This window comes from Saccharothrix australiensis (assembly GCF_003634935.1).
Classification (GTDB): Bacteria; Actinomycetota; Actinomycetes; order Mycobacteriales; family Pseudonocardiaceae; genus Actinosynnema; species Actinosynnema australiense.
Map to the genome: position 1 here is coordinate 4,137,838 of NZ_RBXO01000001.1, position 56,252 is coordinate 4,194,089.

Annotated in this window: 59 protein-coding genes and 1 pseudogene (2 of these 60 only partly in view); 28 read left to right on the forward strand and 32 right to left on the reverse strand. The window is 74.5% G+C overall.

The features are described from left to right. Positions 1–37, forward strand: partial view of an FAD-dependent oxidoreductase gene (locus tag C8E97_RS17770; RefSeq protein ID WP_246018964.1) — the final stretch only. It extends 899 nt beyond the left edge of the window; only the last 37 of its 936 coding nucleotides appear in the window; its start codon lies beyond the left edge, outside the window; it ends in the stop codon at positions 35–37. Between the two features lie 155 nt (positions 38–192). Here the strand turns inward: C8E97_RS17770 and C8E97_RS17775 are convergent, their stop codons facing one another. Then, positions 193–714, reverse strand: a complete 522-nt coding sequence (locus C8E97_RS17775; protein ID WP_147455154.1) for a hypothetical protein — start codon at positions 712–714, stop codon at positions 193–195. Positions 715–1,173: 459 nt separating this feature from the next. Between C8E97_RS17775 and ligD (C8E97_RS17780) the strand changes: the two genes are divergently transcribed. From ligD (C8E97_RS17780) to C8E97_RS17795, 4 genes are all read left to right on the forward strand, one after another. After that, positions 1,174–2,112 carry a non-homologous end-joining DNA ligase gene (ligD, locus tag C8E97_RS17780; protein ID WP_121006734.1) on the forward strand — a complete coding sequence of 313 codons (939 nt, stop codon included), beginning with the start codon at positions 1,174–1,176 and terminating at the stop codon, positions 2,110–2,112. Positions 2,113–2,270: 158 nt separating this feature from the next. Further along, complete coding sequence (locus C8E97_RS17785; RefSeq protein ID WP_121006735.1) at positions 2,271–3,731, forward strand: ATP-binding protein; 1,461 nt, start codon at positions 2,271–2,273, stop codon at positions 3,729–3,731. A 168-nt stretch (positions 3,732–3,899) separates the two neighbouring features. Then, positions 3,900–5,117, forward strand: coding sequence for a cytochrome P450 (locus C8E97_RS17790; protein ID WP_121006736.1), 1,218 nt, complete (start codon positions 3,900–3,902; stop codon positions 5,115–5,117). A 152-nt stretch (positions 5,118–5,269) separates the two neighbouring features. Continuing rightward, complete coding sequence (locus C8E97_RS17795) at positions 5,270–5,842, forward strand: helix-turn-helix domain-containing protein (RefSeq protein WP_121006737.1); 573 nt, start codon at positions 5,270–5,272, stop codon at positions 5,840–5,842. A gap of 118 nt (positions 5,843–5,960) precedes the next feature. Here the strand turns inward: C8E97_RS17795 and C8E97_RS17800 are convergent, their stop codons facing one another. Continuing rightward, a complete protein-coding gene (locus tag C8E97_RS17800) occupies positions 5,961–6,581 on the reverse strand; it encodes a class I SAM-dependent methyltransferase (RefSeq protein ID WP_121006738.1) in 621 nt (206 codons plus the stop codon). A gap of 90 nt (positions 6,582–6,671) precedes the next feature. Between C8E97_RS17800 and C8E97_RS17805 the strand changes: the two genes are divergently transcribed. Beyond that, a complete protein-coding gene (locus tag C8E97_RS17805; protein WP_121006739.1) occupies positions 6,672–6,881 on the forward strand; it encodes a hypothetical protein in 210 nt (69 codons plus the stop codon). 157 nt (positions 6,882–7,038) lie between these two features. Here the strand turns inward: C8E97_RS17805 and C8E97_RS17810 are convergent, their stop codons facing one another. Beyond that, positions 7,039–8,421 (reverse strand): KamA family radical SAM protein, encoded by a 1,383-nt coding sequence (locus C8E97_RS17810; RefSeq protein WP_121006740.1) that lies wholly within the window; start codon positions 8,419–8,421, stop codon positions 7,039–7,041. A 107-nt stretch (positions 8,422–8,528) separates the two neighbouring features. On the opposite strand from C8E97_RS17810, the gene C8E97_RS17815 reads away from it, so the two are divergent. From C8E97_RS17815 to kal, 8 genes are all read left to right on the forward strand, one after another. Then, a complete protein-coding gene (locus C8E97_RS17815; RefSeq protein WP_121006741.1) occupies positions 8,529–9,008 on the forward strand; it encodes an FxsA family protein in 480 nt (159 codons plus the stop codon). 181 nt (positions 9,009–9,189) lie between these two features. Continuing rightward, positions 9,190–10,149: a TIGR03885 family FMN-dependent LLM class oxidoreductase gene (locus C8E97_RS17820; protein WP_121006742.1), complete on the forward strand. Its 960-nt coding sequence runs from the start codon at positions 9,190–9,192 to the stop codon at positions 10,147–10,149. Then, positions 10,146–11,678: an alpha-amylase family protein gene (locus C8E97_RS17825; protein ID WP_121006743.1), complete on the forward strand. Its 1,533-nt coding sequence runs from the start codon at positions 10,146–10,148 to the stop codon at positions 11,676–11,678. Before C8E97_RS17820 ends, C8E97_RS17825 begins: the two co-directional genes overlap by 4 nt. 251 nt (positions 11,679–11,929) lie before the next feature. Beyond that, a complete protein-coding gene (gene kdd, locus C8E97_RS17830; protein WP_121006744.1) occupies positions 11,930–12,943 on the forward strand; it encodes an L-erythro-3,5-diaminohexanoate dehydrogenase in 1,014 nt (337 codons plus the stop codon). 56 nt (positions 12,944–12,999) lie between these two features. Beyond that, positions 13,000–14,487 carry an amidohydrolase gene (locus C8E97_RS17835; RefSeq protein WP_121011767.1) on the forward strand — a complete coding sequence of 496 codons (1,488 nt, stop codon included), beginning with the start codon at positions 13,000–13,002 and terminating at the stop codon, positions 14,485–14,487. Positions 14,488–14,489: 2 nt separating this feature from the next. Continuing rightward, positions 14,490–16,055 carry a lysine 5,6-aminomutase subunit alpha gene (gene kamD, locus C8E97_RS17840; protein WP_211347055.1) on the forward strand — a complete coding sequence of 522 codons (1,566 nt, stop codon included), beginning with the start codon at positions 14,490–14,492 and terminating at the stop codon, positions 16,053–16,055. Beyond that, positions 16,052–16,795 (forward strand): lysine 5,6-aminomutase subunit beta, encoded by a 744-nt coding sequence (gene kamE / locus C8E97_RS17845; RefSeq protein WP_121006746.1) that lies wholly within the window; start codon positions 16,052–16,054, stop codon positions 16,793–16,795. The genes kamD and kamE overlap by 4 nt, the downstream gene beginning before the upstream one ends. After that, a complete protein-coding gene (kal, locus tag C8E97_RS17850) occupies positions 16,792–17,181 on the forward strand; it encodes a 3-aminobutyryl-CoA ammonia lyase (RefSeq protein ID WP_211347056.1) in 390 nt (129 codons plus the stop codon). The genes kamE and kal overlap by 4 nt, the downstream gene beginning before the upstream one ends. Before the next feature lie 422 nt (positions 17,182–17,603). Here the strand turns inward: kal and C8E97_RS17855 are convergent, their stop codons facing one another. Then, positions 17,604–17,786 (reverse strand): hypothetical protein, encoded by a 183-nt coding sequence (locus C8E97_RS17855; protein WP_121006747.1) that lies wholly within the window; start codon positions 17,784–17,786, stop codon positions 17,604–17,606. A gap of 291 nt (positions 17,787–18,077) precedes the next feature. Between C8E97_RS17855 and C8E97_RS17860 the strand changes: the two genes are divergently transcribed. Both C8E97_RS17860 and C8E97_RS17865 read left to right on the forward strand, forming a co-directional pair. Then, positions 18,078–18,431, forward strand: coding sequence for a GntR family transcriptional regulator (locus C8E97_RS17860; protein ID WP_121006748.1), 354 nt, complete (start codon positions 18,078–18,080; stop codon positions 18,429–18,431). Positions 18,432–18,447: 16 nt separating this feature from the next. Continuing rightward, a complete protein-coding gene (locus C8E97_RS17865; protein WP_121006749.1) occupies positions 18,448–19,200 on the forward strand; it encodes a TetR/AcrR family transcriptional regulator in 753 nt (250 codons plus the stop codon). On the opposite strand, the gene C8E97_RS17870 is transcribed toward C8E97_RS17865, so the two are convergent. Beyond that, positions 19,194–19,379 carry a PspC domain-containing protein gene (locus C8E97_RS17870; protein ID WP_121006750.1) on the reverse strand — a complete coding sequence of 62 codons (186 nt, stop codon included), beginning with the start codon at positions 19,377–19,379 and terminating at the stop codon, positions 19,194–19,196. The genes C8E97_RS17865 and C8E97_RS17870 overlap by 7 nt on opposite strands. Before the next feature lie 344 nt (positions 19,380–19,723). Here C8E97_RS17870 and lnt point away from each other — a divergent pair, with 344 nt between their 5' ends. Continuing rightward, positions 19,724–21,334, forward strand: a complete 1,611-nt coding sequence (gene lnt, locus C8E97_RS17875) for an apolipoprotein N-acyltransferase (RefSeq protein ID WP_246018966.1) — start codon at positions 19,724–19,726, stop codon at positions 21,332–21,334. Next, a complete protein-coding gene (locus tag C8E97_RS17880) occupies positions 21,309–22,100 on the forward strand; it encodes a polyprenol monophosphomannose synthase (protein ID WP_121006751.1) in 792 nt (263 codons plus the stop codon). Before lnt ends, C8E97_RS17880 begins: the two co-directional genes overlap by 26 nt. A gap of 73 nt (positions 22,101–22,173) precedes the next feature. On the opposite strand, the gene C8E97_RS17885 is transcribed toward C8E97_RS17880, so the two are convergent. The 4 genes from C8E97_RS17885 to C8E97_RS17900 all read right to left on the reverse strand — a co-directional run bounded on the left by C8E97_RS17885 (position 22,174) and on the right by C8E97_RS17900 (position 24,821). Further along, positions 22,174–22,518, reverse strand: coding sequence for an RNA polymerase-binding protein RbpA (locus C8E97_RS17885; protein WP_121006752.1), 345 nt, complete (start codon positions 22,516–22,518; stop codon positions 22,174–22,176). Positions 22,519–23,000: 482 nt separating this feature from the next. Further along, a complete protein-coding gene (locus C8E97_RS17890; RefSeq protein ID WP_121006753.1) occupies positions 23,001–23,459 on the reverse strand; it encodes an NUDIX hydrolase in 459 nt (152 codons plus the stop codon). Positions 23,460–23,528: 69 nt separating this feature from the next. Continuing rightward, positions 23,529–24,245 carry a thymidine kinase gene (locus C8E97_RS17895; RefSeq protein WP_246018968.1) on the reverse strand — a complete coding sequence of 239 codons (717 nt, stop codon included), beginning with the start codon at positions 24,243–24,245 and terminating at the stop codon, positions 23,529–23,531. Positions 24,246–24,434: 189 nt separating this feature from the next. Beyond that, complete coding sequence (locus C8E97_RS17900; protein ID WP_425470542.1) at positions 24,435–24,821, reverse strand: MerR family transcriptional regulator; 387 nt, start codon at positions 24,819–24,821, stop codon at positions 24,435–24,437. 28 nt (positions 24,822–24,849) lie between these two features. Here C8E97_RS17900 and C8E97_RS17905 point away from each other — a divergent pair, with 28 nt between their 5' ends. From C8E97_RS17905 to C8E97_RS17915, 3 genes are all read left to right on the forward strand, one after another. Continuing rightward, positions 24,850–25,692 (forward strand): imine reductase family protein, encoded by an 843-nt coding sequence (locus tag C8E97_RS17905; RefSeq protein WP_121006755.1) that lies wholly within the window; start codon positions 24,850–24,852, stop codon positions 25,690–25,692. Positions 25,693–25,759: 67 nt separating this feature from the next. After that, positions 25,760–26,074 carry a PadR family transcriptional regulator gene (locus C8E97_RS17910; RefSeq protein ID WP_121006756.1) on the forward strand — a complete coding sequence of 105 codons (315 nt, stop codon included), beginning with the start codon at positions 25,760–25,762 and terminating at the stop codon, positions 26,072–26,074. A 56-nt stretch (positions 26,075–26,130) separates the two neighbouring features. Then, positions 26,131–26,859 carry a hypothetical protein gene (locus tag C8E97_RS17915; protein ID WP_147455155.1) on the forward strand — a complete coding sequence of 243 codons (729 nt, stop codon included), beginning with the start codon at positions 26,131–26,133 and terminating at the stop codon, positions 26,857–26,859. Positions 26,860–26,922: 63 nt separating this feature from the next. On the opposite strand, the gene C8E97_RS17920 is transcribed toward C8E97_RS17915, so the two are convergent. Together C8E97_RS17920 and C8E97_RS17925 are read right to left on the reverse strand one after the other, a co-directional pair. Next, positions 26,923–28,323, reverse strand: a complete 1,401-nt coding sequence (locus C8E97_RS17920) for an MFS transporter (RefSeq protein ID WP_121006758.1) — start codon at positions 28,321–28,323, stop codon at positions 26,923–26,925. Between the two features lie 61 nt (positions 28,324–28,384). Continuing rightward, entirely contained in the window at positions 28,385–29,158 is a 774-nt protein-coding gene (locus C8E97_RS17925) for a glycerophosphodiester phosphodiesterase family protein (RefSeq protein ID WP_121006759.1), read from the reverse strand. Positions 29,159–29,226: 68 nt separating this feature from the next. Here C8E97_RS17925 and C8E97_RS17930 point away from each other — a divergent pair, with 68 nt between their 5' ends. Then, complete coding sequence (locus tag C8E97_RS17930; protein ID WP_121006760.1) at positions 29,227–29,583, forward strand: hypothetical protein; 357 nt, start codon at positions 29,227–29,229, stop codon at positions 29,581–29,583. 358 nt (positions 29,584–29,941) lie between these two features. After that, on the forward strand, positions 29,942–32,002 hold the full coding sequence (locus C8E97_RS17940) for a putative bifunctional diguanylate cyclase/phosphodiesterase (RefSeq protein WP_281275436.1): 2,061 nt from the start codon (positions 29,942–29,944) through the stop codon (positions 32,000–32,002). A 227-nt stretch (positions 32,003–32,229) separates the two neighbouring features. On the opposite strand, the gene C8E97_RS17945 is transcribed toward C8E97_RS17940, so the two are convergent. The 10 genes from C8E97_RS17945 to C8E97_RS17990 all read right to left on the reverse strand — a co-directional run bounded on the left by C8E97_RS17945 (position 32,230) and on the right by C8E97_RS17990 (position 43,779). Then, positions 32,230–32,469, reverse strand: coding sequence for a hypothetical protein (locus tag C8E97_RS17945; RefSeq protein WP_147455156.1), 240 nt, complete (start codon positions 32,467–32,469; stop codon positions 32,230–32,232). Between the two features lie 169 nt (positions 32,470–32,638). Continuing rightward, on the reverse strand, positions 32,639–33,274 hold the full coding sequence (locus tag C8E97_RS17950; protein WP_147455157.1) for an MFS transporter: 636 nt from the start codon (positions 33,272–33,274) through the stop codon (positions 32,639–32,641). Positions 33,275–33,352: 78 nt separating this feature from the next. Beyond that, positions 33,353–36,355 (reverse strand): ATP-binding protein, encoded by a 3,003-nt coding sequence (locus tag C8E97_RS36530; protein WP_121006765.1) that lies wholly within the window; start codon positions 36,353–36,355, stop codon positions 33,353–33,355. 97 nt (positions 36,356–36,452) lie between these two features. Further along, positions 36,453–37,361, reverse strand: coding sequence for a non-homologous end-joining DNA ligase (gene ligD, locus C8E97_RS17960; protein ID WP_211347057.1), 909 nt, complete (start codon positions 37,359–37,361; stop codon positions 36,453–36,455). Between the two features lie 47 nt (positions 37,362–37,408). Beyond that, the gene (locus C8E97_RS17965) at positions 37,409–38,500 is read right to left on the reverse strand and encodes a DNA polymerase ligase N-terminal domain-containing protein (RefSeq protein WP_121006766.1); all 1,092 of its coding nucleotides are present in this window, start codon (positions 38,498–38,500) and stop codon (positions 37,409–37,411) included. Between the two features lie 18 nt (positions 38,501–38,518). Further along, positions 38,519–39,496, reverse strand: coding sequence for a non-homologous end joining protein Ku (ku, locus tag C8E97_RS17970; protein ID WP_121006767.1), 978 nt, complete (start codon positions 39,494–39,496; stop codon positions 38,519–38,521). A gap of 87 nt (positions 39,497–39,583) precedes the next feature. Continuing rightward, positions 39,584–40,408, reverse strand: a complete 825-nt coding sequence (gene ku, locus C8E97_RS17975; RefSeq protein WP_121006768.1) for a non-homologous end joining protein Ku — start codon at positions 40,406–40,408, stop codon at positions 39,584–39,586. Between the two features lie 101 nt (positions 40,409–40,509). Then, positions 40,510–41,481: a methyltransferase gene (locus tag C8E97_RS17980; protein WP_425470543.1), complete on the reverse strand. Its 972-nt coding sequence runs from the start codon at positions 41,479–41,481 to the stop codon at positions 40,510–40,512. A gap of 85 nt (positions 41,482–41,566) precedes the next feature. Beyond that, positions 41,567–42,559: a tyrosine-type recombinase/integrase gene (locus C8E97_RS17985; RefSeq protein WP_121006769.1), complete on the reverse strand. Its 993-nt coding sequence runs from the start codon at positions 42,557–42,559 to the stop codon at positions 41,567–41,569. A 620-nt stretch (positions 42,560–43,179) separates the two neighbouring features. Next, positions 43,180–43,779: a TetR/AcrR family transcriptional regulator gene (locus tag C8E97_RS17990; protein WP_121006770.1), complete on the reverse strand. Its 600-nt coding sequence runs from the start codon at positions 43,777–43,779 to the stop codon at positions 43,180–43,182. A 97-nt stretch (positions 43,780–43,876) separates the two neighbouring features. Here C8E97_RS17990 and C8E97_RS17995 point away from each other — a divergent pair, with 97 nt between their 5' ends. Together C8E97_RS17995 and pip are read left to right on the forward strand one after the other, a co-directional pair. Next, the gene (locus C8E97_RS17995; RefSeq protein ID WP_121006771.1) at positions 43,877–45,367 is read left to right on the forward strand and encodes a carboxylesterase/lipase family protein; all 1,491 of its coding nucleotides are present in this window, start codon (positions 43,877–43,879) and stop codon (positions 45,365–45,367) included. A gap of 56 nt (positions 45,368–45,423) precedes the next feature. Continuing rightward, positions 45,424–46,377, forward strand: coding sequence for a prolyl aminopeptidase (gene pip, locus C8E97_RS18000; RefSeq protein WP_121006772.1), 954 nt, complete (start codon positions 45,424–45,426; stop codon positions 46,375–46,377). Here pip and C8E97_RS35365 read toward each other — a convergent pair. The 6 genes and pseudogenes from C8E97_RS35365 to C8E97_RS18025 form a co-directional block, all read right to left on the reverse strand. Beyond that, complete coding sequence (locus C8E97_RS35365; protein ID WP_211347058.1) at positions 46,374–46,562, reverse strand: hypothetical protein; 189 nt, start codon at positions 46,560–46,562, stop codon at positions 46,374–46,376. The two genes, pip and C8E97_RS35365, sit on opposite strands and share 4 nt — an antisense overlap. Positions 46,563–46,657: 95 nt before the next feature. Then, a pseudogene (locus C8E97_RS36830) lies at positions 46,658–46,978 on the reverse strand (class I SAM-dependent methyltransferase); the annotation flags it as partial. A gap of 138 nt (positions 46,979–47,116) precedes the next feature. Continuing rightward, positions 47,117–47,755 (reverse strand): class I SAM-dependent methyltransferase, encoded by a 639-nt coding sequence (locus C8E97_RS18010; RefSeq protein ID WP_121006773.1) that lies wholly within the window; start codon positions 47,753–47,755, stop codon positions 47,117–47,119. A gap of 127 nt (positions 47,756–47,882) precedes the next feature. Next, entirely contained in the window at positions 47,883–48,599 is a 717-nt protein-coding gene (locus tag C8E97_RS18015; RefSeq protein ID WP_121006774.1) for an SDR family oxidoreductase, read from the reverse strand. 91 nt (positions 48,600–48,690) lie between these two features. Next, on the reverse strand, positions 48,691–49,398 hold the full coding sequence (locus tag C8E97_RS18020) for a TetR/AcrR family transcriptional regulator (RefSeq protein WP_121006775.1): 708 nt from the start codon (positions 49,396–49,398) through the stop codon (positions 48,691–48,693). Beyond that, complete coding sequence (locus C8E97_RS18025; protein ID WP_211347059.1) at positions 49,395–49,571, reverse strand: hypothetical protein; 177 nt, start codon at positions 49,569–49,571, stop codon at positions 49,395–49,397. Before C8E97_RS18025 ends, C8E97_RS18020 begins: the two co-directional genes overlap by 4 nt. Before the next feature lie 26 nt (positions 49,572–49,597). Between C8E97_RS18025 and C8E97_RS18030 the strand changes: the two genes are divergently transcribed. Next, positions 49,598–50,116: a CGNR zinc finger domain-containing protein gene (locus tag C8E97_RS18030; protein WP_121006777.1), complete on the forward strand. Its 519-nt coding sequence runs from the start codon at positions 49,598–49,600 to the stop codon at positions 50,114–50,116. 97 nt (positions 50,117–50,213) lie between these two features. On the opposite strand, the gene C8E97_RS18035 is transcribed toward C8E97_RS18030, so the two are convergent. Continuing rightward, a complete protein-coding gene (locus C8E97_RS18035; RefSeq protein WP_147455158.1) occupies positions 50,214–51,089 on the reverse strand; it encodes a pentapeptide repeat-containing protein in 876 nt (291 codons plus the stop codon). Positions 51,090–51,236: 147 nt separating this feature from the next. On the opposite strand from C8E97_RS18035, the gene C8E97_RS18040 reads away from it, so the two are divergent. Continuing rightward, positions 51,237–51,731, forward strand: coding sequence for a DUF1707 SHOCT-like domain-containing protein (locus C8E97_RS18040; RefSeq protein WP_121006779.1), 495 nt, complete (start codon positions 51,237–51,239; stop codon positions 51,729–51,731). 94 nt (positions 51,732–51,825) lie between these two features. Next, positions 51,826–53,202, forward strand: a complete 1,377-nt coding sequence (locus tag C8E97_RS18045) for an amidase family protein (protein ID WP_121006780.1) — start codon at positions 51,826–51,828, stop codon at positions 53,200–53,202. A 118-nt stretch (positions 53,203–53,320) separates the two neighbouring features. Here the strand turns inward: C8E97_RS18045 and C8E97_RS18050 are convergent, their stop codons facing one another. The 4 genes from C8E97_RS18050 to C8E97_RS18065 form a co-directional block, all read right to left on the reverse strand. Continuing rightward, positions 53,321–54,109: a hypothetical protein gene (locus C8E97_RS18050; RefSeq protein ID WP_211347060.1), complete on the reverse strand. Its 789-nt coding sequence runs from the start codon at positions 54,107–54,109 to the stop codon at positions 53,321–53,323. A 176-nt stretch (positions 54,110–54,285) separates the two neighbouring features. Then, on the reverse strand, positions 54,286–55,539 hold the full coding sequence (locus tag C8E97_RS18055; protein WP_246018970.1) for an SPFH domain-containing protein: 1,254 nt from the start codon (positions 55,537–55,539) through the stop codon (positions 54,286–54,288). 21 nt (positions 55,540–55,560) lie between these two features. Continuing rightward, positions 55,561–55,986 carry an NfeD family protein gene (locus tag C8E97_RS18060; RefSeq protein WP_121006781.1) on the reverse strand — a complete coding sequence of 142 codons (426 nt, stop codon included), beginning with the start codon at positions 55,984–55,986 and terminating at the stop codon, positions 55,561–55,563. A gap of 40 nt (positions 55,987–56,026) precedes the next feature. Continuing rightward, positions 56,027–56,252: the end of a DUF3097 domain-containing protein gene (locus tag C8E97_RS18065; protein WP_121006782.1), read on the reverse strand. The gene runs 584 nt beyond the window's last position; only the last 226 of its 810 coding nucleotides appear in the window; its start codon lies off the right edge, out of view — the gene reads right to left on this strand; it ends in the stop codon at positions 56,027–56,029.

Genomic DNA, 56,252 nt, shown 5'->3' on the forward strand with positions numbered 1-56,252 from the left:
CTGCGCCGAGGACGTGGTGGAGCTGGCCGGGCGGTGACGCGGACGGCGCGGTGCGGTGACCGGTGCGGTCCTCGGCGACGCCGCCGGCGCGGTGCGGGACCTCGGCGACGCGGTGCTGGGACCTCGCCGGTGCGGTGACTCCGCAAGTGCGGAGCGGTCCTCGGTGCCGCCGGGCGGTCGGTGCGCGACGGGTCACGGGCGCGGCGTGAGCACGGCGACCTCGGTGACCCGGTGCAGGAACTCCGGGGTCGCCGCGCCCTCCACCGCCTCGGCTTCCGCGACGACCACCGTCGTGCCCAGCAGCTCGGAGTCGTAGTGGTGCGCGGTGAAGGTGATCTCGTCCCGGAGCAGCAGCCGGGCGGACAGCGGCGTGATGTCGCCCGTGCCGTGGACGTCCTCGACCCGCTTGAACGCGCCGGCGGTGTCCCGCTCGGCGAACTCCACCCATGCCACCGACACCGCGACCACGGTGCCCTTGTCGTCGGCGAGGGTGACCAGCAGGCGGCTCAACGACGTGCACGGCGCGGTCGTCAGCAGCTCGCGCACCTGCCCGAACGAGTTCGCGACGCAGTCGCCGTCGGCGCGCGTGACGCGGTCGACCACGCGCAGGCCGAGCCCGCGCCACGCGCCGTCGTCGTGCGGCCCGAGCCCGCTCGCGCCGACCGCGACGGCACCCGCCAGCGCGGCGGCGGTGACCACACCTCCGACACCCACGACGCCCTCCCACCACCGCCGCGCCCGGAATCCCCGGACCCCCCTGGCGTTTCCCGCGGCGGCGGGCGCCCAAACCCCGGCAGCACCGCCGGCGGGCGCGTCCGGGTTCCGCCTCCGTCACCCGACCGATGTCTCGACGCCGCCGAAGGGCCATCGTGGGAGCACGCCCCACCGTCGTCCCCGACACCCGACGCGGCGGATCGCCGGTGGCCGCGGCGGGTCGCGGCGGTGGGGCGGCCGGCCACGGCGAGCGCGCCCCCGGCGACCTCGGGCCGCCGCTCGCCCCGCGGGTGGTCGCGGCGTGCGGCGCGCCGCCGGCCACTCCCGGCGACGACGGCCTTCGCGGCCTGTCGCGCCCGTCGGGCACACGGGCGCGGGCGACGGCCGTCGTCACCGGGACCGACCCCGCGGCGGGTCGGACGGCGCGCCGACCGGTCCGATCCGGGTTAGGTTCCCGGCATGGGCAACGCGGTGGAGCTGGAGGTCGGGGACCGCACCGTGCGGATCTCCCACCCCGATCGCGTTTACTTCCCGGCACGCGGCGAGACCAAGCTCGACCTCGCCCGCTACTACCTGTCGGTCGGCGACGGCATCGTGCGGGCGCTGCGCGAGCGGCCGTGCATGATGCACCGCTTCCCGTCGGGGGTCACCGGGGAGAAGGTGCACCAGAAGCGACTGCCCGCCGGCGCGCCGCCGTGGGTGCGGACGGTGCGCGTGAGCTTCCCCCGCTACGGGCGGCACGCCGACGAGCTGTGCGTCACCGGGTTGGCCGACGTGATCTGGGCGGTGCAGATGTCGACCGTCGAGTTCCACCCGTGGAACTCGCGGCGCGCCGACACCGAGAAGCCCGACGAGTGGCGCATCGACCTCGACCCGATGCCGGACTGCCCGTTCTCCCGCGTGCGGCGGGTCGCCGGGGTGGTGCGCGAGGTGCTCGACGAGCTGGGCGCGGTCGGGTTCCCGAAGACCTCCGGCGGGCGCGGCCTGCACGTCTACGTGCGCATCGAGCCCGAGTGGGGGTTCGCCGACGTGCGGCGGGCCGCGCTCGCGTTCGCGCGGGAGGTGGAGCGGCGCGCACCCGACGACGTCACCACCGCCTGGTGGCGGCGCGATCGGGACCCGGCCGCGCTCTTCGTGGACTATAACCAGAACAGTCGTGATCACACGATCGCGAGCGCCTACTCTGTGCGTGGGGTGCCGGAGGCGACGGTGTCCACGCCGGTGCGGTGGGACGAGGTCGAGGCGCTGGACCCGCGCGACTTCACCATCGCGACGGTGCCCGCGCGCTACGCCGAGCTGGGCGACCTCCACGCGGGCATCGACGAGGCGGTGTTCTCCCTGCGGCCACTGCTGGAGTGGGCCGACCGGGACGGCGACGAACCGCCCGAGGGCACCTGACCCGCCGACCTCCCACCGCCGCGACTTCCCCACCGCACGGCCGTTCCCGCCGCGCGAGCCCGCCGCCGCGACACATGGCTGGACGGCTGCGCCATGATGGGCCCCAGGGGGTGACACGCAGAGGGGGACACGCAGGGGGGACACATGGGGGGTGACACATGGGGGACACGACCGACGACGAGGTCCGCGCCCTGGCCGCGAGCCTGCGCCGGCTGTTCCAGCTGACCACCGCGGTGGTCGACGAGGACGGCCGCACCGCGCCGCTGATCACGAAGGTCTCGGACCACCTCGGCCTGGACCTGGGCGACGTGCTGTCCGTGGCGACGAAGTTCCCGGCGTGGGAGCACGTCAACGTGCAGCGCGGCGTCGACGCCTACCTCGCCGAGCACACGCCGGGCGCCGCGTGGTTCGGCGTCAGCGGCTCGCACCGCGGCCACGAGGACCTGCTGTCCATGCTGGTCGCGGCCCGCCGTCAGCAGCTGTACGACCTGGGCGCGGCGGACTACGCCACCGCCGCCGTCGGCCCGGACCGCACCGCGGAGGTCGTGCAGCTCGGCCTCGTCGCGACCCGCGCGCCCGACGGCGCACCGGTCGTCGTCGGTGTGCGGGGCGCGGCGGCGGAGTACGGGCAGCCCACGTGCCGGCTGGAGGTGCTGGCCGCCGACCGGGGCACGGCGCGGGCGGTCGGCGAGGAGATCGAGCGGCTGATGCGCCTGCACGACGTGTTCCGCCGCCAGGTGCTGTCGTTCGGCGTCAGCGAGCACCGGGGCAACGAGCTGGTCAGCTTCCTGCCCAGGCCGACGTTGGACGCGGACGCCGTGGTGCTGCCCGACGGCGTGCTGGACTCCGTCGAACGGCACGTGGTGGGCGTCGCCGAGCACTCCGAGCGGCTGCTCGCGGCGGGGCAGCACCTCAAGCGCGGCCTGCTGCTGCACGGCCCGCCAGGCACCGGCAAGACGCACACCGTGCGGTACCTGATGAGCCGGATGACCGGGTGCACGGTGATCCTGCTGACCGGTCCCGCGATGCGCCTGATCGGGCAGGCGGCGGCGCTCGCGCGGCGGCTCCAGCCGGCCATGCTCGTGGTCGAGGACGTCGACCTGGTCGCGATGGACCGGGGCCACTCGCCCGGCGGCACGAACCCGCTGCTGTTCGCGCTGCTGGAGGCGATGGACGGGGTCGGCGCGGACGCGGACGTGACGTTCGTGCTCACCACCAACCGCGCGGCCGAGCTGGAACGCGCGCTCGCCGACCGGCCAGGGCGGATCGACCTGGCGGTGGAGATCCCGCGCCCGGACGCCGAGGGTCGCCGCCGGCTGCTGCGGCTCTACGGCCGGGGCGTGGACCTGCGGGCCGACCTCGAACCCGTGGTGGCGGCGACGGAGGGCGCGACGGCGTCGTTCATCAAGGAGCTGCTGCGCCGGGCCGTGCTGGACGCGGTGCGGGCGGGCGGCGCTGGTACGCCGGTGATCGGGGACGAGCTGGCCGCGCTCGCGCGGGAGATGACCGACGAGCGCAGGTCGCTGACCAGCGTGCTGCTCGGCGGGAAACCCGGACCGCCCGGCCGGCCGCGACTCGGGCCGCACGCCGTTCCCGGTGTGGCGCCCGACATCGTCTAGGAGTGCAAGGAGCGGCGGTGCCGCCGGCCCGGCACCGGGCCGTTCCGGCCGAAGGCGTGCCCGGACGCGGGCCAGGGTGCGTTCGCGGGTGCGCCCGTTGGTCCGGATGCACCCGGATTCCCTCATCTGCCCGCTGAAACGCGAACCCTTCTCGGACAGACTTCCGTCATGAGCGATCCAGCCCTCGCACCGCCCGCCCACGCCCTGCTCGCACCCGGTGTCGCCGAGAACCCGCACCCGGTGCTGCACCGCCTCCGCGCCGAAGACCCGGTGAGCTGGGTGCCCGGCCTCGACGGCTACCTGGTGACCCGGCACGCGGACATCGTCGCGGCGCTCAAGGACCGCCGCCTGGCCCCCGCCAACCTCGCGCAGGGCCTGGACCGGCTGAGCCAGGCCGAGCGCGACGAACTCGCGCCCGTCCTCCAGTCCGTCGCGCTGTGGATGGGCCACACCGACGAGGCCGACCACGTGCGGTTCCAGCAGCTGCTCAAGCGCTACTTCACGCCCGCCACCGTGGCCGGGCTCCGGCCGCGCGTCGCGCAGCTGACCGGCGAGCTGATCGACGCCGTGGCCGACGCCGGCCGGATGGACGTGGTCGCGGACCTGGCGTACCCGCTGCCCGCCAACGTGATCGCCGAGATGCTGGGCATGCCGACCGAGGAGCGCGAGCGGCTCCAGGCGTGGTCGCGGGACATCCTCGCGCTGTTCGCGCCCGCCGACTTCGAGCAGCTCAAGCAGTGCCAGCGCAGCGTGCTGGAGATGCAGGACCACTTGCGCGGCCTGGTGGCGCGGCGGCGGGTCGAGCCCAGGGACGACCTGCTGAGCATGTTCGCGGCCGCCGAGCGGGAGGGCGTGGTCGACGAGGACGAGATCGTCGCCAACTGCGTGCTGCTGCTGTTCGCCGGGCACGAGACGACCGCGAACCTGATCGCCAACGGCCTGGTGCTGCTGTTCGACCACCCCGACCAGTTCGAGCTGCTCAAGTCGCGCCGCGAGCTGATGCCCACGGCCGTGGAGGAGATGCTGCGCTGCGACGGCCCGGCGAACGTGATCCTGCGGGTCGCCACCGAGCCGGTCGGGATCGGCGGCCGGGAGGTGGCCGCCGGGCAGGTGCTGTACCTCGCGATGCTGGCGGGCAACCGCGACCCGGAGGTGTTCGCCGACCCGGACCGGTTCGACATCACCCGAAAGCCCAACCGGCACACCGCGTTCGGGCTCGGCGCGTTCTACTGCCTGGGCGCGGCGCTGGCCCGGATGGAGGCCGACGTGTGCTTCAGCGTCCTGCTCGACCGCCTGCCCGGCCTGCGGCCCGCCTACGACCGGGTGGACCGCTTCCTCGCGCCGCCGCTGAACACGCGCCTGGAAACGCTGGAGGTCGCGTTCTAGTCGACCACCCGCCCCGTGGACCCGCTGATCGAGGACGGTGTCCACGGGGGACGGCCGTCGAGCGGGTCCGGTCGCCCGCGCCGCACGTCCGCCGGCGCGGGCCTCGCGGTCCGGGGTTGCAAAACGGGTTGCCGGTTCGGCAAGGTGGGCCCGTGGACTTCGACGCCGTGCTGCACGCCGTGGGCCCGAGGCTGCGCGCGATCCGCCGCCGACGCGGCGCGACCCTGGCCGACCTCGCCGCCGAGACCGGGATCTCCGAGAGCACGCTGTCCCGGCTGGAGAGCGGGCAGCGCCGGGCCAACCTCGAACTCCTGCTGCCGCTGGCCAGGGCGCACGGGGTGCCGCTGGACGAGCTGGTCGGCGCGCCCGACACCGGCGACCCCCGGGTCCACCTGCGCCCGGTCGTGCGGCGCGGGCGGACCGTCATCCCGCTCACCCGGCGGGCGGGCGGGCTCCAGGCGTACAAGATGATCATCCCGCCGGCGGAGGCGCCGGCGGACCCGGAGCTGCGCGTGCACGAGGGCTACGAGTGGATGTACGTCCTCGACGGCCGGTTGCGCCTGCTGCTGGGCGAGCAGGACCTGGTGCTCAAGCCCGGTGAGGCGGCCGAGTTCGACACCCACGTGCCGCACTGGTTCGGCGCGGCCGGACCCGAGCCCGTCGAGCTGCTCACCCTGTTCGGGCAGCAGGGGGAACGGGCCCACATCCGGGCCCGCACCCGATAGCCGTCGCGCCCGATAGTCTCCGCACCCGGCAACCGCCGCGCCCGAGAGCAGCAGAGGCCGGTCGCCGCCGCACCCGACGACGGCAGCGCCCGGTGGTCACCGGCACCGCGCCCGGCGCCTACCGCCGCCGCACGCGCAGCACGTTGTCGACCCGGCTCCCGGCCTGCCCCTCCGGCCCGGTCAGCTCCCGCTCGACCAGCTCCTCCAGCTCCACCTCCCACCGGTCGTCCAGCCGCAGCGCCGCCAGCACGTCGCCGGTGGTCGGGAACCGGATGTCCGCCGGCGGCTCGGTCACCCACGTCGGCCACCCGGCGTGGCCGACGACCAGCAGCACGCCGCCGTCCGCGACCGCCGCGGCGGCCCGGCGCAGCACCGCGTCCCGCTCGCCGTCCCGCTCGACCGGCGAGTGCAGGAACTGCGCCGACACCAGGTCGAACGTCCCGGCCGGGAACGTTTCGGCCAGGTCGTGCCGCTCCCACGTGATCCGGTCCGCCACGCCGGCCTCCTCCGCCCGCGCCGCAGCCCGCGCGAGCGCCGTGGCCGACACGTCGGCGCCCACCACCCGCCACCCGCGGCCGGCCAGCCACACCGCGTCCGCGCCCTCGGCGCACCCGAGGTCCAGCGCCGCGCCGGGCGGCAGCGCGGACACCTCGCGCACCAGCAGCGGATTGGCCTGCCCGCTCCACACCTGGTCCCGGTCCAGGTAGAAGCCCTCCCAGTACTGCTCAGCCGTCGTCATGACCGCACCTTGCACCGGGCCGTCGACACCACGCCAGATTTCTTGCCATCCCGGCAAGACGGGACTCACGCAGGGCGCGACGTCCGCAGCGTGCGCGGTGGGACGCCGAGCCGCGCCGACCGACGGCCGGGGCGACTTCGGCCGGGCGGCAGCAAGGGATTCGAGGGCCTGTCCCGGCCGCCCGACGGCCGCGTGCTCAACTCCGTCCGCACGCCCGGCAGGCCCGACGAGAACGAGTTCATCACCGTCCGGCCGGCCGACCGCCTGCACACCGACCCGAGGGTGCTCGCCCGGCGGTGACCGGGTGGGTGGCCGCGGGCACCCACCCCGGCCGCCGATCGTCCGCCAGCGCGGCGTGTCCGCGGTTGCGCGCCCGTGGTCGCGTGCGGTGTGCCGTCACCGTCGCGTCGTCCGGGCCGGGAGCCACCGTCCCGGACCCGGCGAGGCGTGGACCGGGTCACGCCCGGGTCGACCACCAGCGGCGGCCCGCCTCGCCGAGGGTCGGGATCGGGTCGTAGTACGGGTAGCGCCGGCTCAACGCGTCGGGGTCCTCCAGTTCGATCCCGGTCCGGTAGTTCTTCGTCCAGTACGAGATGCCCAGCTCGCGGTCGTACTCGGCGACCTGGTGCACCCACCGCTTGCCGACGTAGGGCACGTCGCACACGATGCGCGGCGTGGCGTAGCCGGGCAGGTAGCCCATGATCGCGTGCTGGAGCTCCTGCGCCTCCCACACGGCCACGCGCCAGTGCTCGGCGTTGGGGATCATGTCGCACATGTAGAAGTAGTACGGCAGGACGTTCGCCTCGCCCTGCAACGCGAAGCACAGGTCGAGCAGGTCGTCCGGGGTCGCGTTGACGCCCTTCATCAGCACGCCCTGGTTGCGCACGTCCCGCACGCCGACCTCCAGCGCGGTGCGGGCGGCCTCGGCGACCAGGGGCGTCACCGACTGCACGTGGTTGACGTGGGTGTGGATGGCGAGGTTCACGCCGCGTCGGCCGGCGGTGCGCGCCACGCGTTCCAGGCCCTCCACCACCGCCGGCTGGAGCCAGTGCTGCGGCAGCCCGGCGAGCGCCTTGGTGGCCAGCCGGACGTCGCGCACGGTGTCGATGTCGAGCAGCCGCATCAGGAACGACTCCAGGTGCGGCCACGGCACGTTGGCGACGTCGCCGCCGGAGACCACGACGTCCCGCACGCCGGGCGTCCGCCTGAGGTAGTCGATCATCCGGTCCTGCCGGTCGACCGGCTTGAGCAGCAGCTTCTGCTTGCGGACCTGCGGGGTGGAGTTGCCGACGAGGTCCATGCGGGTGCAGTGGCCGCAGTACTGGGGGCAGGTGGAGACCAGCTCGGCCAGCACCTTGGTGGGGTAGCGGTGGGTCAGGCCCTCCACGACCCACATCTCGGTCTCGTGCAGCGAGTCCCGCGCCGAGTGGGGGTGGCTCGGCCAGTCGGGGTCGCGGTCGGAGCGCACCGGCATCAGGTACCGCCGGACCGGGTCGGCGAGGAACGCCCCGGTGAAGTCGGCCGGGTCGGCGTCGGGCGCCACGGTGTTGAGCATCTGCGGCGGCACGAGCATCGACATCGTCGCCAGCTCGGCCTGGTCGGCGAGCAGGTCGTCGTAGCACCGCTCGTCGAGCAGGTCGCCCAGCACGGCGCGCAGCTGACGGACGTTCTTCACGCAGTGCGCCCGCTGCCACCGGGCGTCGCGCCACTGCGCCTCGGTGACGTCGCGCCAGCCGGGGAACCGCCGCCAGTCGGGTTCCACCAGTTCCCGGCGGACGTAGGTGTAGGGCTGGAGGTCGGGTCGCGGTACCGCGGGCACGGTCTCGTGTAGCGCAGTCATACGTGCTCCCTACCCGTAGGGTGGCTTGAAGATATTCTGTCAGAGGTGTGGATCGACGTAAATATTTCGGCGGGGAGTGTTTCGGGGCGTTCGTTCGTTGAGCGGGTATGCGCGTGTTCGCCGTAGTGCTCATCGGTCTGGCCGTCGAGATCACCGCCCTGGTGGCGGCCTTCGGGGCGTGGGGCCTCCTGCCCACCCTGGGGTTGCTGGTGCTGGGCGGGGTGGTCGGCTCGATGCTGATGAGGCGGGAGGGCGCGCGCACGATGGCGGCCTTCTCCGAGGCGCTGCGCTCCCGCCGCGCGCCGCACCAGGAGATCGCCGACGGCGTCCTGATCGCGGCGGCGGGGTTCCTGATCGTGGTGCCGGGCTTCCTCAGCGACGTCGCGGGCCTGCTGCTGCTGTTCCCGCCGACCCGCCGGCTGCTCAGCAGGCGGCTCGCGCGGCGCTCCGAGCAGCGGGAGCGCGAGATGGCGATGAACCTGCGCCACGGCAGGCCGCCGATGGCGGGCGGCGTGGTGATCGACGGCGACGTGGTGGACGTCCGGCCGTCCGAGCCGAAGCCCGCCCAGCGGCCCGAACTGACCTGACCGGGAGCCGCGCGACCTCGGATCTGTTCGCGACCCGCGCCGGATCGAACCGCGCCGGATCGACCCGAACCGCGCCGGTCCCGACCGCGTCGACGAGCACCGCACCGTCCTGATCGCGTCGACCCCGGGTGCGCCGCACCGCCCGGTGTCACCCGGTCGTGTCGCGGGTACGTGACACGGCATGACGGTCATCGGTGTGCACGCCTCGCACGAGCAGGTCCACCCGTCGCGACTGCTGGACGCCGTCCGCCGCGCCGAGGAGGTCGGGTTCGACGCGGCGATGTGCTCGGACCACTTCTCGCCCTGGAGCGAGCGGCAGGGGCAGTCGGGGTTCGCCTGGTCGTGGCTGGGCGCCGCGCTCCAGGCGACCGCCCTGCCGTTCGGGGTGGTCAACGCGCCCGGCCAGCGGTACCACCCGGCGGTGGTCGCGCAGGCGATCGGCACGCTCGGCGCGATGTACCCCGACCGGTTCTGGGCCGCGCTGGGCACGGGCGAGGCGAGCAACGAGCACATCACCGGCGACCGGTGGCCGCGCAAGGACGTCCGCGCGGCCCGGCTGCGCGAGTGCGTGGACGTCATCCGCGCCCTGCTCGCCGGTGAGGAGGTCAGCCACGACGGCCTGGTCACCGTGGACCGCGCGCGGCTGTGGACCAGACCGGACCGACCGCCCGCCCTGCTCGGCGCGGCCGTCAGCGCCGCCACGGCCCGCTGGTGCGCCGAGTGGGCCGACGGGCTGATCACGGTCAACGCGCCCCTCGCGCACCTGCGCGAGGTGGTGGACGCCTACCGCGGCGCGGGCGGCATCGGCAAGCTGGCGCTGCAAGTGCACCTGAGCTGGGCACCCGACCACGAGCAGGCGCTGCGGATCGCCCACGACCAGTGGCGCGGCAACGTGTTCGGCCCGCCGGTGTGCTGGGACCTGGAGACACCCCGGCACTTCGACGTGCTGGCCGAGCACGTCACGCCCGAGCGGGTGGCGGGCACCGTGGACGTGTCCGCCGACCTCGGCCGGCACGCCGAGGTGCTGCGCGGCTACGCCGAACTCGGGTTCGACGAGCTGTACCTGCACCACGTGGGCCAGGAGCAGGCCGCGTTCCTCGACGCGTTCGGCGAGCACGTCCTGCCGGGGGTGCGGCGGTGAAGCTCACCCGGACCGCCGACCTGTGGTGGAAGAACGCCGTCGTCTACTGCCTGGACGTGGAGACCTTCCACGACTCCGACGGCGACGGCCACGGCGACTTCCGCGGCCTGGTCGACCGGATCGACCACCTGCACCGCCTGGGCGTGACGTGCCTGTGGCTGATGCCGTTCTTCCCCTCGCCGGACCGGGACGACGGCTACGACATCACCGACTTCTACGGCGTCGACCCGCGCCTGGGCACGCTGGGCGACTTCGTGGAGTTCGTCCGCACCGCCCGCGACCGGGGCATGCGGGTGATCGCCGACCTGGTGGTCAACCACACCTCGGACCAACACCCCTGGTTCCGGGAGGCCCGCTCGTCGCGGGACTCGCCGCGCCGCGACTGGTACGTGTGGCGCGACCAGCCGCCGCCCGGCGCCGAGCGGGGCGTGGTGTTCCCCGACCGGGAGAAGTCGCTGTGGGAGCGGGACGAGGAGTCCGGCCAGTACTACCTGCACCGCTTCTACAAGCACCAGCCGGACCTGAACGTGGCCAACCCGCGGGTGCGTGACGAGATCGCCCGCGTGATGGGGTTCTGGATGGAGCTGGGGCTGTCCGGGTTCCGCGTGGACGCGGTGCCGTTCCTGCTGGAGGCGCCCGTGCAGGACCTGCCGGACCCGCACGACTACCTGGGCGACCTGCGCGCGTTCCTGTCCCGCCGCGACGGCGAGGCCGTGCTGCTGGGCGAGGTCAACCTGCCCTACGCCGACACCATGCGGTTCTTCGGCAGCGCCGACGGGGTGGGCGACGAGCTGCACATGTGCTTCGACTTCGTCGGGATGCAGCAGCTGTACCTGTCGCTGGCGCGCAAGGACGCCGGCCCCCTGACACACGCCCTGAAGGAACGGCCGTTGCCGCCGCGCGACTGCCACTGGGCGACGTTCGTGCGCAACCACGACGAGCTGATCCTGGACAAGCTGACCGAGCCGGAGCGCCGCGAGGTGTTCGCCGCGTTCGGCCCGGAGGAGGACATGCAGCTCTACGGCCGGGGCCTGCGCCGCCGCCTGCCGTCGATGATGGGCGACGAGCGGCGCACCCGGATGGTCTACAGCCTGCTGTTCTCGCTGCCCGGCACGCCGGTCCTGTTCTACGGCGAGGAGGTCGGCATGACCGAGGACCTGTCGCAACCGGACCGGCTGGCGGTGCGCACGCCGATGTGGTGGGACGCGGTCGAGGAGCAGCGGCACGACCCGGACTCGCTGCTGGCGTGGGTGCGGCTGCTCGTCGAGCGCTACCGGGAGTGCCCGGAGCTGGCGTGGGGCGCGTTCAGCATGATCGACACCACCGACCCGGCCGTGTTCGCGCACCGCTGCGACATCGACGGCGGGACGGTCGTGGCCGTGCACAACCTGGGCGACGACGCGGCGGAGGTGGAGCTGTCCGGGGTGCAGGGCGCGCTGACCGACGTGTTCAGCGGCGCGCCCGCCGCGCCGCGGGTGGTGCTGGAGCCCTACGGCTGCCGCTGGCTGCGGGCCGGGGCGGGCCGGTAGCCGGCCGTCACCGGGCGCCGGTCGCGTCCCGCGTCGAGCGGACCGGCCGGCGCCCGGTGTGCGTCGCCGTTCCCTGGGGACGGGCTCGGTCGGGTGTCGCGGCCGGTGGCGCGCGGCGCAGTCGGGGTGGCCGGAGCGGGGTGGCGTGGCGGCGGGCTCGCCACATCCCCCTTTCGAGCCGGATGCTTGCGCAATCTTGACGCGTCACGTGAAGATATCCCGGTCCAGTCGCTGTCGACCGGAGGATTTCCATGACTTCGCCGTACGGTCTGCACCGCGTCGTCGAGCCCGCCGGTGTCCTGCCGCAGCAGGCGTGGCGGCTGGACGCGACACCGGAGTGCGGCGCGGACGAGGTCGTGGTGGACGTCGAGCGGCTCAACCTCGACGCCGCGTCGTTCCGGCAGCTGCGCGAGGAGCACGGGCCGGACGTGCGGCGGGCGGTGCTCGACATCGTCGCCGAGCGCGGCAAGCTGCACAACCCCGTGACCGGGTCCGGCGGGATGCTGCTCGGCACCGTCCGCGCCGTCGGCCCCGACTCGCCGCTGGGCCTGCGGGTGGGCGACCGGATCGCCACCCTGGTGTCGCTGACCCTCACGCCGCTGCGCATCACCGACGGCCTCGCGTCCTGGGACGGCACGACCGAGCAGGCGCCGTGCGCGGGCACCGCGGTGCTGTTCGGGCGGTCGATCGCCGCCGTGCTGCCCGCCGACCTGCCCGACGCGCTGGCGCTGTCGGTGCTCGACGTGTGCGGCGCGCCCGCCCTCACCGACCGGGTCGTGCGCCGCCGCGCCGCGACGTCCGTGCTGGTGCTGGGCGGCGGCGGGAAGTCGGGCTCGCTGTCGCTGGCCGCCGCCCGCCGCGCCGGCGCGGCCCGCCTGGTGGCGCTGGTGCCGACCCCGGCCGAGGCGGACCTGGTGACCCGGTCCGGGCTGGCCGACGAGGTGGTGGTCGCCGACGCCCGCGACCCCGTCGCGGTGCGGGCCGCGGTGGGCCGCCCGGTCGACGTCACCGTGGTGTGCGTGGACGTGCCCGGCTGCGAGCACGGCGCGATCCTCGCGACGGCCGACGGCGGCGCGGTGGTGTTCTTCTCGATGGCCACCTCGTTCCCCGCCGCCGCGCTGGGCGCGGAAGGGCTCGCCGCCGACGTGGAGATGCTCGTCGGCAACGGCTACGTGCCCGGTCACGCCGCGTTCGCGCTCGACCTGGTGCGGGCGGAACCTGCCGTGCGGTCGCTGTTCGAGCACCGGCAGACTGCACAGGCGTGACTACCTTGCTCGTGGGCGGCCGCGTCCACTCACCGACCGCACCCGACGCCACGGCGATGGCGATCACCGACGGCACCGTGGTGTGGCTGGGCCGCGACGAGGTGGGCCGCGCCCTGCACCCGGACGCCGAGGTGGTGGACCTGGCCGGCGCGTGGGTCGCGCCCGCGTTCGTCGACGCGCACGTCCACGCCACCTCCGCGGGCCTGCTGCTCACCGGCCTGGACCTGACCGGCTGCCGCTCGCTGCCCGAACTGCTGGCCGCGGTGCGCGCCGCCGAGGGCCCGGTGGTGTGGGGCCACGGCTGGGACGAGACGCGCTGGCCGGAGAACCGCCCGCCGACCCGCGCCGAGCTGGACGAGGCCGCCGGGGGCGCGGCCGTGTACCTCTCGCGCGTCGACGTGCACTCGGCGCTGGCGTCCACGGCGCTGGTCGACCGCGCGCCCGCCGCCCGCGCCGCCGACGGCTGGTCGCCCGACGGCCCGCTGTCCCGCGCCGCGCACCACCACGTGCGGGCCGCGGCCAAGGACGCCATCCCCGCGGCGCGCCGCCGCGCCGCCCAGGACGCCTTCCTGCGGCACGCCGCGTCGCGCGGCATCGCGTCGGTGCACGAGTGCGCCGGACCGGACATCTCCAGCCGCGACGACCTGGCCGACCTGCTGTCGGCCGCGCACGGCCCCGAGGTCGTCGGCTACTGGGGCGGCACGGAACCGGTCGACCTGCCCGTGCGCGGCCTGGCCGGCGACCTGTTCGTGGACGGCGCGCTGGGCTCGCGCACGGCCGCGCTGCGCTCGCCCTACGCCGACGCCGACACCTCCGGCGCGCTGTACCTGACCGCGGGCGAGATCGCCGAGCACCTGGTGGCGTGCACCCGCGCCGGCCTCCAGGGCGGCTTCCACGTCATCGGCGACGCCGCGATGGCCGCCGTCGTCGAGGGCTTCGAGCGGGCCGCCGCCGTGGTCGGCGCGCCCGCGCTGGCCGCCCGCCGCCACCGCCTGGAGCACGTCGAGATGGTCGACGCCGAGCAGGCCGCGAAGCTGGGCGCGTGGGGCGTGGTCGCGTCCGTGCAGCCCCTGTTCGACCGCGAGTGGGGCGGGCCGTCGGGCATGTACGCCCAGCGCCTCGGCGTCGAGCGCGGCACGGCGCTCAACCCCTTCGCGCGGCTCGCGAGCGCCGGCCTGGTGCTCGCCTTCGGCTCGGACGCGCCGGTGACGGACGTCGACCCCTGGGCGGCGATCCGCGCCGCCGTCCGCCACCGCACCGACGGGCACGGCATCTCACCGCGCGCCGCGTTCAACGCCCACACCCGCGGCGGTTGGCGCGCCGCCGGCGTCGACGACGGCGTCACCGGCACGTTGCAGCCGGGCGCGCCCGCCACCTACGCGGTGTGGGAGGTGGGCGAGCTGGAGGTCACCGCGCCCGACTCGCGGGTGCAGCGCTGGTCCACCGACCCGCGCTCGGGCGTGCCGGGCCTGCCGTCGTTGGACGACACCCCGACGTGCCTGCGCACCGTGCTCCGCGGCCGGACGATCTACGAGAGGCAGTGACGATGGCGTTGCTCGACCTGGACCCCGTGCTGGTCGCCACCGCGCGCCGGCTGGCCGCCGAGGCCGCCGAGCCCGTGGTGGCGCTCGCCAGGGCGCACACCACGGTGGCGGTCGAGCGCGCGACGCTGCGCCTGGCCGGCATCGCCGGCGCGGACACCACCCACCGCGCCGGCGACGTGCCGTGGGTCAACCGGGTCGTCGACACCGTCCGCGAGCACTGCGGCCTGGCGCACGGCGCGGCGCTGCCGGTGTTCCACGCCCTGCTCGAACACGACCTGGCCTCGCTCACCGAGCTGGCCGAGGCCACCGCGGCCGGCCAGGTCCGCTACACCCTGCCCACCGGCCGCGACCGGACCCGCGCCGAGGCCGCCGCCCGCGCCGCCGTCGCCGACGGCATCCGCACCGTCGACCGGAACCGGGCCGAGCGCGACCGGCTGGTCGCCCGGCTCGGCGACCCGCCCCGCCGGCCCTGGATCTACCTCATCGTCGCCACCGGCGACATCGACGAGGACGTCGTGCAGGCCCGCAACGCCGCCCGCGCCGGCGCCGACGTCATCGCCGTCATCCGCTCCACCGGCCAGTCCCTGCTGGACTACGTGCCCGAGGGCGCCACGCACCACGGGTTCGCCGGCACCTACGCCACCCAGGAGAACTTCCGCATCATGCGGGCCGCGCTGGACGAGGTGTCCGAGGAGGTCGGCCGCTACGTGCGGCTGACCAACTACGCGTCGGGCCTGTGCATGCCGGAGATCGCGGTGCTGGCCGGGCTCCAGCGGCTGGACATGATGCTCAACGACTCCATGTACGGCATCCTGTTCCGCGACATCAACCCCGTGCGCACCTTCGTCGACCAGCGGTTCTCCCGGCAGGTGCACGCGCGCGCCGGCATCGTGATCAACACCGGCGAGGACAACTACCTCACCACCGACGACGCCGTCGACGCCGCGCACACCGTCACCGTGTCGCAGCTGCTCAACGAGCGCTTCGCGCACGAGGCCGGGCTGCCCGACCACCTGCTGGGCCTCGGGCACGCGTTCGAGATCGACCCGGCGGTGCCCGAGTCGTTCCGGCTGGAGCTGGCGCACGCGCTGCTGGCCCGTGAGCTGTTCCCGGACGCGCCGCTGAAGTGGATGCCGCCGACCAAGCACATGACCGGCGACGTGTTCAAGGGCTACCTGCTCGACGGGTTCTTCAACCTGGCCGGCGTGCTGACCGGCCAGAGCATCCTGCTGGTCGGCATGATGACCGAGGCCGTGGCGACGCCGTTCCTGTCCGACCGGGACCTCGCGCTGGCCAACGTCCGGTACGTGCTCGACGCGGCGGGCGGGCTGCGCGAGGACTTCCGGCCCGCGCCCGACGGCCTGATCGCCACCCGCGCCCGGCGGGTGCTGGGCGAGGCGGTCGACCTGCTCGCGCGGATCGTCGACCACGGCCTGCTGAGGGCCATCGCGGACGGCACGTTCGGGCTGATGCGCCGCCCCGCCGACGGCGGCAAGGGCGCCGACGGCGTGGTGGCCAAGGCCGACGGCTACCACAACCCGGCCTCGGACCTGCTGGAGGCGCGGTGAAGCGGCACGTCCGGCCCTACGGCGACACCACCGGCGACGGCATGGTGCAGACTTCGTTCACGCTGCCGGTGCCGGCCGGTCCCCGTGCCGACGGGGCGGCGCGGCAGCTGGCGAACAGGATGGGCATCGACCCGGCGATGGTCGTGCACTCCCACCCGATCGGCGAGGACTTCACGTTCTTCGTCGTCTACGGGTCGGTGCGGCACGTCGTGGACCTGGCCGAGGTGCGGGTCGTGGAGCGCGAGTACCCGCTGCTGTCGCCCGCGGAGGTGAACGCGGCGCTGAAGGAGTCGCTGCGCCGCAAGCTGGTCGTGGTCGGCGGGTGCATCGGGACCGACGCGCACACCGTCGGCATCGACGCGATCCTCAACGTCAAGGGTTTCGCGGGGGAGAAGGGCCTGGAGCACTACCGCGAGCTGAAGGTGGTCAACCTCGGCGCGCAGGTGTCGGTGCCGGACCTGGTGCGCCGGGCCCGCGCCGAGCAGGCCGACGCGGTGCTGGTCTCGCAGGTCGTCACCCAGCGCGACGCGCACCTGCTCAACACGCGCGAGATGGCGGCGGCGTTCCGCGAGGCGATGGGGGAGCGGCGCCCGCTGCTGGTCGCGGGCGGCCCCCGGTTCGACCCGCTGATGGCGGGCGAGCTGGGCGTGGACCGCGTGTTCGGCCGGGGCACGACACCCGGCGAGGTGGCCAGCTACCTGGTGCACGCCGTACGGGCGAAGGGGGAAGGGGGAGCGTGACCGCGACCGAGGGACTGACCGTCACCCACCGCCGCTACGTGCCGCACGGGCACGCCCACTACGGCGGCGGCCTGGTGGACGGCGCGTACGGGCTGGGCCTGTTCGGCGACGTGGCGACGGAACTGCTCATCCGCACCGACGCCGACGAGGGCCTGTTCGCGGGCTACTCGTCGGTCGAGTTCGTGGCGCCGATCCGGGCCGGCGACGTGGTCGAGGCGACCGCGACCCTGGTGCGGGTCGGCAACCGGTCCCGCGAGATCGAGTTCGAGGCGCGGGTGGTGTGCCGCTCGGCGCCGGACCGCGGCCCGTCCGCGGCCGACGTGCTGGACCCACCGCTGGTCGTCACCCGCGCGCGGGGCACCGTCGTCGCACCCACCCGCCCCTGACCGGGTACGGGATCGACTGTTCAAGCCGACACCGGAGCCCACCGAGTCCTTCTGCGTGCTTCTGCGCCACGTCACCACAGCAGGGTGAGCACGGACTCGACGCGCCCGGAAGCCCAGCCGGCCTTGGACGGCCGTCGGGAACGCCACGCACCACGACCACCCCATCGATTGAGTACGAATCCGCCGTAACCGATCCCCCATCAGTTCGACTCGGAGCGGTACGCCACCGACTCGCATCCCCACCGCGCGAGGCCCGACAGACGGGGGATCTCGACCGCGTATCGGGTCTCAACGACGGGGTGGTCCTGCTGCTTGGCGTCCCCGACGACCATCCAAGACCTGCGTACTCCTCTCGCCCCGCCGTCGTGCTCTCCCTGCTGTGGTCCCGTTGCTCCACAAGCGCGAAGAAGGAGAACGACGTGTCAGCCGGTGCGGACAGCATCGGCCCAGGTCCCGAACCCGCCCGGCACCGCGCCGCCCTGGCCCGGCACCGCGCCGGCCCGCGCCACGCCCGACGACAGCGACGCGGTCAGGAGCACCGCCGCCAGGACCGCACCGAGCCGTCGGCACCCGCCCGGCGCGACCGGTCGTCCGATCTTCCCCATCCTCCACCCCTCTTCCGGTACGGCTGTTCCTCCGGCTCGCGCGGAGTCCCGTGTGCCGTGGCCGGTGGTGCGCGGGTCCTCCTGTCGGGTCATCCGGGGACCGGCACGTCACCGAGGATGGTGGTTCCGCGCCGGCAGGGGAGCCGCCGTCTCGTTGAACGGGACAGGACGACGGGGGAGCGGCGGCCCCGTCCGGGAGGCGTCCGCGTGGCGGAGGCCCGGTCCGTTCGGCCGTCGCCCGCCCGGCGGTCGTGGTTCTGCCCGCCCGGGGTCTCTGCCAGTATCGACGGCGTGATCAGCCTCGATCCGGTTTCCTCGGTGCCGCCCTACGAGCAGGTGCGGTCCCAGCTCGCCCGCAAGATCACCGACCGGGAGCTGGCCGTGGGCACGCGACTGCCCACCGTCCGCGCGCTGGCCGCGGAGCTGGGCATCGCGGTCAACACGGTCGCCCGCGCCTACCGCGAGCTGGAGGAGGCGGGTCTCATCGAGACCCGCGGCAGAGCGGGGACCGTGGTCAGCGCGGCGGGGGAGCGCAGCCGGGAGCGGGTGCTGCGGGCTGCCCGCGCCTACGCGTCGACGGCGCGGGAGCAGGGGCTGACGGCCGACGAGGCCCTGGAGATCGTGCGGGCCGCCCTCGCGGATTGATCAGTAGTGTGGTCGGGTGGCGATCGAACACAGCGGCGGCGGTGACCCGGCACGCACCCTCGCGGTGCTCTGGCGCACCAACACGCCCACGGCGCGCAAGGACCTCGGGGTGGACCGCATCGTGGCGGCGGCGGTCGAGCTGGCCGACGTCGAGGGGCTGGGCGCGCTGTCCATGCGCCGCGTCGCGGACCGGCTCGGCGTCGGCACGATGTCGCTGTACACCTACGTGCCGGGCAAGGCCGAGCTGATCGACGTCATGGTGGACGCGGTGCAGGGCGAGACGGAGCGCCCGGCGGACGTGCCCGGCGGGTGGCGGGGCAGGCTGACGCAGATCGCGCGGGAGAACTGGGCGTTGTGCCTGCGGCACCCGTGGCTGCTCCAGGTGGCGACCAACCGGGCGGTGCTGGGCCCGAACGTGGCCGCGAAGTACGACTACGAGCTGTCCGCGCTCGACGGCATCGGCCTGACCGACGTCGAGATGGACTCGGTGCTGAACCTGGTGCTGGGCCACGTGCAGGCGTCGGCCCGCCTGGCGGTGGAGGCGGCGCGGATCGAGCAGCGCACCGGCCTGACCGACGAGCAGTGGTGGCAGGTCGCCGCGCCGTTCCTGGCCAAGGTGTTCGACCCGGAGCGGTTCCCGACGGCCGCGCGGGTGGGCGCGGCCGTCGGGGAGGAGCACGGTTCGGCCTACTCCGGCGAGCACGCGTTCACGTTCGGGCTGGAGCGCGTGCTGGACGGGGTCGAGGCCCTGGTCGCGTCGCGTCAGTAGGACCGCTTGGGCATCATCACCCACAGCACGAGGTAGATGATGAACTGCGGGCCGGGGAGCAGGCACGACAGCGCGAACACCAGCCGGACGGTGTTCGGGCTCCAGCCGAACCGCTCGGCCAGTCCCGCGCACACGCCGGCGATCACTCGTCGGTTCCGGGGTCTGGTCAACGTGGTCATGCCTCCACCATCCGCCGATCGGGGGCGGTTCGCATCGGTGGCAACCCTGAACCGCACCCCGAGACCGGTGCCGGTGACCACGGGGTCCGGTGACACCCGTCTCCCGGCGCCCGGGTGCGGGTGGGGCGCGGATCACCGGCCATCGGGACCCCCGGTGCGCGGGCCCGGACGGTCAGAGGGCGAAGCGCTCATCGGCCCGGCACCCGGTGCGCGGTCCCGTCCGCTCATCGCCGGTGCCCCGCGGCCCGGCGCGGGCACGGGCGCGGTGCGCCACCGGCGGCGGCACGCGCGCGGATCGCGGCGGTGGCTGTCGGGTGGTCGGCGGGCCCTCGTAGGCTGATCGGGTGGTCGCTCCCCCTGTGGCGCCGGGTCAGCCCGTCGCCGACACACCGCCCGCCCGCCGTCGCCGGGACGTGCGCGGCACGGTGCTCCGGATCGTGTTCGCCGCGGCCGGGGGAGGGCTGGTCCACCTCAGCTTCCCGCCGCGCACCGCGTGGTGGCTCGCGCCGCTCGGGTTCGCCGTCCTCGGCGTCCTGCTGCACGGCAGGCGGGCCCGCGCGGGCTTCGGGTGGGGCGTGGTGTGGGGCCTGGGGTTCATGGTGCCGCTGCTGCGCTGGACCGGCGAGTTCGTCGGGCTGATCGCCTGGCTGCCGCTGGCGCTGCTGTGCGCGGTGCTCATCGGCGTCGGCACGGCGCTGATGGCGCGCGTGTCGACGCTGCCGGGCGGTCCGGTGCTGATGGCGCTGCTGTGGGTGGCCGACGAGCTGCTGCGCGGTGTGTTCCCGTTCGGCGGGTTCCCGTGGGGCAGGATCGCGTTCGGCCAGCCGGAGGGCTGGTACCTGCCGCTGGCCTCGCTCGGCGGCGCGCCGCTGATCGGGTTCGCCGTGGCGCTGACCGGGTTCGGGCTGGCCCGCCTCGGTCGCGGCTGGCGGCGCGCGCTGCCGCTGGTGGTGCTGCCGCCCGTGCTGGGGCTGGCGGCGACGCCGCTGGTCGGCACCGCGCCCGACCGGGGCACGGCGGTGGTGGCCGCGATCCAGGGCAACGTGCCGCGCGCCGGGCTGGACTTCAACGCCCAGCGCCGCGCCGTGCTGGACAACCACGTGCGGCGCACGCTGGAGCTGGCCGAGGACGTCGAGCGGGGCCGCGCGGAGCGACCCGACCTGGTGATCTGGCCGGAGAACTCCTCCGACATCGACCCGTTCCGCAACCCCGACGCCGCCGCGCGGATCGACCAGGCCGTCGCGGCGATCGGCGCGCCCGTCGCGATCGGCGCGGTGGTGGTCGACCGGTCGGACGGCCTGCCGCGCAACACCGTGGTGCTGTGGGAGCCGGGCGCGGGCCCCACCGACACCTACACCAAGCGGCAGCTCCAGCCGTTCGGCGAGACGATGCCCTACCGGTCGTTCTTCCGCCTGTTCAGCGCGGCCGTGGACCGGGCGGGGACGTTCCAGCCGGGCACGGACCCGGAGGGGTTCGCGATGGGGCCCGCGAAGGTGGCGGTCGACACGTGCTACGAGGTCGCGTTCGACGGCGTGGTGCGGGACTCGGTGCGCGCGGGCGCGGACATCATCGCCGTGCCGACCAACAACGCCACCTTCGGCTACACCGAGATGACCTACCAGCAGCTGGCGATGTCGCGGGTGCGGGCCGTGGAGCACGGCAAGGCGGTGGTGGTGGCGGCCACGAGCGGGGTCAGCGCGATCGTGCGGCCGGACGGCGCGGTCGTCGACCGGACCGGCCTGTTCACGCCGGACGCGCTGGTCGCGCGGCTGCCGCTGCGGGGGGAGGCTACGCTGGCCACCCGGCTCGGCGCATGGCCCGAGCGGGTGATGGCGGCGCTGGGCCTGCTGGGCGCGGCGCTGGGCCTGACGATGCAACGACGAGGATCGCGTCCGACCCCTGGTGCGGGGGCCGGCGAGGAGGAAACGGATGGCGGACCAGCAGGCGCAGCCTGACCGCGAACTCGGGCCGGTGCTGGTGGTGATCCCGACCTACAACGAGCGGGACAACATCGGGAAGATCGTGAAGCGGCTGCACGCGGCCCTGCCGGCGGTGCACGCGCTCGTGGTCGACGACGGCAGCCCGGACGGGACGGGACGGCTGGCCGACGAGATGGCCGCCGCGGACGACCGCGTGCACGTGCTGCACCGCACCGAGAAGGCCGGGCTGGGCGCCGCGTACGTGGCGGGTTTCCGGTGGGCGCTCGACCGGGGCTACGAGGTCGTGGTGGAGATGGACGCGGACGGCTCGCACGCGCCGGAGGACCTGCCGCGCCTGCTCGACGCGCTGCGCGACGCGGACCTGGTGCTGGGCTCGCGGTACGTGCCGGGCGGCAGCACGGTGAACTGGCCGTGGCACCGGCAGCTGATCTCGCGGGGCGGGAACGTGTTCTCGCAGGTCGCGCTGGGCACCAGCGTCAAGGACATCACCGGCGGGTTCCGGGCGTTCCGGGCCGAGGTGCTGCGGCGGCTGAAGCTGGACACGGTCGCCTCGCAGGGCTACTGCTTCCAGATCGACCTGGCGTGGCGGGCGATCGAGCTGGGCCACCGGGTCGTGGAGGTGCCGATCACGTTCACCGAGCGTGAGATCGGCGAGTCGAAGATGAGCGGCAACATCGTCCGGGAGGCGCTGCTGCGGGTCACGAAGTGGGGCCTGCGCCGCCGGTACACGCAGCTGCGCGGGCTGTTCGCGGCCAAGCCGCGCAGCGGCGCCCGGCGCTGACGGCGCGGGACCGCACGTGGCAGGGGCCCGCCGGTGCGTCCGGCGGGCCCCTGCCACGTCGCGCGGCCGCGCGTCAGGCGGTGCGGGTGCGGCGGCCCCTCAGCTCCTCCAGGCGCTCGTCGAGGAGTTCTTCCAGCTCGGGGATGGTGCGGCGCTCCAGGAGCATGTCCCAGTGCGTGCGCGGCGGCTTGATCTTCTTCGCCTCCGGCTCGGCGCCGTCGATGATCTTGGACTCCTGCCCGTGGAGTCGGCACTCCCAGGTGTGGGGGATCTCGGCGTCGTCGGAGAACGGAACCTCGAAGTCGTGGCCCTTGGGGCAGGCGTACCGCACCGACCGGCGCGGGGCGAGGTCGTGATTGCGGTCGGTCTCGTAGCTGACTGCTCCGAGCCGGCTACCCCGTAGAACGCGGTCGGCCATGGCGGTGTCCTTTCGCTCGGCTCAGGGCCGGGGCCCAGGCGTGGTGCTCACCGAGTGCAACGATCGGACTGCTCCGTTCGTTCCCGGTTTGGCGGTCATGGTCGCCCACAGTGACGTCGTTCACCCGTCAACGAAGGCTTCCTCCTAAGGGAGGCAATCGCGGCGAGATCGTGACGCGTTATCAAGCTGTCGGGCTGCTTCATCACACGGATGGAGCAGTACCGGCAGAAAGTGTGCGGCTGCGACAGCTTAGACCGAACACGTAGGGCGATGTTCAACCGGGTTTAACGCCGGAGTAGTGATGAGCGTCATGCTTGCGATTACTCCAAGTCATATCGCCGCCCTCGGCTCGGATCGCCACGCTGCGTGGTGATCCGAGCGTGTTGCGTGGTGTCCACCTCCAGGGATCACCCGTCCGGCGCGCACCCAAACGTCGGTACCGCCATTTTATTCCTTTGATGATTTCAGTGTGGACTTAAAGATCACAGTTCGACGAGGCGGTCCAGGAAGGCGCGCTGCGCGGCGACCAGCTTCACCGCGGCCTCGACGAGGGGGAACCAGGCGACGCGGTCGACCTCGGGGTAGCGGCGCAGGACGCCCGAGCCCCTGGGCCATTCCAGCTCGAACGTGCCGGGCACGACCAGTCCGGGGTCCAGGTCGCCCTCCAGCGCCCACACGTGGACGGTCTTGCCGCCGGACTGGCGCACGTGGCCGAGCGGGACGAGGTCGCCGTCGGGGACGGGCAGGCCGAGCTCCTCGGTGAACTCGCGGCGGGCGGTGGCCTCCAGCGGCTCGTCGCCGTCGGGCTCGCCCTTGGGCACGGACCACGCGCCCGCGTCCTTGCGCGCCCAGAACGGGCCGCCCATGTGGCCGATGAGCACTTCGAGGCCGTCGTCGCCACGCCGGTGCAGCAGGATGCCCGCGCTGGTCTTCCCCGTCACGCCCCCAGTGTGGCGGGGTGGGGGAGCGGCGGGTCGCGCGGGTGTGGCGGCGACCTCCGACGCGGTCAATCAGGTGAGGCTGAGCTGGCGGCCCTGGACGGTCTCGGGGCCGAGGTCGCCGGTGCGGTAGTGGCGGCGGCACAGGACCTGGTAGCGGACCTCGTCGCTGGTGTGGGCGGTGTCGGCGACCAGGACGGTGTCGCCGGCGCGGACGACGTCGCCGTCGTGGACGCGGGCGTTGAACCGGCCGGGGTGGCCGCACCAGCACAGGACCTCGACCTGGATGGCGTCGAGGTCGTCGGCGAGCTCGAACAGGCGGCGGGAGCCGGGGAACAGGGTGCTGCGGAAGTCGGTGGCCAGGCCGAAGCAGTAGATGTCGAGCTGGGCGTCGTCGGCGAGTTCGGCGAGCTGGTCGACCTGGGCGGGGGAGAGGAACTGGGCCTCGTCGACGATGAGGTAGTCGACGCGGGCGCCGTCGGCCCAGCGCCGGCGCACCAGGGCGCGCAGGTCCATGTCCTCGTGGACCTCCAGGGCGTGGCGGGCCAGGCCCATGCGGCTGGAGATGGTGGGCGTGCCGGAGCGGTCGTGGCGGACGAGCAGGAGCCCGCGGCGGCCCTGGCGGGCCTGGTTGTGGTCGATCTGGAGGGCGAGGGTGGACTTGCCGCAGTCCATCGGGCCGAAGAAGAAGCGGAGCCTGCCGGTGGGCGCGACGCCTCGGCGCGCGCCGGCGGCGGGCACGGCGGACAGGGCGTCGGTCGGGTCGGTGCTGGGGTTCGTCGGCTCCACGGCGGGCCACATTAGTGGTTCACGGTCGGTGGTCGCGGGTTCGCGCCGGTGTGCCGTGTCGTGGCGGTCGGTGACGGGCTGTCGATCATTTCGACTACCTTAATCATTTCAGTGTCACCCAAAAGTGTGCCCTTGAGCAGGATCCCGACACAGCGCACCTTCAAAACCACGCCAGGAGGGGAGGAGCCCTCAGTCCGCCCGCCGTTCCCCCGCGATGAGCCGGTCGAGGTTGGCGCGGGTGGCCGCCAGCTCGCCGATCGCCTCGTCGATCCGGTCGCGCTCCCGCGCCAGCCCTTCGGTCAGCTCCGGGCAGCCGGGGGTGAGCAGGCCGTCGTCGTCGACGATGCACGGCAGCACTTCGAGGATCCGGGCGGTGTTGAGGCCGGCCGCGAGCAGGACCCTGATCCGCCGCACGGCGGCCACGTCCCCCTCGCGGTACGCGCGGTAGCCGCTCGGCAGGCGGCGCGGGCTGAGCAGCCCCTGTTCCTCGTAGTAGCGCAGCGCGCGTTCGCTGACCCCGGTGCGCCGCGCCAGTTCCCCGATCCGCACCCCACCGCTCCCGGAGTTGACCTTCACGTGGACGTGAAGGTTTAGCTTAGCCGGCATGACCCCAGTCACCGTTCTCGGACTCGGCCCGATGGGCCGTGCCCTGGCCGCCGCGTTCGCCGCCGCCGGCCACCCCACGACCGTGTGGAACCGCACACCGGGCAAGGCAGCCGGCCTCGACGTGGCCGTCGCGGGCACGGCCGCCGCGGCGATCGCGGCGAGTCCCCTGGTCGTGGTGTGCGTGCGGGACCACGCGGCGGCGCGGTCGGTGCTCGACGTCGGGGTGCCGGCGGGCCGCACCCTGGTGGACTTCACCGGCGGCTCGCCCGCGCAGGCGCGCGCGATGGCCGCCTGGGCGGGCGAGCGGGGCGTCGACCACCTCGACGGCGTGGTCGTGGCGACGCCCGAGGCCGTGGGCGGTCCGGGGGCGGTGCTGTTCTACAGCGGGCCGGGCGGGGTCTACGAGGCGCACCGGTCGACGTTGGCCGCGCTCGGCGGGAACGCCACTTACCTGGGCGAGGACCCCGGTCGGGCGGCGGCGTTCGACGCGTCGTTGCAGGACCTGTTCTGGACGGCGATGAGCGGGGTGGTGCACATGTTCGCGCTCGCGGGCGCGGAGGGCATCGGCGCGGTGGAGGTCGCCGGGCACGCGAAGGCGGTGCTGGGGTTCTTCCCGGACCTGGTGGACCAGGTCGCCGGGCAGGTCGCGGCGGGCAGCTTCCCCGGTGCGGACGCCACGATCGGGTCGGTGGCGGGTGTGCTGGACACGATCCTGGGCACGGTCCGGGCGCACGGCCTGGACAACGGGGTGCTCACCGCCGTGCGGGCGGAGGTGGGGCGGGCGGTCGAGGCCGGGTACGGGGCGGAGGGGTTCGGCAGGCTCGCCGCGCCGCGGTCCTGATCGCGGCCCGAGGGCGCACGGTGGACGAGATATACCGCTTCGCGATATAACCTGCGGTGTGAGGGGTATGTCGGAGCAGGCGTTCCTGGTGCTGACGGCGCTGGCCGAGGAGCCGTTGCACGGGTACGCGATCGTGCGGTCGGTGGAGGCCCTGTCGGAGGGCCGGGTGGTGTTGCGGGTGGGCACGCTGTACGGCGTGCTGGACCGCCTGGTGGCCGAGGGGTTGGCGGAGCGGGACCGCGAGGAGGTGCACCGGGGTCGGTTGCGCCGGTACTACCGGTTGACCGACGCGGGGGTGCGGGCGTTGTCGGCGGAGGTGGCGCGGCTGTCGGCGAACGTGCGGGCGGCGTCGTCGGTGCTGCGGGCGAGGGAGGCGCGGTGAGGTCGGACGCTGCGGGATCGGGTGCTGCGGGATCGGGTGCTGCGGGATCGGGCGCGATGGGATCGGGTGCTGCGGGGTCGAACCTGGAACGCCGGTACCGGGCGCTGTTGCGGGTGCTGCCCGCCTGGTACCGGGCGGAGCGCGAGGAGGAGATGGTGGGGATCTTCCTCGCGGGCCGGTCGGGCGGGTTGGACGCCGAGTACGGCTGGCCGGGGTGGGGCGAGGCGTGGGCGACGTGGGCGTTGGCGGTGCGGGTGCGCTTCCGGGCGGGCGGCCGGGCCGGTGACGTGGCGCGGTTCGTGGCGTTGGCCGGCCTGGTGGGGCACGTGGTGCTCGCGGCGCAGGCGGCCGTGTCGGCGGCGCGGTTCGGCGGCACGTGGGCGGTGTGGTTCGACCTGCCGGTGGTGGGCGCGTTCGCCGGTCTGCTGGCGCGTCGGCGGGTGGTGGCGCGGGCCGCGGTGTGCGCGGCGGCGCTGGTCTCGGCGGTGGCGGCGGGTGTCGCGGTCGCCGGGGGTGCGGAGCCGTGGCTGCTGGTGCCGCACGTGCCGACGTGGGTGACGGCGGCGGCGGTGCTGCTGGGTTTCCACCGGGACGCGCCGGCGCCACCACGGGTGTGGTGGTCGGTGGCCGCGGCGACCGGTGCCGCGGTGGGCGCGGTGTGGGCGTGGGTGGTGCCGTTGTCGCTGGTGGGGTTCGGTGCGGTGTGGGTGGTCACCACGGCCGTGGCGGTGGTGTCCCGGCTGTGGGCGGGTGTCCGGCGGGCGGGTGCCGCGCCGCCGGGGTGAGCCGCGGGCGGGTGGTGGGTGGCCGGGGCGGCGACGGCGGTGTCGGGCGCCCCGGCGGCGGGGTCACAGCTTCGCGGGGAGCGGGTTGCCCGCGGCGGCGACGGCCTTGCGGATCGGCACGAAGATCATCAGCACGAAGCCGACGACGAAGAACACCACCAGCGAGATGATCGCCAGCCGGAACGAGCCGGTGGCCTGGCCGACGCCCGCGAACACCAGCGGGCCCAGCCACGACGTGGAGCGCTCGCCCACCTCGTAGAGGGAGAAGTACTGCGCCTCCCGGCCGGGCGGGATCATCTGGGAGAACAGCGAGCGGGACAGGGCGTTGGTGCCGCCGAGCACGATGCCGATGCCGACCGCGAGGCCGTAGAACTGGAACTGCTGCCCGGCCTGGACGAAGAACGCCGCGCCGATGACGAAGATCCACACGATCAGGCTGACCATGATGGTGCGCTTCGCGCCCCAGTGCCGGGCGACCCGGCCGTGCAGGACCGCGCCGCCGAAGGCGACGAACTGGACGATGAGGATGGTGGCGATCAGGACGGTCTCGTCGAGCTTGAGCTCGTCGCGGCCGTACTGGGCGGAGACGTTGGCGACGGTGGCGATGCCGTCGGTGTAGATCAGGTAGGTGCCCAGGAACGCCAGGGTGAGCGGGAACAGCCTGGCCTGGCGCATGGTCCGGCGCAGTTCGCGGAACCCGGCGGTGATCACGGATGCGCCGCGCTCGGCGTCGCGCGCCTGCCGCTCGTCGCGCTTGAGGCGGGCGAGGGGGATGAGGGTGAACCCGGCCCACCACAGGCCGGACAGGACGAACCCGACGCGCACGGCGGCGCCCTCGCCGAGGCCGATCGCGTCGTGGCCGATGAACAGCCCGAGCTGCACGGCCAGGGCGAGGCCGCCGCCGAGGTAGCCGAACGCCCAGCCTCGGGAGGACACCGCGTCGCGCTCGTCGGGGGTGGCGATCTCGGGCAGGAACGCGTAGTAGACGACGACCGACGCGCCGTAGCAGATGTTGCCGAGGATGAACAGGGCGACGCCGAGCTGCCAGTCGGAGCCGCCGACCAGGGCGAGGGCGGCGGTGGCGGCGGCGCCGGTGAACGCCAGGCCGCCGAGCATCCGCCGCTTGTTGCGGGTGCGGTCGGCGATCGCACCCATCACGGGCAGCACCACGACCTGCACGACGGTGGCGATGGACAGCAGGTAGCCCCACAGCGACCCGGCGGGGAAGTGCGCGCCGAACAGCGAGATGTCGCACTGCTGGAGCGAGCCGGCGGCGCAGGCGTCGGGTCCGTTGCGGGCGACGTCCTGCCGGGCGGACTCCTTGGCCACCGAGGTGAGGTAGCCGGAGAGGAACACCGTGACCACGGAGGTGGGGAACACCTGGTTCGCCCAGTCGTACCAGGTCCATCCGCGTTGTTCCCGCTTGCGGTCGAGGGCGGGTGCTGCGCTGTCGGCCACGCTCATGGGGGCGGACTGTACTTCCCCGCCGGCACCCGCGTGGTGATCACCGCCAACCTGTTGTCGATCAGCCGCTCACCCATGCCTGCCTGCTGCGCAGCACGTCGCGCAGCACGTCGGGCCGGTCGGTGACCAGGCCGTCGACGCCGAGGTCGAGCAGGGATGTCATCCGTTGTTCGTCGTCGATGGTCCAGACGTGCACCTCCAGGCCACGGCGGTGGGCGGCGCGGACGAACCGGCCGTCGACCACGACCAGCCTGCCCTGGGTGACGGGCACCTGGGCGATCCGGCCCGCGACCGGCAGGGGCAGCGGCACCCGGCCGGACGCCCACAGCGCGCCCGCCGACCGGGGGCCCATCGAGGTCATCAGCTCCGGTCCGCCCAGGCGGCGCAGCCGGGCCAGGCGGCGCTCGGAGAACGACGCCAGGCACACCCGGTGCAGGGAGCGGGTGCGGCGCAGCAGGTCGATCACCGGCTCGACCGCGCCGTCGGCCTTGACGTCGACGTTGACCAGCGCGTCGGGCAGCTCCTCCAGCAGGTCGGCCAGCCGGGCGACGGGTTCGCGGCCGCCGACGTTGGCGCGGCGGACGGCCGACCACGGCTGGGCGGCGACGGGGCCGGTGCCGTCGGTGGTGCGGTCGAGCACGTCGTCGTGGTGCACCACCACCACGCCGTCGGAGGTGGCGTGCACGTCGGTCTCCAGGTAGCGGAAGCCCTCCAGGGCGGCGCGCCGGAACGCGGCCAGGGAGTTCTCCATGCCGGCGAGGTCGTCGAGGTGCCACCCGCGGTGGGCGAACGCCCTGGGGTGCGGGCCGGACAGGTAGGGGTGGTTCGCGGTCACGCCCTGGAGTCTGCCCCGACGGCGTGGCGTCGGGATGACCGGTGGGTAGCGGGATACCGTCGCGCGGCATGGAGCTGGTGAGCGAGGCCGTCGGGTCGCGCCGGGAGGAGGCCAGGCATTGCGCCTGGTGCGGTCGTCGGCTGCCCGACAGCGGCCGGATCGGGCGGCCCCGCCGGTACTGCGCGCAGCCGTGCCGGCAGCGGGCCTACGAGCGGCGGGCGGCGGTGCAGCGCGGTGGGCTGCCCGAGGACGCGGTGGTGCTGTCCGCCGGCGAGCTGGCCGATCTCCAGGACCGGTTGTTCCGGGTGCGGTGCGCGGCGGAGGACGTGGCGACGGCGGCGGCGGACGGCGCGGACGCCGGGGAGCTGGCGCGGCTGGCGCAGGAGCTGGTGGAGACCGCGCGGGACCTGGAGCGGCTGCGCTGACCACCCGTTCCCGCCGGTCCGCCGCGCGTGCGCGCCGCCGTCCGGTAGCGCCGCGCGCGGGGTCGGCCCCGGTGTTCCCAGCCCCGGTGTTCCCGGCCCGCGTGTTCCCGGCCTCCGTGCCGTCGGCCCGCGTGCGACCGGTCGGCGTGCCGTCGCTTCCCGACCCGGTGGGCCGCGTCCGGTCGGTTCGCGTGGAACCGGGTGGCGTGGGTCGCGACGGGGCCGTCCTCGATGTCGTGACCCGGGCCCGCGTGCTCCGGGTCCGTCGTGGTGGCGTCACCCGCGTGGCGGTGGGCGTCGGCTTGCCCCTCGCGCGCGGACTCCACCATCATTGCGCGCGGGGTGGCGAGGAGGGCGCGTGAACGGCAACGGCGCGTTGCACCGGGCGGTGCTCGACCGGGCCGATGTCGGTTTCGGCGTGACGGACGGGCACGGCCGGTTGCGCTGGGTGAACCCGGCGTTGGCCGACATCCTGGGCGTCGCGGCGGACCGGGTCGCGGGCCGGTCGCTGCCCGCGTTGCTGCCGGGCGTGCCGGACCGACCCCGGTCGGGGCTGGCGCTGCTCACCCCCAGCTCCTACCGCACGGGGCACCGCTGGCTGGAGGTGACGTGCCAGCCGCTGGGCTCGGGCGAGGAGCTGCTGTACCGGGTGGTCGACGTGACGGCGTGGCGGGACCGGGAGCTGGAGGCCACGCACGAGGCGGACGCGTTGCGCCGCGCGCAGGTGCTGGGCCGGATGGGCACGTGGGAGTGGCACATCCCCGAGGACCGGCTGGTGTGGTCGGACACGCTGCTGGAGATGTTCGGGTTCCCGCCGGGCACGCGGCTGGACTTCGACGCCTACGCCGAGCTGGTGCACCCCGAGGACCTGCCGATGATCCAGGCGACCCTGGAGGAGGCGATGCGCTCGGGCGCGGGGTTCTCCTACACCCACCGCATGATGCTGGCCGACCGGTGCACCGAGCGCTGGTTCGAGTGCTTCGGGGAGATCGTCAGCGCCGAGGACGGCACGCCGCTGAGGGCGGTGGGCACCGCGCACGACATCACCCGCGCCCGGCGGGTGCACGACGAGCTGCTGGCGCTGGCCGAGCAGGACCCGTTGACGGGCCTGGCGAACCGGCGCGCGGTGTGCCGGGAGCTGGAGCGGCGGCTGGGTTCGGGCGTGTCGGGCGCGTTGCTGCTGCTGGACCTGGACAACTTCAAGGACGTCAACGACCTGCGCGGGCACGCCGTGGGCGACCGGTTGATGAAGACGCTGGCGGGCGCGCTGCGGTCGCGGTTGGCGCCGTCGCAGCTGATCGGCCGGCTGGGCGGTGACGAGTTCGCGGTGGTGCTGCCGGGCTGCTCGTCGGCGGAGGCCGCGCGGGTCGCGGACGGGCTGCGGGACGCGGTGGCGTCGCTGCCGCTGGTCGCGGCGTCGGCGCACGTCACGGTCAGCACGGGGGTGGCGGAGTTCGGCGCGGGCGACACGTGGGAGCTGGTGCTGGCCAACGCCGACCTCGCGCTGTACGCGTCGAAGGCGGCGGGCCGCAACCGGGTGACGGTGTACGAGCCGGGGCACTACGCCGACACGGCGAAGCGGGTGTCGGTGATGGACCGGTTGCGGGCGGCGCTGGACGGCGGCGGCCTGGCGCTGCACGCGATGCCGATGGTGCAGCTGTCGTCGGGGCGGACGCTGGGGCACGAGCTGCTGCTGCGGCTGGAGGACGGGCAGGAGCCGTACCTGGGCCCGGCGGAGTTCCTGCCGGAGGCGGAGCGGTCGGACCTGGTGCTCGACATCGACCGGTGGGTGCTGTCCACCGCGATCGACGCCCTGGTCCGGCACACCGACCGGGACCTGCGGTTCAACGTCAACGTGTCCGGCCGGACCCTGGAGGACGAGGACTTCGGCGGTTTCGTGCTGGACCGGCTGGCGACCGCCGGTGTCGCGCCCGGCCGGCTGGGGTTGGAGATCACCGAGACGGCGGCGGTGACGAACCTGGACGCGGCGCGGTCGCTGGCGGTGCAGCTGCGGGCGTTCGGCTGCCGCATCACCCTGGACGACTTCGGTTCCGGGTTCGGGTCGTTCGTGCACCTCAAGCACCTGCCGATCACCGGGATCAAGATCGACGGCGAGTTCGTGCGGAGTATCGACGAGCGGTCGACCGACGCGGTGCTGGTGTCGGGGATCGTGGCGATCGCGCGCGGCCTGGGCCTGTCGGCGGTGGCGGAGTGGGTGGAGCGGCCCGCGCAGGTGGAGACCCTGACCGGGCTGGGCGTGCGGGTGGGGCAGGGGTTCCACCTGGGGCGGCCGGTGCCGCTGGCGCGCATCCTGTCGGACGGCGCTGCCCCGGACGACGTGGCCCCGGACGACCCGACGGGGCCGGGTGGGGCGTTGTCGGCGCCGCTGGCCGGCGCGGAGGACGGCGCGCGTCCCTGAGCGCCTGTCCCCGCTTGTCGGGCCCCGAGTCCCGGTAGGCCGGTCGGGACGGTGGGCGCGCGGGTCGCACCGTGGCCGCGGCGACGCGGAACTCGTTGCGCTCCGGGCCGGAGGGCGGCACACCGCGTCCCGCCGCGCCGACCTCCGCACGGTTCGACGCCGGCGCCCGAGTGCCGCGCGCCCGAGTGGCGCGGGCGCGCGGCACTGCCCGAGTGGACGTGCCCCGGTCAGGTGCTCTCGTCCTGCTCGTCGGCGTCGGACTGCGAGCCGCCGCCGCCGCCGAGCAGGCTGCCGACCACGCCCGTGATGATGTCCGCGAGATCGATGGACTGCCGTTCCGCGCCGTGGCCGGTGGTGACCGGCAGGCCGGGTTCCGGCGCACGCCCACCGGCGGCGTGGGCCGCCGGCGCCACCGACATCACCGCGCCGGCCGCGACCGCGACGAGGACCATCCGTCTCACACCCATGCGACTACCCGCCTTCCCGATCCGGTGCCTGCGAGAACACCGTCCAGCATTGATCCGAACGGCGCAGCGGTCCATACCCCGACGGAATGAACGACCGCCTCCGCGCCCGACCCTTCGCACCGGACACTCCACTCCGGACACTCCACACGGGACGGTCACCCGGCCGGGGTCACGGGAGCGCCGGGTCGGGCTCCCCGATCACCTTCGGCACCGCCCGCAGCGCACGGCCCGCGACCGCCGCCAACACCACCAGCAGACCCGCGCACACCCACAAACCGGTCGCCGCGCCGTCCACGTACGCCTGCCGCGCCGCCGCGACCAGCGGGCCCGCCACCTCGGCCGGCAACGCCGCCGCGCCCGCCCGCTCCCGAGGCACCGACGCCAGCACGGTGTCGTTGGTGACGGCGAACGCGAACCCCACCCCGGTGCCGTAGACCAGCATCGCGGGCAGGATCGACCAGAACGACGCGTCCACCGCCAGCGCCGCCGCGAACAACCCGAACCCCACCGCCGCACCAGCGCCGCCGCCACACCGCCGACCGCGCCGCATACCCCGCCCGGCAGGCCGCCGCGCGAACACCACCAGCGCCACCACGCCCACCACGAGCGCCGCCACCACACCCGGCCGGCCCACACCGCCGTGCGCGCCCTCCTTGACCGCGTACACCACGCCCACCACGCCCACGACCGACAGCACCACCGACAGCGGGTCCACCCGGCCCGGCCGCGGGTTGCGCGACTCCGGCAGCACCACCGCGCCCAACCCCACGACCACCGCCAGCACCGGCACGTTCACCAGGAACACCGAACCCCACCAGAAGTGGTCCAGCAGTTGCGGGTATCCGTCCTCATGCGCGCCAGGCCGCGCCGCGCCGCGCACCGCTCACGCACGCAACGCTGACAGCGTCCCCTCCCGGCCCAGCGCCGCGCCGCGCGCCGCTTCCGCCTCGAACACCGCCGCGCCCAGCACCTCCCGCGCCCCGCGCCGCACGGCCAGCACGTCCGGGTCGCCCTCCGCCGCCGTGCCCCGCAACCCGGCCGCCGCGCCCAGCAGCAACGCCGCCCGCGCCGCGTCACCCTCGGCCAGCGCCACCGCCGACCGCGCGTCGGCCACCCGCGTCAGCACCATCGGGTTGCCCCACTCCACCGACGAGTCCAGCGCCGCGTCGCAGTGCGCCCGCGCCCCGGCCACGTCACCGGCGGCCAACGCCACCCGCGCCAGCGACACGCGCACCAGCGCCCGCACCTCCTCCGGGCCGAACCACCCCGACGGGCACACCCGCAGCGCCTCCTCGCACCAGCGCCGCGCCGCCGCCAACCCACCCCGCAGCCGGCACGCCTCCGCCATGCCCAGCCACACCTCCGCCAACGCCTCCACCGCGCCCTGCGACCGCGCCGCCTCCGCCGCCCGCTCCAGGTCCGCCCACGCCTCGGCGAACCGGCCCAGCAGGCGGAACGCCTCCGCCCGCCGCGCCAGCAGCCCCGCCGCGTGCTCGGTCGCCCCGAACTCCTCCGCCAGCGCCACCGCCTCGTCCAGGAACCCCACCGCGCCCGCCAGGTCGCCGCCCGCCCGCGCCAGCTCCGCCAACTGCGCCAACGCCGTCGACATGCCCCACCGCTCACCCAACGCCCGGAACCGCGCCAGCGCCTCCACGTGGGCACGCCGCGCCCGGTCCACCCGACCCGCGTACAGGTCCTGCATCCCCGACCCCATCAACGACAGCGCCTGCGACCACGCGTCCGGCCCCACCAGCACGCCGCGCAGCTCCTCCATCGACGGACCCGCCACGTCCGGCACCCCGTAGGACATGCCCCACAGCATCGTCAGGAACGGCCGCGTCGGCGTGCCCGTGAGCAGCTCCAACGCCTCCCGGCGCGGCGACGGCGCACCCGGCAGCTCCTCACCCGCACCCGTCGACGTCGCCACCAACGCGCACAGCAGGTACTCCTCGGTCAACCCCGCCGGCGCCACCGGGCCCACCGCCCGCACCACCTCGCCCGCCAACGCCGCGCCCTCCGTGCGCAGCCCCCGCACCCAGAAGTACCAGCCCAGCTCCGCCACCAGCCGCAACGCCAACCCGCGGTCCGCGCCCGCCGCCCACCGGACCGCCGCCTTGAACTCCTCGTGCTCCGCCGCCAACCGCGCCAGCCACGTCACCTGCTCGGCCCGCAGCAGGTGCGGCGCCGCCTCCACCGCCAACCCCAGCAGCCACCGCGCGTGCGCCCGCCGCAGCCGCTCCCGCTCACCGGCCTCCGCCAACCGCCGCGCGCAGAACTCCCGGATCGTGTCCAACATCCGGTACCGCCGCCCCGACACCTCCACCAGCGACTTGTCCACCAACGACGGCAACAGCTCGTCCGTGCCCGCCACACCGCACACCGCCGCCGCGCCGGCCAACGTCGCACCACCCGCGAACACCGACAACCGCCGCGCCAGCACCTGCTCGTCGGCGTCGAGCAGGTCCCAGCTCCACTCCACCACCGCGTGCAGCGTCCGGTGCCGCGGCGCCGCCGCCCGCGAACCCCGCGACAACAACCGGAACCGGTCACCCAGGCGCGCCGCCACCTCCGCCACCGGCAACGACCGCACCCGCGCCGCCGCCAGCTCGATCGCCAGCGGCATCCCGTCCAGCGCCCGGCAGATCTCCACCACCGCCGGACCCGTCACCCCGTCCACCACGAACGACGGGTCCACCGCCGCCGCCCGGTCGGCGAACAACCGCACCGCGGGGGAGTCCGGGTCGTCCACCGCCAGCGGCGGCACCGGCCGCACCGTCTCACCGGTCACGCCCAACGCCTCCCGGCTCGTCGCCAGCACCCGCAACCCCCGGCACGCCGTCAACAACGCGCCCGCCAGCACCGCCGCGTCCTCCACCACGTGCTCGCAGTTGTCCAGCACCAGCAGCACCGACCGGTCCGCCAACGCCGCCACCAGCCGGTCCACCGGCGACGACACCACCCGCGTCCCGTCCTCCCGCAACCCCAGCGCCGTGACCACCGCCTGCGGCACGTCCGCGCCCGCGCCCAACGGCGCCAGGTCCACGAAGAACACGTCACCGGCGTCACCCGACGCCACCTCCACCGCCAACCGCGTCTTGCCCGCGCCACCCGGACCCAGCAGCGTCACCAGCCGCGACTCCAGCAGCGCCTTGCCCACCTGCCGCACCTCCTCCGCGCGGCCCACGAAACTCGTCAGCTGCGCCGGCAGCACGTGCCGCGCCGGCGCACGCCCGCCCCGCAGCACCTCCAGGTGCTCCGCCGACAGCACGGGGGAGGGGTCCGCGCCCAGCTCCGCCACCAGCGCCCGCCGCGTCGCCTCGAACAACGCCAACGCCTCCGCCTGCCGCCCCTCCCGGTGCAGCGCCCGCACCAACCGCGCCACCAACCGCTCCCGCAACGGGTGCCCGGCCACCAGCTCCCGCAACAACCCCACCGGCGCCGCGTCGTGCTCCTCCGCCGCCCGCAGCCGCAGCTCCTCCCACCGCGCAGCCGCCACCGCCGCGAACGGCGCGTCGCCCACGTCCCGCAACGCCGGACCGCGCCACAGCGCCAGCGCCTCACCCGGCCGGCCCTCCGCCACCAGGTCCTCGAACCGCAGCGCGTCCACCTCCGACCGCGCCACCACCAGCCGGTAACCCGCCGCCGACCGCTCCACCGGCACGTCCAGCACCGACCGCAGCCGCGACACCTGCGACTGCACCGCGTTCGCCACCCCCGCCGGCGGCGCCTGCCCGTACAGGGCGTCCACCACCCGGTCCACACCCACCACCCGGCCCGCGTCCACCAGCAGCACCGCCAGCAACGCGCGCAGCCGCGGACCGCCCACCGGGACGAGCGTCCCGTCCGCGCGCCGCACCACCATCGGACCGAGCACACCGAACCTCACGCGGCAGGATTGTTCCGCACCGCGGGCACCCACGTGGCCCATCCGGAGCAGCCCGCACCCACAGCCCCCGCCACCCGGCGCTCCGGGGACCGGACCGTCACACCGGCAACGGCGACGCCCCGCCCACCGCGAACAGGTCACCCGACCGCGCCACCCGCGCCAACACCTCCTCCGCCACGAACACCAGGTCACCCGGCGACCGGCACGCCGCCACCTCCGCCCACGTCACCGGCGTGGACACCGACGGCACCGGCCGCGCCCGCAGCGAGTACGGCGCCACCGTCGTCTTCGCCGGGTTGTTCTGCGACCAGTCGATCAACACCTTCCCCCTCCGCAGCGCCTTCGCCATCGACCACACCACCTCCTGCGGCGTCTCCCGCGCCAACCGCCGCGCCAACCCCTTCGCGTACACCGACGGGACCTCCGCCGAGGGCACCCGCACCGCCGCGTACACCTGCAACCCCTTCGACCCGCTCGTCTTCACCACCGGCGACAACCCGTCGCCCACCAGCACCTCCCGCAACCGCTCCGCCACCCGGCAGCACTCCACCACCGTCGCCGGCTCACCCGGGTCCAGGTCGAACACCACCAGGTCCGGGCACCGCCGCACCCCACCCGCACCCACCACCCACTGCGGCACGTGCAGCTCCAACGCCGCCAGGTTCGCCAACCACACCAGCGTCGCCAGCTCGTCCACCACCACGAACTCCGCGAACTCCGCCCCGCGCGACGACCCCGGCGTGCCCACCCGCACCGTCCGCACCCACTCCGGCGCGTGCGGCGGCACGTTCTTCCCGAAGAACGACTGCCCCTCCACCCCGTCCGGGAACCGCCGCACCGTCAACGGCCGACCCGCCAGGTGCGGCAACAGCACCGGCGCCACCCGCGAGTAGTAGTCGATCACCTCCGCCTTGGTGAACCCCGTCCCCGGGTACAACACCTTGCCCAGGTTCGACAACCGCACCCGCCGCCGACCCACCCGCACCACCGCGTCCCCACCCGCCACCCGCCCACCTCCACGACCACACCACCCGACACCCCGACCGCCTCACCTCACCCCGCCACGACCTCCACCCACTCCGACGACCGCACACCCGGCCGGTACGGCGAATCCAGCCGCTTGGCCACCACACCCGCCAACCCCTGCTCCCGACTCGCCGCCAACACCGCCGCGCCCGCACCCGGATACGCCCGCGGCGTCGCCCAGCACGGCCCCGCCACACCCAACCCCTCCAACACCTCACGCCGCCGCGCGTACGGCACACCCACCAACGACTCACCGTCCACGTGCACCACGTCGAACACCAGGTACGTCACCGGAAACACCGCCGCCAACCGCCGCGCCCGCGCGCCACCCACCCCCGACCGCCGCCGCAACACCCCCGCGTCCGGCCGCCCACCCGCCAACGCCACGACCACCCCGTCCAACAACACCTGCGTCGACCCCAACGCCGCACCCAACCCCCGCAGCTCCGGGTACACCCCCGTCACATCCGCACCCGACGCCACCAACCGCACCCGGCCGCCCTCCACCCGCGCGACCGCCCGCACCCCACCCCACCGGAACTCGAACGCGAACTCCGCCGCCGGCTCCGGCAACACCGCCGACACCGTCGCCACCATCGGCTCCACCGACACCGGCAACGGCACCCACCCCGGCCGCGCCGCGTCGTGCCGACGCCGCACCATCCAGTCCCGACCGTCACCACCCCCACCCGACGCCGCACGCCGGAAGAACACGAACCCGCCCTCCACCCGCGACCCGTGCAGCACCACCTCCACCTCGCGCTCGCCCCACGCCACCGTCTCGTAGCGACCCCGGTCCCAGATCGACATCCGACCCGCCCCGTACTCGCCCGCCGGGATCACCCCCTCGAACGACGCGTACTCCAGCGGGTGGTCCTCCGTGCGCACCGCCAACCGCACCGTCCCCGGCTCCACCGGCAACCCCTTCGGCACCGCCCACGACACCAGCACCCCACCCCGCTCCAACCGCACGTCCCAGTGCAGCCGCGACGCGTGGTGCTCCTGGATCACGAACGTGTCGTCACCACCGCGGCGGAGCGGCGCGCCCGCGGGCGGCACCGGCTCCGGCGTCCGCCCCACGACCCGCCTGCGCCGGTACTCCGACAGGTCCCCGCCCATCCCGCGCACCCCGCCGACTCAGGCGGGCTTGGCCTTCTTCTTCGCCGGCGCCTTCTCCGCGTCCTTCCCACCGGCAGCCTTGCCCGCGGCGGCCTTCCCACCGGCGGCCTTGCCCGACACGCCGCCCGACGCGCCACCCGCCGCCTTCCCGCCCTTCGCCGCACCCCGCCGCGACCCACCACCCGACGCCCCGCCGCCACCCGAGCGCGCCGACGACCCACCCCGCGACGACCGCGCCTGCTCCACACTGCGCTCCAACGCCGTCATCAGGTCGATCACCTCACCGGGCTCCTCCACCTCCGGCCGCTCCGGCAGCTCCGCGCCCTCCGCCTTCGCCTCGATCAACCGACCCATCGCCTCGGTGTACTCGTCGGAGAACTCCTCCGGGTCGAACGACCCCGCCATGCTGTCCACCAACGACGACGCCATCTTCAACTCCTGCGGACGCACCTCCACGTCCGCGTCCAGGAAGTCGAACTCCGGCCTGCGCACCTCGTCCGGCCACAACATCGTGTGCAGCACCAGCACGTCCTCACGCGCCCGCAACGTCGCCAACGTCTCCCGCTGCCGGATCGTGATCTTCACCACCGCCAACTGACCCGACCGCTCCAACGCCTCCCGCAACAACACGTACGGCCGCGTCGCCGCCTTGTCCGGCTCCAGGTAGTACGACTTCTGGAACAGGATCGGATCGACCTCCTCCGCCGGCACGAACTCCAGCACGTCGATCGCGTGATCGGTGTTCACCGGCAGCTTCTCCAGGTCCTCGGCGTCCACCACCACCATCCGGCCGTCGTCCAACTCGTAGCCCTTGGCGATGTCCGCGAACGACACCTCCTCACCGCACACCTGGCACACGCGCTTGTACCGCACACGCCCACCGTCCACCCGGTGCACCTGGTGGAACCGGAAGTCGTGCTCCTCCGTCGCCGTGTACAACCGCACACCGATCGTCACCAGGCCGAAGGAGATCGCCCCGCGCCACACGGACCTCATTCCACGTGAGTACCCGTCACCCGCGGAAACCGCACCAGCAGCTCACCCGAACGGGCTAACCCCAGGCACGCCGAACGCACCCACCCGCTACTCCTCCCGCCCCTCCGGGACCACCCCGTCCCCACCCGACGGCGACCGACCCGAACGCACCCGCTCCAAGCTCCGCCGCAACGCCGACATCAGGTCCACCCCGCCACCGGTCTCCTCCGGCGCACGCGACACCGGGATCTCCGCACCCGCAGCCTTCGCCTCGATCAACCCCGCCACCGCGTCCCGGTACTTGTCCGAGAACACCCCCGGATCGAACGGCGCCGTCATCGAATCCACCAACGACGCCGCCACCCGCACCTCCGACGCACCCGGCGCCACCCCGGACTCCTCCAGGAACCCGAACCCCGGCTCCCGCACCTCGTCCGGCCACAACAACGTCTGCAACACCAACACCCGACCACGCGGGCGCACCACCGCCAACACCTCCCGCCGACGGATCGCCACCCGCACCACCGCCACCCGGGGCACCCGCTCCAACGCCTCCCGCAACAACCCGTACGACACCACCGCCGCCCGCTCCGGCTCCAGGTAGAACGACCGGTCCAACAACACCGGATCCACCTCGTCCGCCCGCGCGAACTGCACCACCTCGATCGTCCGACCCGACGGCACCGGCAACCCGTCGAAGTCCTCGTCCTCGAACAGCACCAGCCGACCGTCCGCCACCTCGTAGCCCTTCACCACGTCGACCAGCGCCACCTCCTCACCGCACACCTCGCACACCCGCCGATGCCGGATGCGCCCACCATCACCCCGATGCACCTGGTGGAACCGGAACCCGTGCTCCCGCGTCGCCGCGAACAACCGCACCGGGAACGTCACCAACCCGAACGACAACGACCCACGCCACACCGCCCTCATGAGTCCCTGCGTACACCCGAGCGAACCCCGACTCACCCAAGTCACCCGGACAGCCCAACCCCGACCGGACCGCCCGCACACCACCACAGGGGCGCGCCCGATCAGCCCCCCGCGACCCCGAACTCCAACACCGTCCGCCCCTCGGCCACCGGACCCGACCCCCGCAACACCAACCCGCACCCCGCCGCCAACCCCACCAGCTCCTCCACCGACCGCTCCCGACCCCCGAAGCACATCAACATGAACAGGTCGATCGCCGTGTCCGCACCCACACCCCGCACCGGCTCGATCACCACCACCGCACCACCCGGCGCCACCGCCCGCCGACACCCCGCCAGGATCTCCCGCGCCCGCTCGTCATCCCAGTCGTGCAGCACGTCCGACAACACATACGCGTCCGCACCCGCCGGCAACGGCTCGAAGAAGCTCCCCGCCACGGCCACCGCCCGACCACCCAACCCCGCCGCCGCGAACCGCGCCGCCGCCGCCTCCGCCGCCGGAGCCAGGTCCACCACCCGCCCCCGCACACCCGGGTGCGCCCGCAACACCTCCGCCAGCACCAACCCGTCACCACCACCCACGTCCACGACCTCCGCGAACCGACCCCAGTCGAACCGCTCCGCGATCTGCCCCGCCTGCACCCCGAACCGCCACGCCATCTGCGCGTCGAACGACCGCCGCAACCCCGCGTCGGCGTCCAGGTCCGCCCAGAAACCACGCCCGTACCGACGCTCGTAGGCAGGCGCCCCCGTCAGCACCGTCCCCAACAACTCCACGAACGCCAACTCCGCCCGACCACCGGCACTGCCGATGTCCAACAACGGCCGCACCCCCTCCGGCGCGTCCACACCCATCTGCGCGCCCAACCCCGTCGGCCGATAACGCCCCGACCCCACGTCCACCGCGAACACACCCACCGACACCAGGTGATCCAGCAAGCACCCCAACGCCGACACCGACGCCCCGGTCTCCTCGGCCAGGCGCTCCACCGTCGCACCCGCCCCGCCCGCCAAGTCCACCAAACCCAACGTCGCCGCCACCCGCACCGCCATCGGCGTCGCCAGATCGGCCAACCGCAGAATCGAAAGCCCAGTCGTCGTCACCAGCCGAACCTATCCAGCCGGACAACCGGAAAAGCCGAGCGGCGGAACGACGACGTCACCCCTCCCGGCCCGGCAGCCGGTTCAACGACGCGTACGTCCGGTTCCCCGCCACCGCCGCCCGCCGCTCCCGCGCAGTCGCCTCGATGTAGTTCTGCGACGTCGCCAACGACGCGTGCCCCAACAACGCCATGATCTCCGACGCCGACGCGCCGTCCTCCGCCAACCGCGTCGCGAACGTGTGCCGCAACGCGTGCAGGTTCGCGCCCGACGGCACCCGGTCGTGCAACCCGGCCCACCGGAAGCACGACCGCACCAGGTACTCCAACCCGCCCCGCCCGATCGGCTCACCCCGCCGGTCCCGCAGCAACGCAGACCCCCGGTCGAACCGCCCACGCGGGAACCGCGCCCGGCACGACACCAGGTACTGCTCGATGATCCGGTCCATCGCCGGCTCGATCGGCACCGACCGGTCCCGGTTGCCCTTGCCCGCCACGTGCAGCCGCCGCTCACCCGGCCGACCCACCACCGACGCCAACGTCAACGTCCGCATCTCCGCCGACCGCAACCCCGCCACCAGACCCAGCGCGATCACCAGCACGTCCCGCTCCGGCCACGGGTCACGCCCCTTGCGCACCCCCTCGGCCGCGGCCTCCAACAACCGCTCCGGCGTGTCCTCGCCCCGCAGCGGCTTGGGCACCAGGGGAGGGGTCTTCGGCCGCGCCACCGCGCCCATCGGGTTGCCCGGCAGCAGGTCCTCGGCCACGCAGAACGTCAGGAACTGGTTCCACGTCGACCAGGCCCGCAACACCGAACTCTTCGCGTGCGAGTCGGCGAACACCCCGAACGCGGCCCGCAGGTTCCCGGCCGTGAGCTGGGCGACCAGCAGGCCGTCCGGGGGAGTGGAGCACACCTCGGCCAGCAGCGCGGTGACGCCCGCCAGGTCGCGGCGGTAGGCGGCCGTGGTGTGGGGGGAGTCCTTGCGGGGCCGGCGGGCGAGGAAGAACGAATCCTGGGCGTCGAGAACTCGCATTGGATCTTCATACCGCACGGCACCGACAGCGCCCGCCCGCCGGCACCGGGCCGACCACACCGCCGTCCGGCCGACGCGACCCGGCCCGAAGCACCCCGCGACCCCGTCCGGGCCAGTCCACCGCGCGATGGATAATTCACCACGTGATGGATAATGGCGATTATCCATCAAAAGGCGATCCGGGAGGGCCGGGGTCGGCGTCGACGGGTGTCGGCGGCACACCGGGGGAACGCGCGTCGCGTGGGACGTCCGGCCCGCCGGTGTGCCGCTGGCGCGACGCGTTGCCGCGCCCGCGCACACGTCCGCGCGGCGGGCCCCGGTGTCGACGTGCGGCGTGTCGGGAACGCGTCGCGCCGGCGGGCCCGGCGGCACGGAACGTCGCCGAAGCCCAGGACGGTCGATCTTGAGGCGTCGACGGCCGCCGCGGCCGCCGTGGACGTCGTCGTCCGCCCATCCCGACACACCACCGCACATACGTCACGTGACGTATCCCCGGCCCGGTCGGTCGGCAGCTGCTGGAACGCCGATAATCTACATTATGTTAATTAAGACGATCCGGGGGCCGGTGCCGCCGTCCTGCCCCGGTCGGGTTCGTCTCCACCCGTCCCCCGTCCCCCGTGTCCCGTGTCCGGGGCAGGTCACGCACTCCTGAACAGCCGGTCCAGATGCACGTCGATCGCGGCGAGCGCGTCCCGGGGCTCGATCACGTCGAGTTCGATCAAGGAGGTGAAGCCGGTGAGGGCGAGCAGCAGGTTGGTCTCGGTCGCCGGGTCGCAGCCGGAGTCGATGTGCCCGTCGGCGATCGCCTGGCGGACCACTTGCTCGACGAGGGCCCGTCCTCGGGCGAGGCCGTGGCGCGCCTGCTCGCGCAAGGTCTCGTCGTGCAGCGCCTCCAGGACGTAGGCGGCGCTCATCCGGCTGGTCGCGCGGGCGTCGGCGTGCAGCGGGAGCATTTCCGCGAGCGCCAGTCGCAGCACGTCACGGGGGTGCGGACGGTCACCGAGTTTTTCGAGCCCCTGCTGTACGCGCACCGAGGTCTGCTCGGACGCGAAATCCATGGCGAAGGAGAGCATGGCGGTCCGGGAGTCGAAGTAGTGCTGCAACTGTCCGAGTGACATGCCCGCCTCCTGTGCCACCACGCGCATCGTGAGCTGGGTGACGCCGCGCTGCTCCACCACCCGCCACAGCGCGCGGGCGATCGTTTCGCGGCGTTCGCGGTGGTCCACCTGTTTCGGCATCCGTCGGCTCCTCCCCGTGCGCCGGGACTGTTCCAATACAGTTGACATAATACAGGTGACCTATAACCCTGGGTTCCCCTTGAGGGAAGGAATCGTCGTGCTCGAACAGCCGAAGGTGCGGACCACGGAAGGCGTGGTGCAGGGACGCCGGCGGCAGGGGCACGCGGTGTTCCGGGGCATCCCCTACGCCCGGCCCCCGGTCGGAGCGCTCCGCTTCGCCGCGCCCGCGCCGCCGCGCCGCTGGGAGGGGACGAGGCAGGCGGTCGAGTTCGGCCCCGTGGTGCCGCTGTCCCTGCCGATCGACGTGCCCCCGCAGGGCACCGACTGGCTGACGCTCGACGTCGGGACTCCGGACCCCGGCGCGGCGGGACTGCCGGTGCTGGTGTGGATCCCCGTGGGCGGTTACCTCTCGGCGGTGTCGAGCGACCCGATGTACGACCCGGCAGCGCTGGCCGAGGCGGGAGTCGTCGTGGTGACCGTCAACTGCCGCGTGGGCGCGGAGGGGTTCGCGTTCCTCGACGACGTGCCGCCCAACCGCGGATTCCTCGACCAGGTCGCGGCGCTGGAGTGGGTGCAGCGCAACATCGCCGCCTTCGGCGGCGACCCCGGCCGGGTCACCGTGGGCGGGGTGTCCGCCGGGGCGGGCTCGGTCGCCGCCCTGCTGACGATGGAGTCCGCGCGCGGCCTGTTCAGGCGGGCCATCGCCCATTCGGTGCCGGGGCTGTACAGCACCCCCGCGCTGGCACGGGAGGTCACCGCCGCGTTCGCGGACCGGCTCGGCGCGGCGGCCCCCACCGCCGAGGCCCTGCGCGACATCGACCCGTGGCACCTGGCCGCCCAGCTCACGTCCTTCAACGCCGGCCTCCACGCGCACCGGGAGAGCTGGGGGCGCCTCACGGAGACCGGCACCGCGCTGTGCCCCGTCGTCGACGGCGAGGTCCTCCCGGAAACGCCCTGGTCCGCGCTGACCGGCGCGCGCGCGAGCGGGATCGAACTGCTCGTCGGCCACACCAGGGACGAATTCCGGTACTTCAGCGTCATGGGCGGGCGGTACGGCACCTTCACCGAGGAGGACGCCCACGCAGCCCTGGAACTGCTCGCCCCGCGGCCGGACGGCGCGCGGGCCTACCGTGCCGCGTTCCCGCAGGCAGGCCCGGAGGAGCTGGTGGAGGTGGTGTACTCCGACGCCCTCTTCCGCATGCCGTCGCAGCAGCTGGCCGAGGCGAACGCCGCAGCCGGCGGCACGTCGTACCTGTTCGAGCTGTGCTGGGTCGCCCCGGCGCTCGGTGGCGTCCTGGGCGCCTGCCACAGCCTCGACGTGCCTTTGGCGTTCGGCACGCTGGGCAGCCCCGTCGGCGCCCGGCTCATCGGCGAGGAGCCCACTCCCGAGGCCGTCGCGCTCTCCCGCGAGCTGCGGGAGGCGTGGGTTCGGTTCGTGACCACCGGCGACGCGGGTTGGCCCGCTCACCGGCCCGGCGGGTACCTCACCCGCGTCCTGGACACCGGGTCGAGGACGCTGCCGTACCCCGAGCAGGCATCCCGCCGGATCTGGGGAGGCCGCTCCCCCGCCCCCTTCGATCTCTCGTGATCGTCCGGGTCGGCTGGAACGTGTGCGAGAGTTCTGCCGTATCCGGTGTCGGGCTGTTGGGGGTGTCGGTGTATCCGGAGATCGAGCCGTTCGAGCACGGGATGTTGGACGTGGGTGACGGGAACCTCGTGTACTGGGAGGTGTGCGGCAACCCGGAGGGCAAGCCGGTGGTGGTTCTGCACGGTGGTCCGGGCACGGGCTGCTCCCCCGCCATGCGCCGCTGGTTCGACCCGGAGGCGTATCGGGTCGTGTTGTTCGACCAGCGGGGTTCGGGGCGGAGCCTGCCGCACGCGGCCGACCACGGTACGGACCTGTCGGTGAACACGACGGCGCACCTGGTGCGGGACATCGAGGCGTTGCGCGGGCACCTGGGTGTGGAGCGGTGGATGGTGTTCGGCGGGTCGTGGGGTTCCACGTTGGGCCTGCACTACGCGGAGCTGTTCCCGCGGCGGGTGACGGAGATCGTGCTGGTGGGGATTACGACGGGCCGGTACGACGAGTTGGACTGGCTGTACCACGGGTTGGGCCGGTTCTTCCCCGAGGAGTGGCACCGGTTCCGGGCGGGTGCGCCGGAGGGCGCGGTGGACCTGGTGGCGGCCTACGACGAGCTGTTGAACGACCCGGACCCGGCGGTGCGGGCGAAGGCGGCGGACGACTGGTGCGACTGGGAGGGTTCGATCGTGTCGCTCGACCCGGACCACGAGCCGGGGCCGCGGTGGGCGGACGCGCGGTGGCGGTTGGCGTTCGCGCGGATCACGGCGCACTACTTCCGGCACCGCGCGTGGTTGGCGGACGGGCAGGTGCTGCGGGACGTGGGCCGGTTGCACGGGATTCCGGCGGTGCTGGTGCACGGCCGGCTGGACATGCAGGGTCCGCTGGCGACGGCGTGGGAGTTGGCGCGGGTGTGGCCGGACGCGGAGTTGCGGGTGGTGCAGGGCGCGTCGCACAGCTCGCGGGACGCGGGGATGGAGGAGGCGGTCGTGGCGGCGACGGACCGCTTCCGGTCCTAGTCCCCCGTCGGGTCGGTCCTGGTCGCGGGTGGTCGGCGCAGGCGGGCTTTCCAGATCTCTTCGCTGGGCCACTGGTGTGCCCAGTCGGCGGAGACCTCGGCGTGGTCGCGGTGCGCGGGGCGGGGCGCCTGGATCTCGACGAGGTCTTCGACGTCGAAGCCGCACGTCCGGAGCAGGCGCAGCATGTCGCCGTGCGAGAGGGTGAACTCGGTGGCGGTGCCGTGGTCGATGCGATGGCAAGGTCGAAGGTGGCGTCGTCGTGCGGCACGTGCTCGGCGTGGGCGTGGACGAGGGGGAAGTCGATGCCGAATTCTCGTTGCATGGCGCGGGCGGTGGTGAGTTGGCGTCGGGAGATGTCGACGCCGACGGGGCGGGCGCCCGCGCGGGCGAGCCAGGCGGAGACGTAGCCGGTGCCGCGGCCCGGTTCGACGGCGTCGAGGCCGGCGATGTCGTCGGGGATCACGTGCAGCCGGGATTCGGGGGTGGCCCACAGGCCCCAGGCGGGTTCGGTGCGGGCCCACTGGGCGCGGGCCGGCGGTCCGTGGGCGGCGGCGGCCCGGTCGTCCCAGTGGCGTTGGTTGAGCACGGTGTGCTCGCTCATGCGGGCCTCCGGCGGGTGGTGGGGCGCGCGTCGCGGGTGGGTTCGGTCATGTCGTGCATGATCGCGGACGTGGTCGGGGGCGGCGAGGTGGTTCCGGGCGCGGTGGCTCGTGGTCGGGCGGGTCGGGCGGGTCGGGGGTCAGGCGGGTCGCCACACCGTGGTGGTGCGCCGGTCGGTGCCCTCCAGGTCGTGCGGCACGGGCACGTCGTAGGCGCCGACCCGGTGGAACCGGTCGTGCGGCAGGTGGGCGCGCTGCGGGTCGCCGACGAGGACGAGCGCGCCGGCGGTGTGGGCGCGGTGCAGGAAGGGCAGGACGCGGGCGGCCATGTCGCGGTCGTAGAAGACGTCGCCGGCGAGCACGACGTCGGCGACGGCGGTGGGGTCGGTGTCGAGCAGGTCGGCGACGACCACGTCGAGGGTGACGTGGTTGGCCTGGGCGTTGAGGGTGATGGCGTGGCCGGCGAGGGGGTCGACGTCGTTGGCGGTGACCCGGCGTGCGCCGGTGAGGGCGGCGGCGATGGCGACCAGGCCGGAGCCGGAGGCGAGGTCGAGCACGCGTTTCCCGGCGGTGGTGTCGGGGTGGTCGAGCAGGTGGCGGGCGAGTGCCTGTCCCCCGGCCCAGGGGAAGGCCCAGAACGGCGGTTCGGGTCGGCCGGTGGTCTCCCACAGCGCGATGACGTCGGTGGCGGTGCGCAGGACGATCTCGGGTGCGAGGGGCACGGGCGCGGGTGTGGTGTGGTGGCGGACGAGGTCGTGCGCCTGCGGTAAGTCGCGCACCGGTCAGGCGGTGTGGGTGTGGCGGGTGCGTTCGGGTCGCGTGGGTGGCTGTCGCGTCATGCCGTGACAGTAGTACCGGTGTCGTGGGTGTCGGTGTCGCCCTCGGGGGCCGGGTCGGCGGGTGCGGTCAGAGGCCGCCTGCCACGCGCAGCACCGCGCCGGTGGTGAACGACGCCTCGTCGCCCAGCAGCCAGGCGATCGCGGCCGCGATCTCCTCGGGCTCCCCCGCGCGTCCCAGCGGGATGAGCGGGGCGACCCGCGCCGGTCGGTCGGGCATGCCGGACAGTTCGTGGATCGCCGTGTGCACGGTGCCCGCCGCGACCGCGTTGACGCGGATGCCGCGTGGCCCCAGTTCCTTGGCCAGCCCGATGGTCATGGTGTCCACCGCCGCTTTGCTCGCCGCGTAGTGGACGTACTCGCCGGGGCTGCCCAGGGTCGCCGCGGCCGACGACACGGACACGATCGCGCCGCCGGACACCAGGTCGCGGGCCGCCCGCCGTGCGCACAGCAGGGCGCCGAGCACGTTGACCTCGACCACGCGGCGCAGGTCGGACACCTCCGTCGACGCGAGTGGTCCCATCGGGCTGGTGATCCCGGCGTTGATCACCACGCCGGTCACCTGCCCGAGTCCGGCCGCGGCGGTGAACAGCGCGTCCACGTCGTCCGCCGAGGACACCTCGGCCCGCACCGCCAGTCCGCCGACCGACGCGGCCAGTTCCCGCGCCTCGTCGGCGGCCGTCCGGTAGCCGATGACCACGCGGTGCCCGAGGGCGGCCAGCCTGCGCACCGTGGCCGCGCCGATCCCCCGGCTCCCGCCGGTCACCACCGTCAACCGCTCATCCACGACGACCCCTCCCCCGGCGGCACCTCCTTCGGCGGCCGCCGAGCCGTGATCCTTCCACGGCGTCCGACGGCGGCGGGTGGCCGCGGGGCGGCTACCCGGCTCGGGTCCGGCCCTCGTCGTCGGCGGGAACGCCGGTGGACGTGCCGGTGTGGTCCGGGCAGGCGGGATCCGGGTGGTCGGCGTGCGGGCAGGGGGTGCGGCCGGTGCCGTCCTCGCGGCCCGACGGCACCGCCGCGCGGAACAACCCGAGTCCCAGCGCGTAGGGGTCGTCCAGCCCGACGGCGCGCACCGCGTCGGCGGGCAGCGCCAGCAGCGACACCGCGACGCCGAGGAAGTACGCGTCGAGCAGCCCCGCGTCGCGGGCGGACGAGGGCAGTCCCGCCGTCCGGTGCAGCCGCGCGCCCGCTGCGGCGTTGGACACCACCATCCGCCCCAGCGCCTCGCGCACGCCCGGTCGGCGCACCGCTTCCAGGTACAGCTCCACCATCGCGAGGAACCGCGTCGGGTCGTCGGCCACGGCGCGGCGCAGCAGCGCCGGGTACAGCTCGGCCACCTCGGCCGGTGAGATGTCGGCGGGTGTCGTCGCCGACAGCCGCGCCACCGCCTCGCCGTGCAGCTGGGTCATCCGTTCGGCGGCGGCCTGCACCAGCGCGTCGCGTGACGGGAAGTAGTTCTTGGTCGTGCCCTCGGGCACGCCCGCCGCCCGGTCCACCGCGCGGTGCGTCAACCCCCGGCCGCCCTCGGCGGCCAGCACGGAGATCGCGGTGTCGCACAGCAGTTCCCGGCGGCGGGTGGTCACGGGGAGGGGACCTTAGCCGATCCGGTGCCGCCCGCCGTCGCCACCACCCGCCCGGAGTCCAGCACCAGCCACACGCCGCACACGCAGCGCACGTACTCGACCCGGCCGTGCCGCGACGCCGGGTAGGCGTGGTCGGAGGCGGGCCAACCGCAGGAAGGGCACCTGGTCGTCACGCCACCCAGCGTGGTGTCATGATTCAGTGCATTTCAACCCTTACGGCGGGGCCGCCGCGCAGCTCGCCGCCGCGCTGGTCAACGCCGCGCCCGACAGCACCGCCGAGGACCTGCTGGCCCTGCTGCGCGACCAGGGCTACAAGCCCCTCGGCACGCTCACCGACCGGGAGGCCCGCGCGCTGCTGTCGTGGGCGCGCCGCCTGGAGCCGGTCTTCGCCCGCACGACCGACCTCGTCGCGCACCTCAACGCGCTGCTCGCGGAGACCGCAGCCCGGCCCTACCTGTCCACCCACGACGGCCGCCCGCCGCACCTGCACTTCGCGGCGGAGACCGCGCCCACCGCCGACCGGGTCCGCGCGTTCACCGCCGCCGGGCTGGCGCACGTGGTCTGCGAGGACCCGGACCGGCTGGGCCGCTGCGCCCGCCCCGGCTGCGGCACCGTCTACATCGACACCTCGCGCAACGGCCGCCGCCGCTACTGCACGACCCGCTGCGCCAACCGCGTCCAGGTGGCCCGCCACCGCGAACGCCACCCGGCACGCTGACACCACACCACACCACACCACATCACACCCGACCGCCGCCCCGCCCCGGTCCCAGGCGGTCCGGTCCCAGGCGGTCCGGTCCGGCGCGGCACCCGGCTCAGCGCAGCACCCGACGCCCGAACCGCACCCCGTCGAACTCCGCCGCCTCCCCGATCAGCGCCGACCCGACGTCGGTCCACCCCCGGAACCACGACCGCGAGAACAACGCGTCCCGGTGGAACACCACCTCGCCGAACAACGCCCGCCCGCCGAAGAACACCTCCGCGAGGTCCGCCGGTCCCCCGAACTCCGCCCGCCGCAGGTCCGCCCGCCCCGACACCTTCGCCGACCGCAGCCACGCCTCCCCCGCGACCCGCACCCCCGAGAACGCCAGGTTCCCGGTGAACACGGCCAGCACGAACGACACCGACCGCGCGAACAGCGAGTCGGTGAACACCGCGTGCCGCAGGAACCGCGCGCCGTCGAACGTCGCCTCGCCCGTGACCGTCATCGCCGCGAACCGCGCGTCGCCCACGAACACCGCGCCGGAGAAGTCCACCCGACCGACCCGGCACCCCGACAGGTCGAAGTCCACCAGGATCGCGCCCACCGCGCGCACGTCCATCCCCGGCCAGAAGTCGTCACCCGGCCGCAGGTGCGACACCAGCTCCCGCTGGACGGCGGTGCGCCACGGCGCGTCCAGGCCCCGGCCCACCCCGCCGCGCAACGCCGCCAGCCACGTGTCCAGCACGTCCTGCCGCCGCCGCGGCACCGCGCGGCCGATCTCCGCCAGCAGCAGCAGGCCCTCGCGGTCACCGGCCCGGAACAGCCGGTTCGCCTCGCGCCACACCGACACCGGCGTCGGGGCCGCGGCACCCGCCCGGCGTCGGGCGTGCTCGTCCAGCAGCGTGTCCGCGCGCGACCGCCGGTGGTGCCGCACCGCGACCGCGACCACCACCAGCGCCACCACCAGCCACATGACCCACGTCGGCATGACACCGATCATGCCCTGATCCGGGCACTTCCAGACCACGCGTACCCCGACCCGGTGCACGCCCGTCCACTACGTCGACGGGCGTACGCCACACCGCCGCCTCCCACCCGACGCGGGAACGCGCCGGCGTGCGGAGGATGAAGTGCCATGACGGTCACCGACATCACCGCGAACGGTTTTCCCCGCGACAACACCGCCCACGGTGACGGCACCGACGTCACGCGGGAAACGCCACCGGCCGCGACCGGGGAGACCACCCCCTCGCCGACCGCCGTGCGCGCCTCCGATCGCGAACGCGACCACGTCGTCGCCCACCTGCGGGAAGCCGTCGGCGAGGGCAGGCTCACCCTCGCGGAAGCCGAGGACCGCATCATCGCCGCCTACGCCGCCGTGCACCGCGCGGACCTCGTCCCGCTCACCGCCGACCTGCCCCGATCCGCCGACACCAGGGCGGGAACCGGGACGGGCGGGGCCGGCGCCCGGCCGGTCGCGCGGCGGCGTCGCCACCACCCGCCGCTGTTCCCGGTGCTCGGCGCGCTGCTCGCGCTCGCCTGGATCGCCTCACCGCTGCCGTTCCCCTGGCCCGTGCTGCTGATCGCGTTCCTGGTGCTGCGCCACCGCGCGCACCACCGCACCACCTGACCGGCGGCGTCGACGCCCCGACCACCGCACCACCCGCCCGGCCTCCCGCGCGAGCCGACCACCCACGCGCCGCGTCCTGCCCTAGGGTGCGGCCATGAACGTGACCGACGCGTGCTTCGCGGGCGCCGCCCGGCAAGCCGACCTGCTGCGCGCGGGTGACCTGACCGCCCGCGAGCTGGTCGCCGAGTGCCTGCGCCGCATCGACCGGTACGACCGGGACCTCAACGCGTTCCGCCTGGTGTTCGCCGACCGGGCCCTCGCCGACGCCGACCGGGCCGACGCCCGCCTCGCGCGGGGCGAGCACGCGCCGCTGCTGGGCGTGCCGATCGCGGTCAAGGAGGACCTCGCCCTGCGCGGCCTGCCCACCACCAACGGCACCGCGGCCGTCGACCGGCGCGCAGCGGCCGACGCCACCGCCGTCCGCCTGCTGCGCGAGGCGGGCGCGGTCGTCGTCGGCCGCACCCGGATGCCCGAACTGGGCCTGTGGCCCTTCACGGAGAGCGACTGGGCCGGGCCCACCCGCAACCCGTGGTCGCCCGCGCACTCGCCGGGTGGTTCCAGCGGCGGGTCCGCCGCCGCCGTCGCCGCCGGTCTCGTGGGCGCGGCGCTCGGCACCGACGGCGCGGGCTCCATCCGCATCCCGGCCGCCTGCACCGGGCTGTTCGGCCTCAAGCCGCACCGCGACCACGTGCCGCTGGACGGGACGGCCTGGACCGGCCTGGTCGCCGCCGGACCGATCACGCGCCACGTCCGCGACGCCGCGCTGCTGCTGGACGTCCTCGCGCCCGGCCACCACCACACCGCCGCCGCGAGCACCGACCCGAGGCCGCTGCGCGTCGCGGTGTCGCTGCGCACCCGGGGCCCCGGCCTGCCCGTCGCCGCCGAGGCCCGCGACGCGGTGCTGGACACCGCGCACCTGCTCACCGACCTGGGCCACGACGTCACCCGCCTCGACCCGGACCTGCGCGACCTCACCGGTCCCGCCGCCTTCGCCGCCCGCTACCTGCACAGCGCGGCCGCGGGCGAACGCGCCCTGGAGCACCCGCACCGGCTCGACCGCCGCACCCGCCGGGTCGCCGCGCTCGGCCGCGCCCTGCCCCGCGCCACCATCCGGACCGCCCTGGCCGAGGGCGACGCGCTCACCGCCCACGTCGCGCGCCTGTTCGCCGATTACGACCTGCTGCTCACCCCGGTCCTGACCCGGCCGCCGCTGCGCGTCGGCGAGTGGCGTCGCCGGGGCACGGTGCCCGCCCTGCTGGCCGCCGCGCGCATGACCGCGTTCCTGCCGCCGTGGAACGTCACCGGTCACCCGGCCGCCGCCGTGCCGGCCGGTCACACGCGCGACGGGCTGCCGCTCGGCGTGCAGCTGGTCGGCGGGCCCCACGCCGTGGACACCGTGCTGGCCGCGGCAGGCCAGCTGGAACGGGCACGCCCGTGGGCCGAGCGCCGCCCACCCGGCCACCCCCGCTGACCCGACCCGGCGCGCCGCCCCCTCCGGACGCGCCGCCCGGAGGTCGCCGGACACCTCCGGACGGTCGCCGACCAGGGGCCGCGCCCGGCGTCGAGGCCGGGCACCCACGCACCGGGCGTCACAGGCCGCGCGCGGTCAGGTGCTCCACCAGCGCCGCCACCTCGTCCGGAGCCGGTGGCGGCGACACGGCCGCCACCCGCGCACCCGCCTCCCGCGCCGACCAGCGCACCAGGCGGCACTCGTCCACCGCCAGGTCCACCAGCCGCTGCGCCGCGCCCCGCCCGCCGGTCGCGCCCACCCCGCGGGCCACCCACGCCAACGCCTCCGCCGGTCGCCCGGCGTCCCGCAGCACCGTGGCCAACTGGAGGTAGTGCCACCCCGCCGACAGGTCCCGCGCCATCACCATCACCTGTAGGTCCAGGTCGCCGGTGTGCTCGGCCAGCTCCTCCATCACCCGCAGCATCGCCCACCGCTCCCGGTCGTAGCGGCCGGTTTGCCCGAACCCGATCACCGGCAGCAGCGAGAACCGCGCCACCGCCTCCCGCCGGTAGCGGTCCAGCCCCTCGACGCCCAGCGCCGCCGCGTACGGGGCCAACCGCACCTCCGGCGGCTCCGGGAACCCGGTCTGCACGTGCAGCAGCCAGTCGGCCAGCTCCACCGGCGGCGGCGGGTCGGACGCGCACGCCACCGCGTGCAGGTCCAACGCCCGGTCCACCAGCTCGGACAACGCCGTGCGGTGCGCCCGGTCCGCCGCCACCGCCGCCACCAGCGACTCCACGACCTGCTCGGCCACCCGCCGCGCCCCCGGACCGGATCGCACCAGCTCCGACAGCTCGGCCACGGCCGACGCCAGGGCGTCCCACCGCGCCTCCCACGGCGCCTCGGAGCTGTCCAGCCACAGATTCACTCGAACGGGTAACGGCGGCATCGGCACATCCAACCGCACCACCACCCGCGCGGCGATGCTCCCCGCCGGTGATCACGCTCCGCGCCCGAGGCGGAGCCGCCCACGACGAGGGGCGGCCCGCCGGAGACCGGCCGACCGCCCCTGCGCGAACCCGAACCCGGCCGGGGCCGGCGCGGCTACCGCCCCGGCGCCGGCGACGCCCCGGACCCGCCCTGCTCCGAGGGCTCGGACCCGGCCTGCGCCAGGGGACCGGCCCCGGGTGCGGCGCCGGTCAGCTGGGCGCGCTCGCCCGCGTCGGACAGCGCCTGCGGCGACGGCGACGCCAGCGGGCCGGGGACCTCCTTGCGCGCCACCGCCTCCGCCGCCCGCACGGCCTCGGCGACCGCCGGGTCCGGCGCGGTGTCGAACCAGTCGGCCACCGACTCGTCGTCCTCCTCCGGCGTCGAGCGCGGCGGCTCGTCGGCGGGCGGCTCGTAGCGGAACACGCCGTCCTCGCCCGGCGCGCCCAGCATCCGCGCGAAGCCCTCCAGCGCCTTGCCGTAGTCCGACGGCACCAGCCACACCTTGTTCGCGTCGCCCTGCGCCATCTGCGGCAGCGTCTGCAGGTACTGGTAGGCCAGCACCTCCGGCGTCGGCTTGCCCGCCTTGATCGCCGCGAACACCTTCTCGATCGCCTTCGCCTGGCCCTGCGCCTGCAGGTAGCGGGCCGCCCGCTCGCCCTGCGCGCGCAGGATGCGGGACTGCCGCTCGGCCTCCGCCGCCAGGATCGCCGCCTGCTTGGCGCCCTCCGCCGCGAGGATCTGGCCCTGCTTCTGGCCCTCGGCGGTCTTGATCGCCGACTCGCGCTGGCCCTCGGCGTTGAGGATCATGGCGCGCTTCTCCCGGTCTGCGCGCATCTGCTTCTCCATCGAGTCCTGGATCGACGGCGGCGGGTCGATCGCCTTGAGCTCGACCCGCGCCACGCGGATGCCCCACCGGCCGGTCGCCTCGTCCAGCACGCCCCGCAGCTGGTTGTTGATCTGGTCGCGGGAGGTCAGCGTCTCCTCCAGGCTCATCCCGCCGACCAGGTTGCGCAGCGTCGTGGTCGCCAACTGCTCGACACCGACGATGTAGTTGGAGATCTCGTACACCGCCGCCCGCGGATCGGTCACCTGGAAGTACACGACGGTGTCGATCGACACCGTCAGGTTGTCCTGGGTGATCACCGGCTGCGGCGGGAACGACACCACCTGCTCGCGCAGGTCGATCCGGGCCCGCACCCGGTCGAAGAACGGCACCAGGATGTTCAGCCCCGGCGCGGCCGTCGTGCGGTAGCGGCCCAGCCGCTCGATCACCGCGGCCGTCGCCTGCGGGATCACCAGCACCGACTTGACCGCGACGATCAGCGCGAACAACACCAGGACCGCGACGACGATCAGCGTGGTGGTCAACTCTTCCGTCCCTTCACCACATCAGGACCCGGACAACACCACGGCGGTCGCGCCCGAGATCTCCACAACTGTCACTTCCGCACCGGGTTCGATGACCCGGTGGTCGATCGACCGCGCCGACCACACCTCGCCCCCGATCCGCACCCTGCCGCCATGGCCGTCCACAGTGGACACCACGACGGCGGTGCTGCCCGGCAGCGCGTCCACGCCCGACCGGTGCCCCTGCCCGGAGGTCAGCCGCCGCTTCAACGCCGGCCGCGCGCCCGCCACCAGGCCCAGCGCCAGCACCGCGAACACCACCGCGCCGACCACCGCGCCCGCGCCCAACGCCGACGCGCCGGCCGCGCCCAACGCCGCCAACCCCAGCATCACGAGCACGAAATCGCCCGACAGCACCTCCGCCGCCACCAGGGCGACACCGAGGACCAACCAGATCAACGCGGCCACCCGGCCATCCTCGCACCAAAGCGGCCCCGGCAGAGCCGGTTCAGCCCGAACCGGGCTCGGTGACGAAGTCGATCAGCCGCTCCACCGCGCCGATCAGCGGCGTCTCCAGGTCCCGGAACCCCCGCACCCCGGCCAGCACCCGCCGCCAGCCCTCCCACGGCTCGCCCCAGCCCAGCGCCGCGCACACGCCGTCCTTCCACGGCACCCCGCGCGGCACCTCCGGCCACGCCGCGATGCCCACCGACGCCGGCTTCACCGCCTGCCAC

Coding starts and splice junctions, on each gene's coding strand:
- C8E97_RS17855 (WP_121006747.1), bottom strand. CDS start 17,786: ATGGGGAAGATCGGACGACCGGTCGCGCCGGGCGGGTGCCGACGGCTC.
- kamD (WP_211347055.1), top strand. CDS start 14,490: ATGGCGTTGCTCGACCTGGACCCCGTGCTGGTCGCCACCGCGCGCCGG.
- C8E97_RS17870 (WP_121006750.1), bottom strand. CDS start 19,379: ATGACCACGTTGACCAGACCCCGGAACCGACGAGTGATCGCCGGCGTG.
- C8E97_RS18040 (WP_121006779.1), top strand. CDS start 51,237: ATGACGGTCACCGACATCACCGCGAACGGTTTTCCCCGCGACAACACC.
- kdd (WP_121006744.1), top strand. CDS start 11,930: ATGACTTCGCCGTACGGTCTGCACCGCGTCGTCGAGCCCGCCGGTGTC.
- C8E97_RS17915 (WP_147455155.1), top strand. CDS start 26,131: ATGGGATCGGGTGCTGCGGGGTCGAACCTGGAACGCCGGTACCGGGCG.
- C8E97_RS17910 (WP_121006756.1), top strand. CDS start 25,760: ATGTCGGAGCAGGCGTTCCTGGTGCTGACGGCGCTGGCCGAGGAGCCG.
- ku (WP_121006767.1), bottom strand. CDS start 39,496: ATGAGGTCCGTGTGGCGCGGGGCGATCTCCTTCGGCCTGGTGACGATC.
- C8E97_RS35365 (WP_211347058.1), bottom strand. CDS start 46,562: ATGCTGCGCCTGCTCCGGACGTGCGGCTTCGACGTCGAAGACCTCGTC.
- C8E97_RS17815 (WP_121006741.1), top strand. CDS start 8,529: ATGCGCGTGTTCGCCGTAGTGCTCATCGGTCTGGCCGTCGAGATCACC.
- C8E97_RS17905 (WP_121006755.1), top strand. CDS start 24,850: ATGACCCCAGTCACCGTTCTCGGACTCGGCCCGATGGGCCGTGCCCTG.
- C8E97_RS17965 (WP_121006766.1), bottom strand. CDS start 38,500: ATGGGCGGGGACCTGTCGGAGTACCGGCGCAGGCGGGTCGTGGGGCGG.
- C8E97_RS18045 (WP_121006780.1), top strand. CDS start 51,826: ATGAACGTGACCGACGCGTGCTTCGCGGGCGCCGCCCGGCAAGCCGAC.
- C8E97_RS17800 (WP_121006738.1), bottom strand. CDS start 6,581: ATGACGACGGCTGAGCAGTACTGGGAGGGCTTCTACCTGGACCGGGAC.
- C8E97_RS18035 (WP_147455158.1), bottom strand. CDS start 51,089: ATGCCGACGTGGGTCATGTGGCTGGTGGTGGCGCTGGTGGTGGTCGCG.
- ku (WP_121006768.1), bottom strand. CDS start 40,408: ATGAGGGCGGTGTGGCGTGGGTCGTTGTCGTTCGGGTTGGTGACGTTC.
- C8E97_RS17790 (WP_121006736.1), top strand. CDS start 3,900: ATGAGCGATCCAGCCCTCGCACCGCCCGCCCACGCCCTGCTCGCACCC.
- C8E97_RS17785 (WP_121006735.1), top strand. CDS start 2,271: ATGGGGGACACGACCGACGACGAGGTCCGCGCCCTGGCCGCGAGCCTG.
- ligD (WP_121006734.1), top strand. CDS start 1,174: ATGGGCAACGCGGTGGAGCTGGAGGTCGGGGACCGCACCGTGCGGATC.
- C8E97_RS17920 (WP_121006758.1), bottom strand. CDS start 28,323: ATGAGCGTGGCCGACAGCGCAGCACCCGCCCTCGACCGCAAGCGGGAA.
- C8E97_RS17880 (WP_121006751.1), top strand. CDS start 21,309: ATGGCGGACCAGCAGGCGCAGCCTGACCGCGAACTCGGGCCGGTGCTG.
- C8E97_RS17820 (WP_121006742.1), top strand. CDS start 9,190: ATGACGGTCATCGGTGTGCACGCCTCGCACGAGCAGGTCCACCCGTCG.
- C8E97_RS17810 (WP_121006740.1), bottom strand. CDS start 8,421: ATGACTGCGCTACACGAGACCGTGCCCGCGGTACCGCGACCCGACCTC.
- C8E97_RS17945 (WP_147455156.1), bottom strand. CDS start 32,469: ATGGGTGTGAGACGGATGGTCCTCGTCGCGGTCGCGGCCGGCGCGGTG.
- C8E97_RS17990 (WP_121006770.1), bottom strand. CDS start 43,779: ATGCCGAAACAGGTGGACCACCGCGAACGCCGCGAAACGATCGCCCGC.
- C8E97_RS17930 (WP_121006760.1), top strand. CDS start 29,227: ATGGAGCTGGTGAGCGAGGCCGTCGGGTCGCGCCGGGAGGAGGCCAGG.
- C8E97_RS17885 (WP_121006752.1), bottom strand. CDS start 22,518: ATGGCCGACCGCGTTCTACGGGGTAGCCGGCTCGGAGCAGTCAGCTAC.
- C8E97_RS17835 (WP_121011767.1), top strand. CDS start 13,000: ATGGCGATCACCGACGGCACCGTGGTGTGGCTGGGCCGCGACGAGGTG.